General features: G+C 54.3%; 57 protein-coding genes (2 of these 57 cut by a window edge). 11 read left to right on the plus strand and 46 right to left on the minus strand.

Going from position 1 to position 57,671, the window contains the following annotated elements:
* A protein-coding gene (gene arnF, locus ACH0VJ_RS14010; RefSeq protein WP_000538696.1) for a 4-amino-4-deoxy-L-arabinose-phosphoundecaprenol flippase subunit ArnF crosses the window boundary here: on the plus strand, positions 1–192 show its 3' portion. 186 nt of this gene lie to the left of the window's left edge; the window shows 192 of its 378 coding nt (coding positions 187–378); the start codon falls outside the window, past its left edge; its stop codon occupies positions 190–192.
* On the opposite strand, the gene pmrD is transcribed toward arnF, so the two are convergent.
* The 9 genes from pmrD to ACH0VJ_RS14055 form a co-directional block, all read right to left on the minus strand.
* Complete coding sequence (gene pmrD, locus ACH0VJ_RS14015; protein WP_000455132.1) at positions 187–444, minus strand: signal transduction protein PmrD; 258 nt, start codon at positions 442–444, stop codon at positions 187–189. The genes arnF and pmrD overlap by 6 nt on opposite strands.
* A 97-nt stretch (positions 445–541) precedes the next feature.
* Positions 542–1,909: an o-succinylbenzoate--CoA ligase gene (gene menE / locus ACH0VJ_RS14020; RefSeq protein ID WP_000144669.1), complete on the minus strand. Its 1,368-nt coding sequence runs from the start codon at positions 1,907–1,909 to the stop codon at positions 542–544.
* On the minus strand, positions 1,906–2,868 hold the full coding sequence (gene menC / locus ACH0VJ_RS14025) for an o-succinylbenzoate synthase (RefSeq protein WP_001255568.1): 963 nt from the start codon (positions 2,866–2,868) through the stop codon (positions 1,906–1,908). The genes menE and menC overlap by 4 nt, the downstream gene beginning before the upstream one ends.
* A complete protein-coding gene (menB, locus tag ACH0VJ_RS14030; RefSeq protein WP_000640013.1) occupies positions 2,868–3,725 on the minus strand; it encodes a 1,4-dihydroxy-2-naphthoyl-CoA synthase in 858 nt (285 codons plus the stop codon). Before menB ends, menC begins: the two co-directional genes overlap by 1 nt.
* A 14-nt stretch (positions 3,726–3,739) precedes the next feature.
* Entirely contained in the window at positions 3,740–4,498 is a 759-nt protein-coding gene (gene menH, locus ACH0VJ_RS14035; RefSeq protein ID WP_000979144.1) for a 2-succinyl-6-hydroxy-2,4-cyclohexadiene-1-carboxylate synthase, read from the minus strand.
* Complete coding sequence (gene menD / locus ACH0VJ_RS14040) at positions 4,495–6,165, minus strand: 2-succinyl-5-enolpyruvyl-6-hydroxy-3-cyclohexene-1-carboxylic-acid synthase (protein WP_000116381.1); 1,671 nt, start codon at positions 6,163–6,165, stop codon at positions 4,495–4,497. The genes menH and menD overlap by 4 nt, the downstream gene beginning before the upstream one ends.
* Before the next feature lie 85 nt (positions 6,166–6,250).
* Complete coding sequence (menF, locus tag ACH0VJ_RS14045; protein ID WP_000555674.1) at positions 6,251–7,546, minus strand: isochorismate synthase MenF; 1,296 nt, start codon at positions 7,544–7,546, stop codon at positions 6,251–6,253.
* A 100-nt stretch (positions 7,547–7,646) separates the two neighbouring features.
* Positions 7,647–7,952, minus strand: a complete 306-nt coding sequence (gene elaB / locus ACH0VJ_RS14050) for a stress response protein ElaB (protein ID WP_001519663.1) — start codon at positions 7,950–7,952, stop codon at positions 7,647–7,649.
* A 54-nt stretch (positions 7,953–8,006) separates the two neighbouring features.
* Positions 8,007–8,468, minus strand: a complete 462-nt coding sequence (locus ACH0VJ_RS14055; protein ID WP_000568158.1) for a GNAT family N-acetyltransferase — start codon at positions 8,466–8,468, stop codon at positions 8,007–8,009.
* A gap of 60 nt (positions 8,469–8,528) precedes the next feature.
* On the opposite strand from ACH0VJ_RS14055, the gene rbn reads away from it, so the two are divergent.
* Positions 8,529–9,446 carry a ribonuclease BN gene (gene rbn / locus ACH0VJ_RS14060; protein WP_000419093.1) on the plus strand — a complete coding sequence of 306 codons (918 nt, stop codon included), beginning with the start codon at positions 8,529–8,531 and terminating at the stop codon, positions 9,444–9,446.
* A gap of 65 nt (positions 9,447–9,511) precedes the next feature.
* A complete protein-coding gene (locus ACH0VJ_RS14065) occupies positions 9,512–10,516 on the plus strand; it encodes a chemotaxis protein (RefSeq protein ID WP_000368563.1) in 1,005 nt (334 codons plus the stop codon).
* Positions 10,517–10,654: 138 nt separating this feature from the next.
* Here ACH0VJ_RS14065 and nuoN read toward each other — a convergent pair whose 3' ends face one another.
* From nuoN to lrhA, 15 genes are all read right to left on the minus strand, one after another.
* Positions 10,655–12,112 (minus strand): NADH-quinone oxidoreductase subunit NuoN, encoded by a 1,458-nt coding sequence (nuoN, locus tag ACH0VJ_RS14070; RefSeq protein ID WP_000156663.1) that lies wholly within the window; start codon positions 12,110–12,112, stop codon positions 10,655–10,657.
* Between the two features lie 6 nt (positions 12,113–12,118).
* Positions 12,119–13,648 (minus strand): NADH-quinone oxidoreductase subunit M, encoded by a 1,530-nt coding sequence (nuoM, locus tag ACH0VJ_RS14075; RefSeq protein WP_000926428.1) that lies wholly within the window; start codon positions 13,646–13,648, stop codon positions 12,119–12,121.
* A gap of 313 nt (positions 13,649–13,961) precedes the next feature.
* On the minus strand, positions 13,962–15,803 hold the full coding sequence (gene nuoL, locus ACH0VJ_RS14080; protein ID WP_001056576.1) for an NADH-quinone oxidoreductase subunit L: 1,842 nt from the start codon (positions 15,801–15,803) through the stop codon (positions 13,962–13,964).
* Complete coding sequence (nuoK, locus tag ACH0VJ_RS14085) at positions 15,800–16,102, minus strand: NADH-quinone oxidoreductase subunit NuoK (protein WP_000612687.1); 303 nt, start codon at positions 16,100–16,102, stop codon at positions 15,800–15,802. Before nuoK ends, nuoL begins: the two co-directional genes overlap by 4 nt.
* Positions 16,099–16,653: an NADH-quinone oxidoreductase subunit J gene (nuoJ, locus tag ACH0VJ_RS14090; protein ID WP_000393522.1), complete on the minus strand. Its 555-nt coding sequence runs from the start codon at positions 16,651–16,653 to the stop codon at positions 16,099–16,101. The genes nuoK and nuoJ overlap by 4 nt, the downstream gene beginning before the upstream one ends.
* A gap of 10 nt (positions 16,654–16,663) precedes the next feature.
* Positions 16,664–17,206 carry an NADH-quinone oxidoreductase subunit NuoI gene (gene nuoI, locus ACH0VJ_RS14095; protein WP_000172747.1) on the minus strand — a complete coding sequence of 181 codons (543 nt, stop codon included), beginning with the start codon at positions 17,204–17,206 and terminating at the stop codon, positions 16,664–16,666.
* Positions 17,207–17,220: 14 nt separating this feature from the next.
* Entirely contained in the window at positions 17,221–18,198 is a 978-nt protein-coding gene (nuoH, locus tag ACH0VJ_RS14100) for an NADH-quinone oxidoreductase subunit NuoH (protein ID WP_079833537.1), read from the minus strand.
* On the minus strand, positions 18,195–20,921 hold the full coding sequence (gene nuoG / locus ACH0VJ_RS14105; protein WP_001518099.1) for an NADH-quinone oxidoreductase subunit NuoG: 2,727 nt from the start codon (positions 20,919–20,921) through the stop codon (positions 18,195–18,197). The genes nuoH and nuoG overlap by 4 nt, the downstream gene beginning before the upstream one ends.
* A gap of 30 nt (positions 20,922–20,951) precedes the next feature.
* Positions 20,952–22,289: an NADH-quinone oxidoreductase subunit NuoF gene (nuoF, locus tag ACH0VJ_RS14110; RefSeq protein ID WP_000789509.1), complete on the minus strand. Its 1,338-nt coding sequence runs from the start codon at positions 22,287–22,289 to the stop codon at positions 20,952–20,954.
* Positions 22,286–22,786 carry an NADH-quinone oxidoreductase subunit NuoE gene (gene nuoE, locus ACH0VJ_RS14115; RefSeq protein ID WP_000545038.1) on the minus strand — a complete coding sequence of 167 codons (501 nt, stop codon included), beginning with the start codon at positions 22,784–22,786 and terminating at the stop codon, positions 22,286–22,288. The genes nuoF and nuoE overlap by 4 nt, the downstream gene beginning before the upstream one ends.
* A 2-nt stretch (positions 22,787–22,788) precedes the next feature.
* A complete protein-coding gene (nuoC, locus tag ACH0VJ_RS14120) occupies positions 22,789–24,591 on the minus strand; it encodes an NADH-quinone oxidoreductase subunit C/D (protein WP_000247855.1) in 1,803 nt (600 codons plus the stop codon).
* Between the two features lie 86 nt (positions 24,592–24,677).
* Positions 24,678–25,340, minus strand: coding sequence for an NADH-quinone oxidoreductase subunit NuoB (nuoB, locus tag ACH0VJ_RS14125; protein WP_000386728.1), 663 nt, complete (start codon positions 25,338–25,340; stop codon positions 24,678–24,680).
* A 15-nt stretch (positions 25,341–25,355) separates the two neighbouring features.
* Entirely contained in the window at positions 25,356–25,799 is a 444-nt protein-coding gene (nuoA, locus tag ACH0VJ_RS14130) for an NADH-quinone oxidoreductase subunit NuoA (protein ID WP_000062993.1), read from the minus strand.
* Positions 25,800–26,193: 394 nt separating this feature from the next.
* A complete protein-coding gene (locus ACH0VJ_RS14135) occupies positions 26,194–26,346 on the minus strand; it encodes a hypothetical protein (protein WP_001121022.1) in 153 nt (50 codons plus the stop codon).
* A 79-nt stretch (positions 26,347–26,425) separates the two neighbouring features.
* Positions 26,426–27,364, minus strand: a complete 939-nt coding sequence (lrhA, locus tag ACH0VJ_RS14140; protein WP_000606288.1) for a transcriptional regulator LrhA — start codon at positions 27,362–27,364, stop codon at positions 26,426–26,428.
* A 932-nt stretch (positions 27,365–28,296) separates the two neighbouring features.
* Between lrhA and alaA the strand changes: the two genes are divergently transcribed.
* A complete protein-coding gene (gene alaA / locus ACH0VJ_RS14145) occupies positions 28,297–29,511 on the plus strand; it encodes an alanine transaminase AlaA (RefSeq protein ID WP_000074540.1) in 1,215 nt (404 codons plus the stop codon).
* Between the two features lie 93 nt (positions 29,512–29,604).
* Entirely contained in the window at positions 29,605–30,204 is a 600-nt protein-coding gene (gene yfbR / locus ACH0VJ_RS14150) for a 5'-deoxynucleotidase (RefSeq protein WP_000813884.1), read from the plus strand.
* Between the two features lie 90 nt (positions 30,205–30,294).
* Here yfbR and ACH0VJ_RS14155 read toward each other — a convergent pair whose 3' ends face one another.
* The 4 genes from ACH0VJ_RS14155 to yfbV form a co-directional block, all read right to left on the minus strand.
* The gene (locus ACH0VJ_RS14155; RefSeq protein ID WP_001012857.1) at positions 30,295–32,121 is read right to left on the minus strand and encodes an SLC13 family permease; all 1,827 of its coding nucleotides are present in this window, start codon (positions 32,119–32,121) and stop codon (positions 30,295–30,297) included.
* Between the two features lie 76 nt (positions 32,122–32,197).
* A complete protein-coding gene (locus ACH0VJ_RS14160) occupies positions 32,198–32,875 on the minus strand; it encodes a sugar phosphatase (RefSeq protein WP_001555201.1) in 678 nt (225 codons plus the stop codon).
* Positions 32,868–33,362 (minus strand): YfbU family protein, encoded by a 495-nt coding sequence (locus ACH0VJ_RS14165; RefSeq protein WP_023196166.1) that lies wholly within the window; start codon positions 33,360–33,362, stop codon positions 32,868–32,870. Before ACH0VJ_RS14165 ends, ACH0VJ_RS14160 begins: the two co-directional genes overlap by 8 nt.
* 82 nt (positions 33,363–33,444) lie before the next feature.
* Positions 33,445–33,900: a terminus macrodomain insulation protein YfbV gene (gene yfbV / locus ACH0VJ_RS14170; protein ID WP_000106617.1), complete on the minus strand. Its 456-nt coding sequence runs from the start codon at positions 33,898–33,900 to the stop codon at positions 33,445–33,447.
* A gap of 339 nt (positions 33,901–34,239) precedes the next feature.
* Between yfbV and ackA the strand changes: the two genes are divergently transcribed.
* The 3 genes from ackA to yfcC all read left to right on the plus strand — a co-directional run bounded on the left by ackA (position 34,240) and on the right by yfcC (position 39,401).
* Positions 34,240–35,442 (plus strand): acetate kinase, encoded by a 1,203-nt coding sequence (ackA, locus tag ACH0VJ_RS14175; protein ID WP_000095692.1) that lies wholly within the window; start codon positions 34,240–34,242, stop codon positions 35,440–35,442.
* Positions 35,443–35,518: 76 nt separating this feature from the next.
* Positions 35,519–37,663 carry a phosphate acetyltransferase gene (gene pta / locus ACH0VJ_RS14180; protein ID WP_000086692.1) on the plus strand — a complete coding sequence of 715 codons (2,145 nt, stop codon included), beginning with the start codon at positions 35,519–35,521 and terminating at the stop codon, positions 37,661–37,663.
* A 217-nt stretch (positions 37,664–37,880) separates the two neighbouring features.
* On the plus strand, positions 37,881–39,401 hold the full coding sequence (gene yfcC / locus ACH0VJ_RS14185) for a putative basic amino acid antiporter YfcC (RefSeq protein ID WP_000117932.1): 1,521 nt from the start codon (positions 37,881–37,883) through the stop codon (positions 39,399–39,401).
* Positions 39,402–39,449: 48 nt separating this feature from the next.
* Here the strand turns inward: yfcC and ACH0VJ_RS14190 are convergent, their stop codons facing one another.
* From ACH0VJ_RS14190 to ACH0VJ_RS14210, 5 genes are all read right to left on the minus strand, one after another.
* The gene (locus ACH0VJ_RS14190) at positions 39,450–40,403 is read right to left on the minus strand and encodes a transketolase family protein (protein ID WP_000593032.1); all 954 of its coding nucleotides are present in this window, start codon (positions 40,401–40,403) and stop codon (positions 39,450–39,452) included.
* A complete protein-coding gene (locus ACH0VJ_RS14195; protein ID WP_001103265.1) occupies positions 40,396–41,226 on the minus strand; it encodes a transketolase in 831 nt (276 codons plus the stop codon). The genes ACH0VJ_RS14190 and ACH0VJ_RS14195 overlap by 8 nt, the downstream gene beginning before the upstream one ends.
* The gene (locus ACH0VJ_RS14200; RefSeq protein ID WP_001522266.1) at positions 41,223–42,614 is read right to left on the minus strand and encodes a PTS ascorbate transporter subunit IIC; all 1,392 of its coding nucleotides are present in this window, start codon (positions 42,612–42,614) and stop codon (positions 41,223–41,225) included. Before ACH0VJ_RS14200 ends, ACH0VJ_RS14195 begins: the two co-directional genes overlap by 4 nt.
* Before the next feature lie 20 nt (positions 42,615–42,634).
* Entirely contained in the window at positions 42,635–42,907 is a 273-nt protein-coding gene (locus ACH0VJ_RS14205) for a PTS sugar transporter subunit IIB (RefSeq protein WP_000699818.1), read from the minus strand.
* 80 nt (positions 42,908–42,987) lie between these two features.
* Positions 42,988–43,431, minus strand: a complete 444-nt coding sequence (locus ACH0VJ_RS14210; RefSeq protein WP_000901807.1) for a PTS sugar transporter subunit IIA — start codon at positions 43,429–43,431, stop codon at positions 42,988–42,990.
* Positions 43,432–43,683: 252 nt separating this feature from the next.
* On the opposite strand from ACH0VJ_RS14210, the gene ACH0VJ_RS14215 reads away from it, so the two are divergent.
* Positions 43,684–44,703: a LacI family DNA-binding transcriptional regulator gene (locus ACH0VJ_RS14215; RefSeq protein WP_000026949.1), complete on the plus strand. Its 1,020-nt coding sequence runs from the start codon at positions 43,684–43,686 to the stop codon at positions 44,701–44,703.
* A gap of 5 nt (positions 44,704–44,708) precedes the next feature.
* Here the strand turns inward: ACH0VJ_RS14215 and yfcD are convergent, their stop codons facing one another.
* The 3 genes from yfcD to yfcF are packed head-to-tail and all read right to left on the minus strand — an operon-like array spanning position 44,709 to position 46,571.
* Positions 44,709–45,263 carry an NUDIX hydrolase YfcD gene (gene yfcD, locus ACH0VJ_RS14220; protein WP_000230215.1) on the minus strand — a complete coding sequence of 185 codons (555 nt, stop codon included), beginning with the start codon at positions 45,261–45,263 and terminating at the stop codon, positions 44,709–44,711.
* 56 nt (positions 45,264–45,319) lie between these two features.
* A complete protein-coding gene (yfcE, locus tag ACH0VJ_RS14225) occupies positions 45,320–45,871 on the minus strand; it encodes a phosphodiesterase (protein WP_000772457.1) in 552 nt (183 codons plus the stop codon).
* 55 nt (positions 45,872–45,926) lie between these two features.
* Positions 45,927–46,571, minus strand: a complete 645-nt coding sequence (gene yfcF, locus ACH0VJ_RS14230; protein WP_000043012.1) for a glutathione transferase — start codon at positions 46,569–46,571, stop codon at positions 45,927–45,929.
* Positions 46,572–46,713: 142 nt separating this feature from the next.
* On the opposite strand from yfcF, the gene yfcG reads away from it, so the two are divergent.
* Entirely contained in the window at positions 46,714–47,361 is a 648-nt protein-coding gene (gene yfcG, locus ACH0VJ_RS14235; protein ID WP_000566563.1) for a GSH-dependent disulfide bond oxidoreductase, read from the plus strand.
* A gap of 125 nt (positions 47,362–47,486) precedes the next feature.
* Entirely contained in the window at positions 47,487–48,380 is an 894-nt protein-coding gene (locus ACH0VJ_RS14240; RefSeq protein WP_001166274.1) for a TIGR01777 family oxidoreductase, read from the plus strand.
* Positions 48,381–48,431: 51 nt separating this feature from the next.
* On the opposite strand, the gene hisP is transcribed toward ACH0VJ_RS14240, so the two are convergent.
* The 10 genes from hisP to ACH0VJ_RS14290 all read right to left on the minus strand — a co-directional run.
* Complete coding sequence (gene hisP, locus ACH0VJ_RS14245; protein WP_001293591.1) at positions 48,432–49,205, minus strand: histidine ABC transporter ATP-binding protein HisP; 774 nt, start codon at positions 49,203–49,205, stop codon at positions 48,432–48,434.
* Positions 49,206–49,218: 13 nt separating this feature from the next.
* Entirely contained in the window at positions 49,219–49,926 is a 708-nt protein-coding gene (hisM, locus tag ACH0VJ_RS14250; protein ID WP_000569771.1) for a histidine ABC transporter permease HisM, read from the minus strand.
* Positions 49,923–50,609: a histidine ABC transporter permease HisQ gene (locus tag ACH0VJ_RS14255; RefSeq protein ID WP_000965498.1), complete on the minus strand. Its 687-nt coding sequence runs from the start codon at positions 50,607–50,609 to the stop codon at positions 49,923–49,925. The genes hisM and ACH0VJ_RS14255 overlap by 4 nt, the downstream gene beginning before the upstream one ends.
* Before the next feature lie 180 nt (positions 50,610–50,789).
* On the minus strand, positions 50,790–51,572 hold the full coding sequence (hisJ, locus tag ACH0VJ_RS14260) for a histidine ABC transporter substrate-binding protein HisJ (RefSeq protein ID WP_000731865.1): 783 nt from the start codon (positions 51,570–51,572) through the stop codon (positions 50,790–50,792).
* Between the two features lie 237 nt (positions 51,573–51,809).
* Complete coding sequence (argT, locus tag ACH0VJ_RS14265) at positions 51,810–52,592, minus strand: lysine/arginine/ornithine ABC transporter substrate-binding protein ArgT (RefSeq protein WP_000754423.1); 783 nt, start codon at positions 52,590–52,592, stop codon at positions 51,810–51,812.
* 288 nt (positions 52,593–52,880) lie between these two features.
* Complete coding sequence (locus ACH0VJ_RS14270; RefSeq protein WP_000825680.1) at positions 52,881–53,450, minus strand: UbiX family flavin prenyltransferase; 570 nt, start codon at positions 53,448–53,450, stop codon at positions 52,881–52,883.
* A gap of 26 nt (positions 53,451–53,476) precedes the next feature.
* Positions 53,477–54,883, minus strand: a complete 1,407-nt coding sequence (locus tag ACH0VJ_RS14275) for an amino acid permease (protein WP_000380356.1) — start codon at positions 54,881–54,883, stop codon at positions 53,477–53,479.
* Positions 54,884–54,946: 63 nt separating this feature from the next.
* Positions 54,947–56,050 (minus strand): alanine/ornithine racemase family PLP-dependent enzyme, encoded by a 1,104-nt coding sequence (locus tag ACH0VJ_RS14280; protein WP_000281907.1) that lies wholly within the window; start codon positions 56,048–56,050, stop codon positions 54,947–54,949.
* Position 56,051: 1 nt separating this feature from the next.
* Positions 56,052–57,473 (minus strand): APC family permease, encoded by a 1,422-nt coding sequence (locus ACH0VJ_RS14285; protein WP_000072512.1) that lies wholly within the window; start codon positions 57,471–57,473, stop codon positions 56,052–56,054.
* Positions 57,474–57,563: 90 nt separating this feature from the next.
* Positions 57,564–57,671: the end of an alanine racemase gene (locus ACH0VJ_RS14290; RefSeq protein WP_000132310.1), read on the minus strand. It continues 1,290 nt past the right edge of the window; only the last 108 of its 1,398 coding nucleotides appear in the window; its start codon lies beyond the right edge, outside the window; it ends in the stop codon at positions 57,564–57,566.

Raw genomic sequence — 57,671 nt, forward strand, 5'->3', positions numbered from 1 at the left:
TGCTGGCATAAAACATTACACACGCTCGCGCTCAGCAAAGCCTATGCGCTGCTGAGTCTCAGCTATGTGCTTGTCTGGGTAGCCTCAATGCTGTTACCCGGTTTGCAAGGCGCTTTCAGCCTAAAAGCGATGCTCGGCGTATTATGTATTATGGCGGGGGTAATGCTGATTTTTCTGCCCGCCAGATCATGATGGCTTGCGCGTCAACCGCTGCCATTCGTCGCAGGAATAACAGCGTGCATCAACGATTTTTAAGGTCTGGTGTTTTTCCCGATTAATACAATACTGCGCATCCTGTAAAGGCGACAGGATATCGCCGGGACTCAGTAATATCATGGAATTCGCCTCGGCGATCATTTTTAGCGAACCGCCGCTATCGCACAGCACCAGAACATGGCACGCCCTCTTTTTGACATAATGCGATTTCTTAACCAACCATTCCATAGCGCCCCCGTTTCACGCTGATTGTTCATAACACGTTACACATCAACGGATAAACAAAACGGCAATAGCGATGGAATGGTTGTATATTAACCTAACATTAATTTTTACAGATCTTACACACCCACTGCTGGAGCGCACGGCGAGATATTTTAATCCCTCCGTTTTTCAGTTCTGACGGCAGCGTCAACCAGCGAACCGGCTGTTGAAAACGCGCCAGCTTATCACGAACCCATTCAGCGAGGTTCACGTCTCCGGCCTGCGATGCATACTCCACAACCGCAACGGGACGATGACCAAACTCTTTATCTTCTACCGGCACGACGAAGGCTTGTTGCACCAGCGGATGCGCATTAATAACGCGTTCGACTTCCTCCGGCTGAATGCCTTCGCCGCCGCTAAAGAACAGGTTGTCCAGCCGCCCGGCGATGGTTAGCCTGCCGTGGTTCAGCTCGCCGCGATCGCGCGTGGCAAACCAGCCTTCGCCATTAACCAGCGGGATCAGTTTGCCATCACGCCAGTAACCTTCCGCCATACTGGCGGCGCGCAGCCAGACTTCATTATCGACGATTCTGATCTCTCTGCCGGGAAGCGGCGCGCCCACATCATCCGAACCATCGGCCTCTTTGGCGCATACCGTAGACGCGAACTCCGTGAGCCCATACCCGCACCAGCAGCGAATCCCTTGTTTGCTGGCCTGGTCGGTGAGTTCAACCGGAATCACCGCGCCGCCGAGCAAAACGGCTTTCAGCGTCACCGCCGCCCGATTCGCCAGCAACCGCCATAGCTGCGTCGGCACCAGCGAAGCATGAGTACACTCTGCCAGCATCTGCTCCAGCGGTTGCTTATCGCGTACCGTCATGCGCGCCCCGGCGAAGAGCCAGCGCCACATAATACCCTGCCCGGATACATGAAACAGCGGCAGCGATAGCAGCCAGTCATCCTGCGGGCCAAACGGCATTAGCGAAAGCACCCCCTGCGCGCTGGCAAGATGCGCCTGGCACGTATGTACGGCCGCTTTTGGCAATCCTGTGGAACCCGATGTCAGCGTCATGGAAACCAGACGCTGCGGTTGCCAGTCCACAACATACGCCGCTGTGCTCTTTTGTATCTGCAACGCGGTTAATCCGGAAAACGCGTTTTCGCCTTCCAGTGTCAGCGCAAAACGCAGCGTTAACTTCGGCACCAGCGCCTCCAGCAACGTCTGGGGCAACTGCGGATTGACGGGCAGAACCCGCGCGCCGCACTGCATCAGCGCAAGCCATGCCAACAGAGTGCGCGGCTGATTCCCGGCGCGCAGCAGGACACCGTCGCCCTCGCGTACGCCCTGCGCGGCAAACCCGCCCGCCAGCGCATCAATACGCTCACAGAGGGCGCGCCAGCTTAGCACTTCATCGTTCAGGCGCAGAGCGGGCGCCTGACTGCGAACCTGACGCCAGTGGCGCCACGGCCAGTCCGTGAATGTCATAACAGTCGTTCCAGCTCCTCACGCTTCAGACAAGGCAACGCGCTACCGGGCCAGGGGCGAATCTGTTGCGCCTGCATCAGATGCAAGGTATCCAGTCCAGGCAGCGTTCCCGGCGTCAACCAGGCGGCAATCCGCGCCAGTTGCGTCAGGCCGAGGCTGGACTCGATCGAAGAGCTGATGACCGCCGTCAGTCCCAACGCATGGGCGGCAGCGACTTGCTCACGCACTTTATCAAGCGATCCGGTCAGCGTAGGTTTGATAACCACAGCCCTGACGCCCTCTTCGGCTTCAAAGGTGAAATCCGCTTCGCGCAGACTTTCGTCCCAGGCAATCGCGATGCCGGTTTCACGGGCAAAGGCGCGGGAATCATCCCGCGTCTTACACGGTTCTTCGAGAAAGGCGATACGAGCGCGGTAATCCGGATTAACATACTTTGCGAACTGTTGGGCTTTTAGCGGCGTCCAGGCGCGATTCGCATCCAGACGCAGATGCAGATCCGGGATCGCCTCCAGCAGCACATTAACCACCATGCCGTCGCGTACCGCTTCATAAAGACCCACTTTGACCTTAGCGATTTTCTCGCCGGGCATATCGGCAAGCCGCAGCACCAAATCGTCAGGATCGCCAGTGCATAACGGCGCAGCGCGATAGTCCGCCGCCTCCGGCAATACGCCTGTCAGTTCCGCCAGCGCGCAGCTTGCGCCAAACGCGACCGAAGGCATCTCCGGTAATCCCTCGCTCCCCTGAAGCCAGTCGTTCACCCACGTCAGGAGCGCCGTCTGCGCCTCTTCCCACGTTTCCTGACTGAAGCCCGGCAGCGGAGAGATCTCTCCCCATCCCTCACGCTCGCCGTCACGCAGACAAACATACAGCCCGTCGCGAGTTTTTAACCGCCTGTCGCGCAGAACCACCCCCGCGTCCATGGGGATCTGCCAGCGGTATACCTGCGCGCTACGCATTATGGGTTCCGTTTGAATTTGCTGAAGTCAGGCTGACGCTTCTGGTTAAAGGCGTTACGGCCTTCCTGCCCTTCTTCGGTCATGTAGAACAGCATGGTAGCGTTGCCCGCCAGCTCCTGCAGCCCGGCCTGACCGTCACAATCGGCATTCAGCGCCGCTTTCAGGCAACGCAGCGCCATCGGACTGTTTTGCAACATTTCGCGGCACCAGCGCACGGTCTCTTTTTCCAGATCCGCCAGCGGAACGACGGTGTTAACCAGCCCCATGTCCAGCGCCTGTTGCGCATCGTACTGGCGGCACAGGAACCAGATTTCACGCGCTTTCTTCTGACCAACGATACGCGCCATATACGAAGCGCCCCAACCGCCGTCAAAGGAGCCGACTTTCGGACCGGTCTGGCCGAAGATGGCGTTTTCCGCCGCTATGGTCAGGTCGCACATCATGTGCAACACATGACCACCGCCGATAGAATACCCCGCGACCATCGCGACAACCGGTTTTGGACAGGTGCGAATCTGGCGCTGGAAATCCAGCACGTTCAGGTGATGCACGCCGGAGTCATCCTGATAACCGCCGTAATCGCCGCGCACCTTCTGGTCGCCGCCCGCGCAAAACGCTTTATCGCCTTCGCCGGTCAGAATAATCACGCCCACGTTGTCGTCGTAACGGGCATCCGCCAGCGCCTGAATCATCTCTTTGACGGTCAACGGACGAAATGCATTGCGCACCTGCGGACGATTAATGGTGATTTTTGCAATACCGTCGGTGGATTTTTCATAACGAATGTCGGTGTAACCCTCCGAGCAGTCGTGCCATTCTACCGGTGCGTAAAGCATTGTTTCATCAGGATAGATCATAGTGTGTCCTTTAGTCAGAGACGCAGAATCTGAGCCAGACTGTCTACCACGCCAGCGGGGTTTTCCCGATGCGCGTTGTGTCCGGCGTTACGAATAACATGGCATGTCGCCGCCACTTCCTGCGCCAGGGCGCGGAATTTGCTGTCGCGTTCGCCACATAAATAATAAAACGGAAATGCCAGCGCGTTGAGCGCCTCGCGTAAATCCGGCTGGGCGGCAAGCGATGTCGCCTCCAGCATCGCAGCCAGCGTTTCGCCGTTATTCTGGCTACGCAGCGCCGTCAACGTCTGCCTTTGCTGCGCCGTCAGCGAGGCGAACACCGGCTGCTGATACCAGTCGTGAAAAACCTCAGTCAGGGGTTCACGACGAAAACGCTCTGCCCAGCGCCCGTCGGACAATCGTCTTTCAGCGCGCGCCTGTTCATTTTGCAGCCCCGGATGACCGCCTTCGACCACCAGGCCGCACAGGCCTGGTATTCCCTGGCAGGCTGCCATCATCGCCACCCGGCCGCCAAGAGAGTATCCCACCAACCAAAACTTTAGTATGTTGTAACTAATTAACGTAGCGCGCAGTAATCTGATGACATCGGCAAAGCCGCCGACCGGAATAGCCGTAGATCCGCCATGTCCCGGTAAGTCAATATAGAGCCGCGAACAGCCGTGAAACTGTTCGCCAACCGGCTGCCATTCGCGGCAATCGCCAGAAAAACCGTGCAGGAAAACCAGCGAGGGCGCCCCAGGCTGTCCGGGCATGTGCTGCGCGTGCAACATCATAGATGGCTTACCTGAGCCAAAAGTTGCTGCAACGTCTGCGCGCCGTCCGTATCGTTTACCACCAGCTCAATCACCGTTGCCGCCGGGGTTCGCCACGCGCCAGCCAGCGCAGACTCCAGTTCTTCCCAGTTTTCCGGGCGATGATAGCGCAGGTTAAACATGGCAGCCGCATGGTCAAAATGGACGTTTTGCGGCATCAAATAAAAGCGCTCGCGTTTGCTTTGCGGCGTCGGCAGCAGGGAAAAAATCTGCCCGCCGTTATTGTTGACCACAATCAACACAAACGGCGCGGATACCTGACGTAGTAACGCCAGCGCGTTAAGATCGTACAGCGCGGATAAATCGCCGACGATAGCCAACGTCGATTTGGCGCTGGCGCGCTGCACGCCCGCCGCAGTGGAAAGCAGGCCGTCAATGCCGCTCGCCCCGCGATTGCTGTATACCGGATAGCCGGCCGGCAACTGCGACAGCGCGTCGATCAGACGCACCACCAGACTATTGCCCACGAACAATTGCCCCTGCTCCGGCAGATAGTCGCGGATACGGTGCGCCAGCTGCGCTTCGCCAAAGGTGTCTCGCTGCGCGACCACCCGTTGCCACGCCAGTTCCGCCAGACGCGGGATCTCTACACACCACGGTTTACGTTTTTCCGCCGGATGCAGTTCCAGCCAGTCGGCGATTTTCGCTACCAGTCTGCGTCCACGATGGTGCGCCGGGTCCAGACGACCTTCAATATTGTCGATTACCCAGTACTCTTCCGGCTCGCAGGTTGCCTGCCATTGCAGTAAGCGTTTTCCGGTAAGGCTACTGCCAAGCTGGACGACAATCTGCGCCTGCTGCAGTTCGGTCACCGCTTTGGCGTTGCCGAGCCACAGGTCGGCGCACGGCAGCGGCTGCCCGGTTTGCGACAATACGTCGCCAATTAATGGCCATCCCAGAGTTTGCGCCCACTGCGCCACTTTTTTGCCTTCTTCCGCGCTCATACGCCCGGCGACAACGACGCCGCGTTTTTGTCGCCAGAAGAACCAGTCGCGCTGTTTGTCGCTTGCCAGTCGACGCGCTTCGCGCAGCCAGGGTTTTTCATCCTGCCACCAGTCGCCGAGACGCTGCTGCCAGACCAGACCGGTGTCATTCATATCGCCATACAGCGGTTCGGCAAAAGGACAGTTAATGTGCAGCGCGCCCGCATGAAGCATGGCGAGCGCATTGTCGATGGTCGACACCAGCCAGCGCGCCGGAATATCCTGCGTGGGACGCGGCAACGACAGAGTTTGGGAGGGGTGCGAGGCAAACATCCCCGCCTGACGGATCGCCTGGTTGGCGCCGCAGTCAATCAGCTCCGGCGGGCGATCGGCGGTAAGTAAAATGAGCTTCTCGCCCGTCAGACCCGCCTCAATCAGCGCCGGATAGAGGTTCGCCACGGCGGTACCTGAAGTGACAATAACGGCAACCGGCTGTTGGCTGACTTTCGCCAGCCCTAACGCCAGATGACCAAGCCCACGCTCATCAAAGTGCGTATGGTGAATAAAAGCAGGATTCTCTGCCGCCGCCAACGTGAGCGGCGTGGAACGGGAACCAGGGGCGATACAAACATGCCTGACGCCATGACGGGTTAAGGCTTCCAGGATGACCGCCGCCCAGCGCCGGTTAAATGCACTTACTGACATGAGTTTGTCCGGTATCAATCATTGGGACTAAGTATAAAGAGCTGCAAAAATGGATTATTGATATGGGTCGGGAATATGTGACTCATTACGCATCCATCTGCAATAAGGTACGTAACCCGGCCGCTTTATTATCTATTTCCTGCCATTCCTGTTCCGGATCGGAGCCGCGGACGATTCCCGCGCCGGCATACAATCGCACCACATTGGCCGTCACTTTGGCTGAACGTAACGTCACGCAAAACTCACTTTGCCGCGTGGAGAGATAGCCTGCCGACCCGGCATACCATTCACGTTCGAACGGCTCATGTTGTTCTATAAAACAACGCGCGGGTTCACGAGGGATCCCGGCGACCGCTGCGGTAGGCTGTAACTGGTGCAGGCAGAGCGTGTCGTCCGCCTGATTAAGCGCCGTCCAGATACAGCGGCGCAAATGCTGTACCTTGCGCAGTCTGAGCACCTGCGGCGGCAGCACATCCAGCGAGTGGGTGCAGTTTTGCAGTCGCTGGCAGATGTCTTCGACAACCAGCATATTTTCTCGCTGGTTTTTATCGTCTTTCATTAACCATTCGCCAAGCTGCCAGGCTTTATGGTTATCCGGATGGTTCGCCACCGTCCCGGCCAGCGCTTCGGTACGCAGCGCCGTTTCACGCCGCCGCCAGAGCCGCTCCGGCGATGATCCTAGAAAGGCGGTATCGGCGGAAAAAGCCATAAAAAAGTGGTAGCAGTTGAGATTTAAACGACGACTGGACGCCATCATCGCGGCGGCATTGACCGGACGGGAGAATTGTAAGTCGGTGGCCCGCGCCAGCACAACTTTATCAAACGCCTCTTGCGCAATGGTGTGGGTGGCCTGCTGAATCAGCTTCACCCAACCGTCTTTGTCCGGCCAGTGTTGTTCGCTCGTGAGCGAAAGGCGTAGCGCCGGAACAGGCTTAATGCCGACCAGAGAAGCGAGAAACGCTTTCGCCTGGCGCGCATCATCGCGTAGCGAAACGTCACTGTGCAGATGTAAGCGTAAGGTCGCCGTACCCCCGCTACGTCGCCACTCCAGCCGCGGCAGCAATAAGTAGCCCTCTTTCGGCTCGAACGCATTCAGCCCCCAAATACGCAGGTCAGGCTGCGCGTGCTGACGTAAAAACCGTTGCGCCAGATCGAGCGATGAAAAAACGGTGATTGCCCCGAGAACGGCAGCTTCTTCGTCGCCATTGCGCTGTTGCCAGTAGAATTGCGGAAAGGATGACTGGCTGGCCAGCCAGCTCAATGCATCGAAGGCATCGTTTAAAGGGAAAGGCGCATCGAAAACGCAAAGCCCTGGCGTCGCCGGTATCTCTTGCGATAGCTGACGCGTCAGATTTTCCAGCGCAGTAGTAATAGAATGCACGCGGCCCCTCCCTGTTAAAAACCCCACATTATACGGGGTACTGCCCTAAAAAAGCAGTACCTCATTTAGGGAGGGTTGCAATTCTGTTCAGTAGGGGGATTTAGCGCCGCGCCAGCAGCAGTCCAAGTACCAGTCCTACCGCCGCGCCTACGCCAATACCCTGCCAGGGTTTTTCATGAACGTAGTCATCCGCTTTATAAACGGCCTGCTTTGCCCGGTAATAATAGCTATCCGACGCATGGCTTACGCGGTTTTTCACCTCTTCCAGCGCTTGTTCCGCGCGGGCTTTCAGCTCAATGTATTTTTGATCGGCGGGATCGCCTGAGGAACGTAAAATCTCTTCCAGCGTTTCGCTGAGCAAAGTCAGATCATCATCAACACGTGATTCACCAAATTGATATGACATTCTCATTCTCCGTTGTGTTAACACCTGCTCCTAACTATAGTCAACGGTTTCGGTTTATGCCTGATGAACCTCCCGCGCCATTCCCCGGTGCGGAATGCCGTCTTCGTCATAAACATCGGTAACCGGAATAAAACCAAACCGCGCATAAAAAGGTTGTAGATGCGCCTGCGCCCCCAGATATAGCGGCTTATCCGGCCAGTGCCGCCCACAAGATTCCAGCGTTTTCGCCATTAATTGCTGGCCCAGTTTCGCCCCTCGCCAGGCATCGCTGACGATCACCCGGCCAATGACAACCGGTTCTGATTCGTTATCACTTTTCAGAATCCTCGCATACGCCACCAGCTCACCCTGATGCCAGCCCAGAATATGCCGATTGTCGCCGACTAAATCATCGCCATCCACATCCAGGTAAGGACAGCGCTGTTCTACCACAAAGACTGCGCAGCGCAATTTGAGTAACGCGTAAAGTTGAGGAACGGTAAGTTCGCTATGGTGGAGATCCTGCCAGTCAATCATGATGCGCTCCTGTGTTGTGGTAATCTTGGGTTAAACGATAACCAAACGTGTATGGACAAGATGGAATTAATTTTTTTAGGTACGTCCGCAGGCGTTCCCACGCGCTCACGCAATGTAACGGCAATTTTATTACATCTGCAACATCCAACGCAGCCGGGAGTGTGGCTTTTTGATTGCGGCGAAGGGACACAGCATCAAATGCTTAATACCGCGTTTCATCCCGGTAAGCTTGAGCGCATTTTTATCAGTCATCTTCACGGCGATCATCTGTTTGGCCTGCCGGGTCTGCTATGCAGCCGGTCGATGGCGGGGAATCCCCATCCGCTAACCGTATACGGACCTCAAGGCGTGCGTGAGTTTATTGCAACCACACTGCGCCTTAGCGGTTCATGGACCGATTTTCCGTTGCAAATTGAAGAAATTAGCGCGGGCGATATTCTTGACGACGGTCTGCGTAAAGTGACCGCGTTCAGGCTGGAGCATCCACTGGAGTGCTACGGATATCGCGTTGTTGAACATGACAAGCCTGGCGCGCTGAATGCCAGGGCGTTAAAAGCCGCAGGCGTTACGCCCGGCCCGCTGTTTCAGGCGTTGAAGGCAGGAAAAACCGTCACACTTGCCGATGGAAGGCAGATCAATGGCGCCGACTACCTTGCTCCCGCCGTGGCCGGGAAATCAGTGGCGATTTTCGGCGATACCGCGCCCTGCGAGGCCGCCCTCGCGCTGGCGCAGGGTGTAGATGTGATGGTTCATGAAACCACGCTGGATGCGTCAATGGAGGAGAAAGCCAACGCTCGCGGACACAGCTCCACCCGTCAAACCGCGACGCTGGCGCGGGAAGCTGCCGTTGGTCGGCTGATCATGACCCATATTAGCTCACGCTATGACGATAAAGGCTGTCAGCGCTTACTGGCGGAATGCCGCGCTATTTTCCCGGCGACGGAACTGGCTTACGATTTTTCTGTTTTCCCGGTTTAGCGCTCCATTTTTTGTCCTCATTGCCGATAACACTAAAAAAGGCAGGCTTTCATAATGAGGTTAGGATGGACAATTTTCAGAAAGATATTGATGACAGGGCCAATTTAACCCTGTCCAACCGTTTTGAACTGCTGTTATTCCGTCTTGGTACATCGCTGCATGAACAGAAGTCAGAGCTGTTCGGCATCAATGTATTTAAGCTGCGCGAAATCGTACCAATGCCCGCCTTTACGCGCCCGGCAGGCATGAAAGCGCCGCTATTGGGCATGGTCAATATTCGGGATCAGGTCATTCCGGTGATTGATTTGCCAGCGGTAGCGGGCTGCAAGCCGGAAACCGGGCTGAATATTTTGCTGATCACCGAATATGCGCGCAGCGTACAGGCATTTGCCGTCGAGTCGGTGGAAAATATTATGCGTCTTGACTGGCAACAGGTGCATACCGCCGAGAAAGCCGTCAACGGTCGCTACATCACCAGTATTGCCTGCCTGGATGATAACAAAGAAACCAACAACCTGGCGCTGGTGCTCGACGTTGAGCAGATCCTTTATGATATTGTCCCCTCCAGCCACGATCTGCGCGCCACCAATCTGAAGACCAATAAATTTTATATTACCCCTGGCGCGGTAGCCATTGTGGCGGAAGACTCCAAAGTCGCCCGCGCGATGCTGGAAAAAGGGCTGAACGCGATGGGAATTCCGCACCAGATGCATGTGACCGGCAAGGATGCATGGGAGAGAATCCAGCAACTGGCGCAGGAAGCGGAGGCCGAAGGTAAGCCAATTAGCGAGAAAATCGCGCTAGTCCTGACAGACCTTGAGATGCCGGAGATGGATGGCTTTACGTTAACGCGTAAAATTAAAACCGATGAACGGCTGAAAAAGATCCCGGTTGTTATTCATTCTTCCCTTTCCGGCAGCGCCAACGAAGATCATGTGCGTAAGGTGAAAGCCGACGGCTACGTGGCCAAGTTTGAGATTAACGAACTCTCTTCAGTGATACAGGAAGTGATGGAACGCGCGGCGCAAAACATCAGCGGCCCGCTGGTAAGCCGGCAGTTGCTAAGTTAAATTCCGGTCGCTGAGACCTTACAGGCCGGATGGCGGCGCAAGCGCCTTATCCGGTCTACCGTCCTGAGTCATTTTAAAGAATGACATCAGGTAAAAAAACCCGCTTCGTGAAGCGGGTTTTTCGTTTTTACTTATTGCTTACATCAACGGCGTCGCTAACTGCACAAGGCTAATCAGCGGCTGCGGCCAGACGCCCAGTACCAACACCAGCAACGCGGAGATCAGCACCACGATACCGCCTGCGCTGTACTGCCAGTTTGTCGGCGCGTCGCGTCCCGGTTGCTGCGGCGCGTGCAGGTAGAGACTCACCGCAACGCGCAGGTAGTAGTACAAACCAATCGCGGAACCCACCACCACGGCGGCGACCAGCCACCACAGGCTGGCCTGAACGCCGACCGCCAGCACGTAGAATTTGCCGATAAAGCCCAGCGTCATCGGGATACCTGCCAGCGACAGCATCATCACCGTCATCACCGCGGCAAGAACCGGGCGGTGCCAGAATAGACCACGGTAAGAGTACAGAGAATCCGCATCCGGGCCGCGGAACGGGCTGGACATCAGGCTGACCACGCCAAACGCGCCGAGGCTGCTGAACAGATAACCGGCCAGGTAAACGCCTACCGCTTCCATCGACATCTCGCCGCTCTGCAGGGCAATCAGCGCCACCAGCAGATAGCCGAGGTGAGAAATAGAAGAGTAACCGAGCAGACGTTTGATGTTGGTCTGGCTCAGCGCCATCAGGTTACCGAAGATGATAGAGGCAAAGGCGATAATGCCCAGCACCACGCGTACCGCTTCGCTGTCGCCTACCGGCGCATAGAGGAACAGACGCATTACCACGCCGAAGATAGCGATTTTGCTCGCCGTCGCCAGGAAGGTGGAAACCGGCGCAGGCGCGCCCTGGTATACGTCTGGCGTCCACAGGTGGAACGGCACCAGAGAGAGTTTAAAGCCCAGACCGACAATCATCAGGCCAAAGCCCGCCAGCAGCAACGGCTCGTGCAGCATACCATCGCCGAGGCTCTTACCGAGCGCTTCGAAAGACAGGTTGCCGGACTGCGCATAGACCAGCGCCATCCCGAACAGCAGGAAAGACGAGGCGGCGGCGGAGAGGATGGTGTATTTGATACTGGCTTCCAGCGAGCGTTTCTGGCGGAAAGCATAACCAATCAGGCCGAACAGCGGCAGTGAGATCAGTTCAATACCGAGGAACAGCGCCGCCAGATGGTTGGCGTTCGCCAGCAGAATTCCGCCCAGGCTGGCGATTAACACCAGCAGGTAGAACTCTTCCCGGTTGTCGTCGTAACCTTCCAGCCACGGGTAAGCAAAGGTACAGGTGGCAAGACTCGCCAGCAGCACCAGCCCGGTATAGAGCATGGCGAAACCGTCAACCCGCATCAGCGGGGTGACGTCCATGGCGCCCGCCTGGCCAACAAACCAAAGCGAAACCAGAGCAGCGTTAAGCCCAATGACCGACAGCGTGGCATTGAGGAAGTGATTGCGTCGCCACGCAATGGAGAGCATCACAACCACCACCGTCAAGCCGACGATCAGCAGCGGTAGCAGCGCAATCAGGTGTTGTGGAGTTATTGTCATGGCGATTTACGGCCTTGTAGTAGTAACGGAATTAACAAACCACTGCTGGATGTTGCTCATCGCAGAATGCGAGGTATCCAGAATCGGCTGCGGATAGAAGCCAAGCAGTACCAGAAGCACCACCAGCAACAGAATGATAAACAGCTCGCGCAGCGACATCCCTGGCAGTTCCTGGCTGGCAATCTGGCTCTTCGCTTTACCGAAGTAAGCGCGATGCAGCATCGCCAGCGAGTATACAGAGGCGAATACCAGCCCAAAGGTGGAGATCACGGTAATCATCGGCACCACCTGGTAGCTGCCGAACAGAATCATAAATTCGCCGACAAAGTTACCGGTGCCCGGCATACCGAGCGTCGCCACCGCAAAGAACATGGACAGCGCAGGCAACCACTTCATCTTGCCCCACAGGCCGCCCATCATACGCATGTCGCGGGTATGCAGGCGCTCGTACAACTGACCACACAGAATGAACAGACCGGCCGCGGAGAGACCGTGCGCGATCATCTGGATCACCGCCCCCTGGTAGGCCAGTTGGCTGCCGGTGTAGATAGCGATCAGCACGAAGCCCATGTGGGAAACGGAGGTATAGGCAATCAGGCGCTTGATGTCGTATTGGGTAAAGGCCATCCACGCGCCGTAGAAAATGCCGATAACGCCCAGCCACATGGCGATAGGCGCAAACTCCGCCGACGCGTTCGGGAACAATGGCAGGGAGAAACGCAGCAGACCGTAAGCGGCGGTTTTCAGCAAGATACCGGCCAGGTCGACGGAACCGGCGGTCGGCGCCTGGGAGTGCGCATCCGGCAGCCAGCCATGCAGCGGAACCACCGGCATTTTCACCGCGAAGGCGATGAAGAAGCCCAGCATCAGCAGATATTCCACACCGTGGGACATCGGCGTATTCAGCAGCTCTTCATAGTTGAAGGTCCACACGCCGGTCGCGTTGTAGTGCACAAAGACCAGCGCCAGGATGGCAATCAGCATCACCAGACCACTCGCCTGGGTGTAGATGAAGAACTTGGTCGCCGCCGTGATACGCGTTTTCCCGTCAGAAGCTTTGTGGCCCCACAGCGCTATCAGGAAGTACATCGGCACCAGCATCATTTCCCAGAAGAAGAAGAACAGGAACATGTCGATGGCCAGGAACACGCCGATAACGCCGCCTAAGATCCACATCAGGTTCAGGTGGAAGAAGCCCTGATATTTTTCGATTTCTCGCCAGGAGCAAAGCACCGCCAGAACGCCGAGCAGGCCGGTCAGCACCACCATTAGCAGCGACAGTCCGTCGAGCGCCAGATGGATAGAGATGCCAAAACGCGGGATCCACGGCAGAACAAATTCAGATTGCCACTGCGGAATACCGGCGGATTGCGTCAGTGAATAGCCGCCCTGCAACCACAATTGCAGACCGAGCGCCAGCGTCAGCCCCATGGTAATCAGCGCTATCCAGCGCGGCACCTTCACGCCAAAGCGTTCGGTCTGCCAGCACAGAAAGCCGCCGATAAAGGGGATTAATATCAACCAGGGTAATAACATAGCTAAGTATGTCCCTTATATTTACTCCTGCTCAGGCTATCTCACTCGTCAGCCCAAATCCTGCCAGTGCTCACACAAAACGCAGCGCGTTTTGAACGTCCGTAAGGACGGCCCCGTAGGGGTGAGCTTCGCGAATCATCCTCACGTACTTCAGTACGCTCCGGTTGCTGTGCGCTGGCGGTATCCGGTCTGACTTCGCCGATGACGCCTGTACTTCAGGAACAGATTTTCAACGAATTCTAAAAATTATTTTTGGGTTTGTAGGCCGGATAAGCACTGCGCCATCCGGCAGTCGTTCATCCAGCCAACAAACTCAACGCAGTACCATCAACAGCGCCAGCACTACAACCGCGCCGATGCTCATGGATGCCACATACCAGCGCAAATAACCGTTCTCGCTCAGTACCAGGCCTTTGCCTGCAAAACGGGAAAGGATAGCCGGAATGTTCATCAACGCATTAAGCGGGTCGCGCTTCAGCAGCCAGGCGATACCGAGGAATGGCTTGACGAATGCTTTGTCGTACAGCCAGTCAAAGCCCCAGGCGTTATACCACCAGGTGCCCAGCAGACGGCCCGGCGCGCTGTTGGCGATCGACGTCACCAGCGTACGTTTACCCAGCCACAGCCATGCGGCAATCAGGATGCCGGCAATCGCCACTACGCCAGAGGTAATTTCCAGGGTCAACACACGACCATGCGCCAGTTCAGTTGTCTGCGGCAGCACCCCCTGCAATGGCGGCACAATCAGCGCGCCAACAAAGGTAGACAGAATCATCAGGACAATCAGCGGCAGATGGTGGGTAATCCCCTTCCCTGCATGAGCATGAATTTGTTCTTTACCGTGGAATACGATGAAAATCATCCGGAAGGTGTACAGGGAGGTCATGAACGCGCCGACCAGACCCGCCACCATCAGATTGATATGACCGTTCGCCATCGCCCCGGCCAGGATCTCATCCTTACTGAAGAAGCCCGCAGTGACCAGCGGCAGCGCCGACAGCGCCGCGCCGCCCACCAGGAAGCAGGCATACACCAGCGGAATGGACTTACGCAGACCGCCCATCTTAAAGATGTTCTGTTCGTGATGGCAGGCCAGAATGACGGAACCGGACGCCAGGAACAGCAGCGCTTTGAAGAACGCATGGGTCATCAGATGGAAAATCGCCGCATCCCACGCCTGCACGCCAAGCGCCAGGAACATGTAGCCAATCTGGCTCATGGTGGAATAGGCCAGCACGCGTTTGATGTCGGTCTGCACCAGCGCGGCGAAACCCGCCATGACCAGCGTAATCGCCCCGATAATGCCCACCAGATGCAGAATTTCCGGGGTCATCAGGAACAGACCATGGGTACGAGCGATCAGGTAGACACCGGCGGTAACCATGGTGGCGGCGTGGATCAGCGCGGAGACCGGCGTCGGACCGGCCATCGCGTCGGCAAGCCAGGTCTGCAACGGTAGCTGCGCAGATTTACCGACCGCGCCGCCCAGCAGCATCAGCGTCGCCCACATCAGCATGTTGTTGCCGTCAGCAAAGTGCGCTGGCGCCAGCTCGACCATTTCGCGGAAGTTCAGCGTGCCCAGTTCGTTGTAGAGGATGAACAGCGCGAAGGCGAGGAACACGTCACCGACACGGGTCACCACGAAGGCTTTCATTGCCGCTGCGCCATTCTTCGGATCGCTGTAATAGAAGCCGATCAACAGATAAGAGCACAGGCCCACGCCTTCCCAGCCGAGGTACATCAACAGCAGGTTATCGGACAGCACCAGAACAACCATGCTGGCGATAAACAGGTTGGTATAAGCGAAGAAGCGAGAGTAGCCCTCTTCCCCACGCATGTACCAAGAAGCGAACATGTGGATCAGGAAGCCGACGCCGGTGACCACAGAGAGCATGGTCAGCGACAGGCCGTCCAGCACCAGGTTAAAACCGATGTTGAAGTTACCGACCGACATCCACGTCCACAGCGGCTGGCTGAACGCCTGTTTGCCGTTGGCGAAGAAATCCATCCCGACAAACGCTGTCACCAACGCCGCCAGACCAACGGAGCCCACGCCAATAGTCGCGGAGAGATTTTCCGACCAGCGTCCGCGAGAGAACGCCAGCAGTACAAAGCCAATCAATGGCAGAATAATGGTTAAGGCAAGCATGTTCATCCACGCATCTCACTTACTGAATCGATGTTCAGGTTCTGGCGACGGCGATGGAGTTGCAGCAACAGCGCAAGTCCAATACTCGCTTCCGCAGCCGCAAGGCTGATGGCGAGAATGTACATCACCTGACCATCGGTCTGGCCCCAGTAGCTCCCGGCGACCACAAAGGCCAGCGCGGAGGCGTTAATCATGATTTCCAGCCCGATCAGCATAAACAGCAGATTGCGGCGGATAACCAGACCGGTTAAACCCAGGACGAATAAAATCGCAGCGAGGATCAGTCCGTGTGTTAAGGGGATCATGCGCGCTCCTCCGTTTTTCTTTTCGCGCGGTCATCGGCGCGGTTGCTTAGCACTTCGCCCGCACGCTCTTCACGACCGACGTGGAACGCCACCACCAGGCCTGCCAGCAGCAGCATAGACGCCAGTTCGACCGCCAGAACATAAGGCCCGAACAGCGTAATGCCCACCGCTTTCGCGCTAATCGGCGTGCCGTCGATGCCCTGGTCGTTAACGCCCAGAATGGCGTACACAATGACCGCCAGCATAATGGCCGACAAAACCGCCGGACCAATCCACACCTGCGGCTTCAGCCACTGGCGTTCCTGTTCGATTTCGCTGCCGCCGAGGTTGAGCATCATCACCACGAACACAAACAGCACCATGATGGCGCCTGCGTAGACGATAATTTCCAGCGCACCGGCAAAATAAGCGCCCAACGAAAAGAACACCCCGGAAATCGCCAGTAGCGATATCACCAGATACAACAGCGCGTGTACCGGATTGGTATGGGTGATCACTCGCAGGGTCGCAAGGATGGCTATCAGGCCACAGATATAAAAAGCGAATTCCATTGCCCTCTCCTTACGGTAACAGGCTCTTGACGTCGATAGGCTTGGCTTCATTCTCTGCTTCGCCTTTATCTTTGCCGTCGATTGCCATACCCGCCATCCGGTAGAAGTTATATTCCGGGTATTTGCCCGGACCGGAAATCAGCAGATCCTCTTTTTCGTACACCAGATCCTGACGTTTGTATTCGCCCAGTTCGAAGTCCGGGGTCAACTGAATCGCCGTGGTCGGGCACGCTTCTTCGCACAGGCCGCAGAAGATGCAGCGTGAGAAGTTAATGCGGAAAAATTCCGGATACCAGCGGCCATCTTTGGTCTCCGCTTTTTGCAGAGAGATACAGCCTACCGGACAGGCTACCGCACACAGGTTACAGGCAACGCAGCGCTCTTCACCGTCCGGGTCGCGCGTGAGCACGATACGACCACGGTAACGGGGCGGTAAATAGACCGGCTCTTCCGGATACATCCGCGTTTCGCGTTTGGCGAACGCATGCAGGCCGATCATCCAGATACTGCGTACCTGAGTGCCGAAACCTACTAATAATTCTTTTAAGGTCATGGTCTTTGTGTCCCTTATTGCGCCTGCCACAGAATGACAGCCGCCGTTATCAGCAAGTTGATGAGCGTCAGCGGCAGGCAAACTTTCCAGCCGAAGGACATTACCTGGTCATAACGCGGACGCGGTAACGACGCACGAATCAAAATGAACATCATCATGAAGAACGCGGTTTTCAGCGCGAACCAGACGAATGGCGGTAAGAACGGGCCATGCCAGCCACCGAAGAACAACGTTACCATCAGCGCGGAAACGGTGACGATGCCGATGTACTCCCCCACGAAGAACAAACCGAATTTCATACCGGAATATTCGATGTGGTAACCGTCCGCCAGTTCCTGCTCGGCTTCCGGCTGGTCAAACGGGTGACGGTGACAGACCGCTACGCCCGCGATGGCGAAAGTAACAAACCCAAAGAATTGCGGAATCACGTTCCACAGATGCGCCTGGTTATTGACGATATCGGTCATATTAAATGAACCGGCCTGCGCCACCACGCCCATCAGGGAAAGACCAAGGAACACTTCGTAGCTCACCGTCTGGGCAGACGCGCGCATCGCGCCCAGCAGCGAGTATTTGTTGTTGCTCGACCAACCGGCGAACAGCACCGCGTAAACTGCCAGACCGGCCATCATCAGGAAGAACAAAATCCCGATGTTTAAATCGGCCACCACCCAGTTAGGGCTAACCGGCACAATGGCGAAGGAGAGCAGCAGCGAAGTAAACGCGATCATCGGCGCCAGGGTAAAGATGACGCGATCCGAGAATTTCGGGATCCAGTCTTCTTTAAAGAACATCTTGATCATATCCGCGACCAGCTGGAGCGAGCCACCCCAGCCAACGCGGTTTGGTCCATAACGGTTCTGGAACAGACCCAGCAGACGACGTTCGCCAAAGCTCATGAAGGCCCCGCAGGTGACGACCACCAGCAGAATCACCACCGCTTTGAGAATGCTCAGCAGGATCTCAATCAGATCCGGTGTAATCCAACTCATTGTTGCGCCTCCCGCAGATCCTCAAGACGCGCGCCAGCCAGAACCGGCGCGATGCCAGGCATACCCATCGGCAGCCCTACCTGCCCTGCCGCTAACCCTTCAGAGATTTCAACCGGCAGCGTCACCGTATTGCCATCGTAGCTAAAGGAGACGCGCGTCCCGGCATTGACGCCCAACTTCGCGGCATCCGCCGGGTTAAGTTTGATATACGGCTGCGGCATACGGCTCTGGAAGACCGGAGAACGCTGAGACAATTCGTCGCTGCCAAACAGGTGGTAATACGGCGCAATACGCCACTGACCGTCCTGCGCCTGGAAGCTTGCCGGCACGGTAGTGAAATAATCCAGACCGCCCTCAGTCGCTTCAATCAAACGCACGCCCGGATCGCCGTGACGCAGTTTGCCGCCCACTTCATCCTGGAATTTGTTCCACGCCTGCGGGGAGTTCCAGCCCGGCGCCCAGGCGAACGGAATTTCAGATCGCGGGGCAGTCGGTTGGTTATTCCCTTCCATTGAGAAGGCGAACATGGTGTCTTTATCCTGCGGCTGACGTGGTTCATGCACGCTGATATTGGCGCGCATCGCCGTACGACCGCTGTAACGATGCGGTTCGCGCGCCAGCTTCTGCCCACGAATGCGGAAGGTCGCATCCGGCGCGGCGTCCTTAATGCCGGCAAATTGCGGCATGGCGGCAATGACCGCGTCGATCACGTGGTCAAGCTGAGTCCAGTCCACTTCGCGGTTTTCGACGGTGCTGTGCAGTGAATGCAGCCAGCGCCAGCTTTCCAGCATAATCGTCTTGTTATCGTAGTAGGCCGGATCATAAACCTGGAAGAAGCGCTGCGCGCGGCCTTCGTTGTTGATGACCGTACCATCGCTTTCGGCGAAGCTTGCCGCGGAAAGCACCAGATGCGCGTTTTCCATAATCGCCGTGCGCTGATGGTCAACCACCATCACCAGCGGCGCTTTGGCGAGCGCAGCGTTCACGCGCGTAGCGCTTGCATGACGGTGGAGATCGTTTTCCAGCACCACCACCGCGTCCGCGCTGCCGGTTTCCAGCTCGCCCAACGCATCGTCAAGCGAACCGCCGCCCATCATACCCAGCCCCATGCTGTTCACGGAGCGGGCAATCATAGTAATACCGACGTCGGCGCCACGGCCTTTCAGCGCTTTCGCCACGTTGGCGGCCGCCTGAATCACCTCACTGCTACCGGCGTTAGTGCCGGAGATAATCAGCGGTTTTTTCGCGCCGGCCAACGCCTGCACAATGACATCAATTTTGTTTTGTAAGTCGCTGTCGATACCGTCAACCGCAGGCGCTGTATTGTCCAGCGCATGAGCAATCGCAAAGCCCAGGCGCGCCTGATCTTCCACCGGCGCGCGATAGGTCCAGGCGGCGATATCATCCAGACGGGTGTCGTCCACGTTGGTCACGAACAGCGGATGTTTGGCACGCTGGCCGATGTTAAGGATGGCCGCAATCTGCCAGTCGGCCACTTTCTGCGCCGCCGCCATTTCACGCGCTTTACCTTTCACCGCCTGACGTACCGCCAGCGCAACGCGCGCGCCGGTCTGGGTAACGTCTTCGCCCAATACCAGTACCGCGTCATAAGATTCGATCTCCCGCAGCGCCGGGGTGTAAATTCCGCCTTCACGCAACACTTTCAGCGCCAGTTGCAGACGTTCCTGCTCGCCGCGCGCGATACCGGTGTAGAAGTTTTCCGCACCAACCAGCTCACGCAGCGCAAAGTTGCTCTCAATGCTGGCGCGTGGCGAACCGATACCGATCACTTTCTTCGACTGGCGCAGAATATCCGCCGCGCCCTGCATCGCCTGCTCGGCGTTGAGAGTAATAAAGTCATCGCCGCGGCGCTGAACCGGCTGACGCGGACGGTCTTTCAGGTTCACATAGCCATAGCCGAAACGACCGCGGTCGCAGAGGAAGTAGTGGTTAACGGTACCGTTGTAACGGTTTTCGATACGGCGTAATTCGCCATAGCGCTCGCCCGGGCTGATGTTACAGCCGATGGAACACTGCTGGCAGATGCTCGGCGCAAACTGCATGTCCCATTTACGGTTGTAACGCTCGGAGTGCGTTTTATCGGTGAAGACGCCAGTCGGGCAAATCTCGACCAGGTTACCGGAGAATTCGCTTTCCAGCGTACCATCTTCCGGACGCCCGAAGTAGACGTTGTCATGCGCGCCATAGACGCCCAGATCGGTGCCGTCGGCATAATCTTTGTAGTAACGCACACAACGGTAGCAGGCGATACAGCGGTTCATTTCGTGCGAGATGAACGGCCCCAGATCCTGGTTGCGGTGGGTACGTTTGGTGAAACGGTAGCGGCGGAAACTATGCCCCGTCATCACGGTCATATCCTGAAGATGGCAGTTACCGCCCTCTTCACAGACCGGACAGTCGTGCGGGTGGTTAGTCATCAGCCACTCCACCACGCTTTCACGGAACTGTTTCGCTTCTTCGTCGTCAATAGAGATAAAGGTACCGTCGGTGGCTGGCGTCATACAGGACATCACCAGGCGACCACGCGTATCTTCCGCGTTTTGGTATTGCTTCACCGCACACTGGCGGCAAGCACCGACGCTTCCCAGCGCCGGGTGCCAGCAAAAATACGGAATATCAAGGCCGAGGGACAGACATGCCTGTAGCAGGTTGTCCGCGCCGTTGACCTCGTATTCTTTGCCGTCTACATGAATCGTAGCCATTAGCATGCTTCCAAATTAAAAATCGTTAACTCACCAGCGCTCTTTGAGCAGGTTCGGCTGAATACCATTGATTAAATGGGTATTGCTGAACGGCTGCTTGATGCCAGCTTCGAATTCTTCGCGGAAATACTTAATTGCGCTTTGCAGTGGCTCAACCGCGCCCGGCGCATGCGCGCAGAAGGTTTTACCCGGTCCGAGGAAACGACACAGTTGCTCAAGTGTCTCGATATCCCCCGGCTGGCCTTCGCCACGCTCCAGCGCGCGCAGAATTTTCACGCTCCACGGCAACCCGTCGCGGCATGGCGTACACCAGCCGCAGGATTCGCGGGCAAAGAACTCTTCCAGGTTACGCACCAGCGACACCATGCCGATTTCGTGGTCTACCGCCATCGCCAGCGCGGTGCCCAGACGGCTGCCTGCTTTACCGATGCTTTCGAACTCCATCGGCAGGTCAAGATGCGCCTCGGTCAGGAAGTCGGTTCCCGCCCCGCCCGGCTGCCAGGCTTTGAATTTCAGGCCATCGCGCATACCGCCCGCGTAGTCTTCGAGGATCTCGCGCGCGGTGGTGCCGAACGGTAATTCCCACAGGCCCGGATTCTTCACGCGGCCTGAGAAGCCCATCAGCTTGGTACCCGCATCTTTGCTTTTCGAAATGTTCTGGTACCACTCCACGCCGTTGGCGAGGATTGCCGGGACGTTGCACAACGTTTCGACGTTATTCACACAGGTCGGTTTGCCCCATACGCCGGAGGTCGCCGGGAAGGGCGGCTTGGAGCGCGGGTTCGCGCGGCGGCCTTCGAGGGAGTTAATCAGCGCCGTTTCTTCACCACAGATGTAACGCCCTGCCCCGGTGTGCACGAACAGTTCGAAGTCAAAACCGGTGCCAAGGATATTTTTCCCCAACAGGCCCGCCTCGGTGGCTTCGGCAATCGCGCGACGCAGGTGCTGCGCTGCTTCGATATATTCGCCGCGCAGGAAGATGTAGCCGCGGTACGCTTTCAGCGCAAACGCGGAGATCAGCATGCCTTCCACCAGCAGGTGCGGCAGTTGTTCCATCAGCAGACGGTCTTTATAGGTGCCCGGTTCCATTTCATCGGCGTTACACAGCAGGTAACGGATGTTCATGGATTCATCTTTCGGCATCAGGCTCCACTTCAGACCGGTGGAAAAGCCCGCGCCGCCGCGCCCTTTCAGACCGGCGTCTTTTACCTGGCTGACGATTTCATCCGGAGACAGGCCGGTCAGCGCCTTACGCGCGCCTTCGTAGCCGTTTTTGCTACGATATTCATCCAGCCAGACCGGCTGTTTGTCATCGCGCAGACGCCAGGTCAGCGGATGGGTTTCGGGAGTACGGATAATGTTTTTCATTTATACCGCTCCAGTAGTTCAGGAATGGCTTCCGGGGTCAGATGGCTGTGAGTATCCTCATCAATCATCATGTTCGGCCCTTTATCGCAATTCCCCAGGCAGCAGGTCGGCAGCAGCGTAAAGCGACCATCAAAGGTCGTCTGCCCCGGTTTGATGTTGAGATTTTTTTCCAGCGCGGCCTGAATCCCCTGATAGCCGGTGATATGGCACACCACGCTGTCGCAGTAGCGAATCACGTGGCGACCGACCGGCTGACGGAAGATCTGGCTGTAGAATGTGGCGACGCCTTCGACGTCGCTCGCCGGAATACCCAGCACATCGGCAATAGCGTAGATCGCGCCGTCCGGCACCCAGCCACGCTGCTTCTGAACGATTTTCAGCGCTTCAATGGACGCCGCACGCGGGTCTTCGTAGTGGTGCTTCTCGTGCTCTATCGCTTCACGCTCTGCCGCACTCAGCTCAAAAGCCTCGGTTTGTGGTTGTTGATTCTCGTGCATAATTAGCGGTCCACATCTGACATAACAAAATCGATACTACCCAGATAGACAATCAGGTCGGAGACCAGGCTACCGCGGATCGCCGAGGGAATCTGCTGCAGGTGCGCAAAGCTCGGCGTGCGCACGCGGGTACGGTAGCTCATAGTGCTGCCGTCGCTGGTCAGGTAGTAACTGTTAATCCCCTTCGTCGCTTCCACCATCTGGAAGGACTCCTGCGCCGGCATCACCGGGCCCCAGGAGACCTGCAGGAAGTGGGTGATCAGGGTTTCGATATGTTGCAGCGTGCGCTCTTTCGGCGGCGGCGTGGTCAGCGGGTGATCCGCTTTGAACGGGCCTTCCGGCATGTTATCGAGGCACTGCTGAAGAATGCGCAGACTCTGGCGCAGCTCTTCCACTTTCAGCATCACGCGGGTATAGCAGTCGGAAACGCCGCCGCCCACCGGCACTTCAAAGTCAAAGTTTTCGTAGCCAGAGTATGGACGCCATTTACGTACGTCGAAGTCGATCCCGGTCGCGCGCAGCCCTGCGCCGGTGGTGCCCCACTCCAGCGCCTCTTTCGCGCCGTAAGCGGCAACGCCCTGCGAACGCCCTTTCAGAATAGTGTTACGCAGCGCGGCTTTCTCGTAAGAATCCAGACGCTTCGGCATCCACTCAAGGAACTCTCGCAGCAGGCGATCCCAACCGCGCGGCAAGTCGTGCGCGACGCCGCCGATACGGAACCAGGCCGGGTGCATACGGAAACCGGTAATGGCTTCCACCAGGTCATAAATTTTCTGCCGGTCGGTAAAGGCAAAGAAGACCGGCGTCATCGCGCCGACGTCCTGAATAAAGGTCGAGATGTACAGCAGATGACTGTTAATGCGGAACAGTTCGGAGAGCATCACGCGGATGACGTTCACACGATCCGGGACGGTGATCCCTGCCAACTTTTCTACCGCCAGCACGTACGGCATTTCATTGACGCAACCACCGAGGTATTCGATACGGTCGGTATAGGGAATGTAGCTATGCCAGGACTGGCGCTCGCCCATTTTTTCGGCGCCGCGGTGGTGATAGCCGATATCCGGCACGCAGTCGACGATTTCTTCACCGTCAAGTTGCAGGATAATACGAAACGCACCGTGCGCAGACGGGTGGTTCGGGCCGAGGTTGAGGAACATAAAGTCCTCGTTGTCAGTCCCGCGCTTCATTCCCCAGTCTTCCGGCTTAAAGGTCAGCGCTTCCATCTCCAGATCCTGCTTGGCTTTGGTCAGCTCAAACGGGTCGAATTCGGTCGCGCGCGCCGGATAATCTTTACGCAGCGGATGGCCTTCCCAGGTTTGCGGCATCATGATGCGCGTCAGGTGCGGGTGGCCTTCGATATCAATACCAAACATCTCCCAGGTCTCACGCTCGTACCAGTTGGCGTTAGGGAAAAGTTTAGTGAAGGTCGGCACGCGCAGGTCGTTTTCAGACAACGCCACCTTGAGCATGATATCGCGATTACGCTCAATGGAAATCAGGTGGTAGAAAACGGAAAAATCCGCGGCGGGTAACCCGTCACGGTGCGTACGCAGGCGTTCATCCATGCCGTGTAAGTCAAACAGCATGACGTAAGGTTTCGGCAGTTTCTTTAAGAAATCGCCAACCTCCAGTAGTTGTTCACGCTTGACCCAAACAACGGGGATACCGGTGCGGGTCGCCTGAACGGTAAAGGCATCCGGCCCAAAACGGTTGCGCAGTTCGCCGATAACCGGATCATCAAGATGATCGCGGGTACTCCATGCAGCGTCTTGCGCGGTTAAGTCGGTCATATTGTTCACCATTGCAAATGGTCCGTGGTGGTCGGCAGTGCTTCGCGCTATTAAAATAGTGGTTAGCGAAGTGAAGTGCTGCTGCCGACAGGCGCAAATTAAATCTCGTCCGGGGTACGCAGGTTCGTGACGGCAATACGCTCGCCGCGTTTACGTTCGCGTTCTGGCTGCATATTGGCGCGATACACGCCCTGATCGCCCACCACCCATGAGAGCGGACGGCGCTCTTTGCCAATCGATTCTTGCAGCAGCATCAACGCCTGCATATACGCTTCCGGACGCGGCGGACAGCCAGGGATATACACATCCACCGGGATGAACTTATCAACGCCCTGCACTACCGAATAAATATCGTACATGCCGCCGGAGTTGGCGCAGGCGCCCATAGAAATGACCCATTTTGGCTCCAGCATTTGGTCATACAGACGCTGAATAACCGGGGCCATTTTGGTAAAGCAGGTACCGGCCACCACCATCAGGTCAGCCTGACGTGGCGACGCACGCAGCACTTCCGCGCCGAAACGGGCAACGTCATGCACTGCGGTAAAAGAGGTCACCATCTCTACATAGCAGCAAGAAAGGCCGAAGTTGTAGGGCCAAATTGAGTTTTTACGGCCCCAGTTAACCATGTCATGCAGTTTGCCCATGAACACGTTTTTGTTAACTTCCTGCTCCAGGGGGTCGGTTACGATCTCCTGTTTTTGCAGGGGGTAACGGTCATTCTCACCGTTAGGATCTATGCGGGTGAGCGTATAATCCATCTTAATGCCTCGCGGTTAGCGTTGACGATTAGCGATACTGTTCGTTTCCGGGTTCATACGCTCGCGGCGTGAACGCGCGGGCGTCCAGTCCAACGCGCCAATACGCGCCAGATAAACCAGACCAGCCAGTAACACAAAAATAAAAATTGCAGCTTCCACAAAGCCAACCCAGCCGCTTTCGCGGATAGAAGTCGACCATGCGAACAGATACAGCGCTTCAACGTCGAAGATAACGAAGAACATGGCTACCAGGTAAAACTTGGCAGACAGGCGTAAGCGGGCGGTGCCGACCGAGTCGATACCTGATTCAAACGGAACGTTCTTGTGCCTCGCGCGTGCGCGACCGCCCAAAAACCAACCGCCTACCAGCATCAGGCAGCACAGGCCAATGGCAACGATAAGAAAGATAGCGAATGCCCAGTGATGAGCGATGACTTCAGTGGATGTTGACATACTCATTGCTTACTCATCAAAAGTAGCGCCAGTTTCTCTGCTCTTTACGGCAGATGGGCGCCACATCGATTCATGGGGAGGAATAAAAAAAACCCTACAATTACTGTAGAAAATGATAAAAACAGCTAATTGATGTGGTTTTTTACTCCTTTCTATAACCTTTTGTCAACTTTAACAAAAGTTCCTTCACATTAATTTACATCAATTCATCACCATTAACATTAAGTGCCATCCTGGAGAAAATGACTCTTCGGCCAGGGGGGATTTTATGTTGTTGAATCGTGTCCGTTGTGAAGCAAAAGAAATAACACACACCTATTTTGACAGGAATTTGTGAAGATGCCTCCCCCTAAATGGGAGTATTTTCTTGATCTGTGACACGCTTTTGTTAATTCACCCCCTAAAACAGCAACAATTTCTCTAGTTTTTTAACATGCAAATTCATAAAATGGATGTTCTGGTTATTTTTTACCCACATTGAACTGCGAATCGCTACTGGCTGATTTACCGCAACTTTTACAATTTGTGCGGTTAAGCGCGTACAGATGGGCACAAAAAAAGAGCCACTGAGCGTTTTTTCATCGCCAGCGGCTCTTTTTTACATTTACGACTTAGCGCCTTTTGCCTGCGAGCTACTCAAAACCCCCTTCCACCATCAGCGGATCATCTCCGCCCTCTGCAGAAAACTGGTTGTAATGCCATGGGTTTTGATAGCTTTCCATCGCATGGAAAATCACCATCGCCAGCTCGTTCTGGCTATTGGGATCGCGGCACAACAGATATTCCGTATCCGGCAAAGGCGGTAATCCGTCTGCGGCGCCCAGCACGCGAAGGTCGGGACTCATCATTTCGACAGGTCGAGCCGTTACGCCAAGACCGGCTTTAACGGCCGCGCGTACCGCCGGTAATGTAGACGCCACATAGGCCAGCCGCCAGGGAATACCCGCTGCATTTAGCGTCTCCAGCACCATATCGCGGAATGGACTGGGATCGTCCAGCAGGACTAGTGGTACGGGCTCTCCCCTTTGCAAAACATACTCAGCCGCACAATACCAATGGGTGGGCGAGGTCCGCAAATTCAGACAGTCCAGCGAATGAGGTTGGTTAGTCGTCACCACCAAATCTACTTCCTGCGATTTAACCATGTCCACCATATAGGCGTTGCGTTTTACCCGTACATCAAGCGCGAGTTTCGGATAAACCGAGCTGATTCGGCTAAGCAAAAAAGGCAGGATAGTATCAGCTGATTCATCAGAAGCGCCGATTGTTAACACTCCCTGAAGATTACTGAACATTAATGATGAACACGCCTCATCATTAAAACGCAGGATTTTTCTGGCGTACCCCAGAAGCTGGATACCGTGTTCGGTCAAAAGTTTGTTACGGCCATGGCGGGCGAACAATTCCTTTCCCACGAGTTGCTCAAGACGCTGCATTTGCTGACTGACCGCAGACTGAGTACGACATACCGCCGCCGCCGCCGCGGCGAAGGTGTTCAGATCGGCAACGGCCACGAACGTTCTCAGCAGATCGAGATCGAGGTTAATTATCGGACGATTTGCATTTATCATAATTTTTCACTTACTGGCGGGTCATATCGGGCTGACCTGGTTAATGCTGTGCATTCAGAAACAAGCAATTCCATTTGTAATGTGCATCCTTCGCAGTACCGCCTGGTTACCCAGGTAAATGTTAGAATGTAATTGAAAATACGACCAAAACACTTCTCTTACTTACTGATATAATACCAAATGCAACTGATCGGGATATATCAAAGAGAATGTGTCATACCTTTAGGCGTCTACAGATTTCTGCTAATGATGGACGTGTAAATCTTGTAACAAGCGTCAAATAGTTTACCGAGACGCACAGATACAAAAACAATATATTGAACAATAGGTTATGTATAAAATCGCGTCATGAAAATTAGCAGACAACGCAGACTACGCCCCCGTTTCGGATCATTATCTTAACCTAAAACCGCTATATTTATAAGTATTATTACGAATAATCTTAACCTTGGATATGTTATACTAATCGGACCAGAAAGATATTATTACGACTTTAGTAAATGCTTTTTAAATATTAAATAATAATTAATTAAGATTTCTACCATTCATTAATTATACTTAACAATAGTTTCACACCCCCCGCCGCCGGAAAGGTCTAACCTTCTCATTTTACCTTTAATACTCAGTATTTCCGAAATAGCCAGCGCGACACTAATGATGAATGCTTATCTCTCATAAAACAGATAATTTCTGACAACATAAAAAACCACATTACGCGCAATCATATAGAATAAAACACTATACATACAAACAAAAATAGAAAATACATCTAACCAAATGATTTTATGAAGTTTTAAACAGCACGAAAGCGCGTTAAAAATAAACAAAATCTTCTTCTGTTCACTCTTCAAAACTCACCGTCGTGGGAGTACATTGTTTCGTGCTGACTTCCACGGCAGGGAGTGGCAATAACAGCTAAAAGGTCAAGATTCATGTCCCCCATTGAAAAATCCAGCAAACTCGAAAATGTCTGTTATGACATTCGTGGCCCCGTTCTGAAAGAAGCGAAACGCCTTGAGGAAGAAGGTAATAAAGTTCTTAAACTGAATATCGGCAACCCCGCCCCCTTCGGATTCGAAGCGCCGGACGAAATTCTGGTCGATGTCATTCGTAATTTGCCGACGGCGCAAGGATATTGCGACTCGAAAGGGCTTTATTCCGCCCGTAAAGCGATTATGCAGCATTATCAGGCCCGTGGAATGCGCGATGTAACCGTGGAAGATATCTATATCGGTAACGGCGTTTCCGAGCTGATCGTTCAGGCGATGCAGGCGTTGCTTAACAGTGGCGATGAAATGCTGGTTCCCGCGCCCGATTATCCGTTATGGACAGCGGCGGTATCGCTCTCCAGCGGCAAGGCGGTACATTATCTTTGCGATGAATCTTCCGACTGGTTCCCGGACCTTGACGATATCCGCGCCAAAATCACCCCACGTACGCGTGGTATTGTCATTATTAATCCAAACAACCCTACTGGCGCCGTCTATTCTAAAGAATTGTTGATGGAAATTGTCAACATTGCGCGCGAGCATAATCTCATCATCTTCGCCGATGAAATTTATGACAAGATTCTCTATGACGATGCCGAGCATCACTCTATCGCCGCACTGGCGCCTGATCTGCTGACCATCACCTTTAATGGTTTGTCTAAAACCTATCGCGTCGCCGGCTTCCGCCAGGGCTGGATGGTGCTGAACGGGCCGAAAAAACATGCGAAGGGCTATATTGAAGGGCTGGAGATGTTAGCCTCAATGCGCCTGTGCGCCAACGTCCCGGCGCAACATGCTATTCAGACCGCGCTCGGCGGCTATCAAAGCATTAGCGAATTTATTCTGCCGGGCGGTCGACTGTATGAACAGCGTAACCGCGCCTGGGAGTTGATTAACGATATTCCCGGCGTTTCCTGCGTAAAACCGCGCGGCGCGTTGTACATGTTCCCCAGGATCGACGCTAAACGTTTTAATATTCACGACGACCAGAAGATGGTGCTGGACTTCCTGCTACAGGAAAAGGTGCTGCTGGTGCAAGGTACCGCCTTTAACTGGCCGTGGCCGGATCACTTCCGCATTGTGACGTTACCGCGTGAAGATGACCTGGAGATGGCCATCAACCGCTTTGGGCGTTTCCTCTCAGGTTACCATCAATAATCTTAAATTCAGGCTACTTCGGTAGCCTGAATTGCATCTTCATCCCCCTCCCCGCACAATGAAGTCTGCCGCAGTGAAAACAAAAGGTAATCTATGAAGCAGAGCCATTTTTTCGCCCATCTCTCCCGCATGAAGTTGATTAACCGCTGGCCGCTGATGCGTAACGTGCGTACGGAAAACGTCTCCGAACATAGTCTGCAGGTGGCGATGGTCGCCCATGCGTTGGCGGCGATAAAAAACCGTAAATTTGGCGGTCAGCTCAATGCTGAACGCATCGCGCTTCTGGCGATGTATCATGATGCCTCGGAAGTACTGACCGGCGATCTGCCGACGCCGGTAAAATATTTTAATTCCCAGATAGCCCAGGAATATAAAGCGATCGAAAAAATCGCCCAGCAAAAGCTGGTTGATATGGCGCCGAATGAATTACGCGATATTTTCGCACCGCTTATTGATGAGAATGCCTGGAGCGAAGAAGAACAGGCAATCGTAAAACAGGCCGATGCGCTTTGCGCCTACCTGAAATGCCTGGAGGAGCTCTCAGCGGGAAATAATGAGTTTGGCCTGGCAAAAACGCGGCTGGAAAAAACGCTGGAATTACGTCGCAGCCAGGAGATGGACTATTTTATGGCGGTGTTCGTACCAAGCTTCCATCTCTCTCTTGACGAGATAAGCCAGGATTCACCACTTTAGTTGCCGGATGGCGGCTAACGCCTTATCCGGCCTACCGTTCTTCCCGTAGGCCTGATAAGCGTAGCGCCATCAGGCCTTTTCCAGCCTGGGTTAAAACGGAAACAACATCGGAATCATCACAATACAAACCGCCATCACAATAAGCGTGAACGGCACGCCAAGCTTCACAAAATCGCTAAAGCTATAGTTTCCCGGCCCCAGAACCAGAGTATTGACCGGCGATGAAACCGGCGTCATAAAGGCGGCGGATGCCGCCATCGCCACCGCCATCGCAAACGGATAGGGCGACACCCCCATCGATTTCGCCGCCGCCAGCGCAATCGGCGCCATCAGCACCGCCGTTGCCGTGTTAGAAATGAACAGTCCTATGACGGCACACAGCACGAACAGGCATCCCAGCATCATATATGGCCCATAGCCGCCGCCGATATTCATTAACCCTTGCACGACCAGAGAGACGCCGCCGGTTTTTTGCAACGCCTGCGCAAACGGCATCATACCCACAATCAAGATAATGCTCGGCCAGTGGATCGCTTTATATGCGCTTTCAGCATCAATACAGCGAAATTTTCCCATCAGCAGGCAGGCGATAATCGCCGCGATCGGGTTGGGAATTTCATCGGTCAACATCAGCGCCACCATCAGTACCAGGCAGAAAATGGCGTGCGGCGCCTGGCTGTGCGCAGGAGAGGCTTCGCTGACCTCGACCGGCATATTCAGCACCACAAAGTCGCGGCCTTTTTGCCCCAGCAGGCTGATTAACTTCCAGTTCCCCACGACCAGAATGATATCGCCCATCAATAACGGCTCATCGGCCAGCGACCCTTCCAGCGCGACGCCGTCGCGTTTCAGGCCGACCACATTCAGCCCGTAACGTGTACGGAAAGCGATTTCACGCACCGACTTGCCAATCAGTTCAGACTCCGGAATAAGCGAAATTTCCGCCATCCCGACATCCAACGCCTGATCGGAAAAATATTCTCCACGCAATACCATCGGTTCCAGCAGTTGCTCGGCGCAGAACTCTCTGAGGTCGACCTCCGCCGCCGACATATCAATCAGCAGAACGTCGCGAGCGCGAAACTCCGATACGCCGTTCACATTGACGATAACCCGCCGAAAGCGCCGCCAGCGTTCAACGCCGATGACATTGGCGCCGTAACGTTCGCGCAATTTAAGGTCGTCCAGCCGCTGTCCCACCATTGGCGAACCGGGGCGAATCGCCAGACGACGAGCGCGCCCCGTCAGACGGTACTCGCGGATAAGATCGCGGAAAGTGCGCCGCTTACCGGCCTGTTGTCCGGGCGCATCGCCTTTTAGCATGAAGCGCATCACCAGCATATAAACAATGCCGAGCGCCAACACCACTATCCCCAGCGGCGTCACGCTAAAAAAGTTGAACCCGTGCAGGCCTTCACGCAGCAGTTCACTGTTAACCACCAGGTTCGGCGGCGTCGCCACCAGCGTCATCATTCCGCTGATAAGCCCGGCAAAACTCAGCGGCATCATCAGGCGCGAAGGCGAGGTTTGCATATGCATAGAAACGCTAAGAACAACGGGGATAAAGATCGCCACCACGCCGGTTGAACTCATGAAAGCGCCAAGTCCGGCGACGGTGATCATCAGTAAAACCAGCATTTTGATTTCACTGCTGCCCGCCATTTTAACCAGCCAGGTACCGACCACCGTCGCAACGCCGGTGCGCACGAGGCCGTCGCCAATAATAAATAAGGCGGCGATAAGAATGACATTCGGATCGCTAAAGCCGGAGAAGGCTTCCGGAAGGGTCAAGGTACCGCTAAGGACAAAAGCAACAATGACGAATAAAGCCACCGCATCCATACGTACTTTGCCCGTCGCAAACAACACGACGGCAATCGCCAGTAAAGAGAGAACCCAAATCAATTCACCGTTCACAACATATCCTTGTCAGATGAGAAGATAACGCGATTCTGCCATAAATATGCCCCGCCAAAGCGGGGCGATATCATGATCAGGTCTTTCTTAACACCACCACATCGCCGTTTGGTTGTTTAGCGACCGATAATTGCGTCAGGCTATCCAACGCAAAATCAACATCCGCCAGACGCGGCGTGTCGGCCGGCGCATTGACCGCAATGACGTGGCAGCCCGCAGCCAGTCCGGACAGCACGCCAGCCGGGGCATCTTCTACTACGACGCACTCCTGAGGGGCCAGGCCAAGCAGTTGTGCGCCCAGCAAATACGCATCCGGCTCCGGTTTGCCGCGTTTGACTCGTTCGGCGGTGACAAACACCTCTGGCGCTGGAAGGCCCGCGACCTGATGGCGCGCACGCGCGACCGGCATTGAACCGGAGGTAACGATAGCCCACGGAATGCCCGCTTTATTCAGGTGATTGAGTAGATCGACTGCCCCCGGCAACGCGGTGATCCCTGCGGTTTCAGTGGCTTCTATTTGCTCCAGGCGCGTAAACTCAGCGGCAATTTCCGCCTCCGATTTACCCGCCATAAAATGCCGCAACGAGGTGATCGCCTGTTTGCCATGAATAAAGCCCAGCACCTCATCATGAGCAAGGTTAAAACGATCGGCCCAGCTACACCACGCGCGTTCGACAGCAGGTAATGAGTCAACCAACGTTCCATCCAGATCAAACAGAAAACCTTTACACTGCACGCGAGCCTCCTCAGGCATTAATGATTTGATTGATTTCATTCGCGCTCAGGTGGTACTGACGCGGGCAGGCATGCCAGATATTCAACATCCGCTGGTATTTTTCCCACATCGGCGTCTGGGCATTAAAGCCGTGTGTCCCGGCGTCAAAGTGAGTGTAGCGTCCTTCTATATTCACCATAAAACGGACATAGCCGAGGTAGCGCGCTTCCGTCGCGGCGTCAAACCCCAGGAAGGTGACGCGACGTTCGTCGATGGCTTGCGTATCTTTGAGGTTGGTCCAGGAGACGTGCAGCGCATGGTACATCTCCATAATATCGATGATGGTACGACAGGTCTCTTCCGTCAGCTCGCCAAACTCGCGATCCAGCTCGCGCATCTGCAGGCCGTAGCCGCGTTCAATAATTGTTTGTAAGCGACGGTAACGCTCGGCGTTGGTGGGATCGAGCATCGTCATCATTTTGTACTGGTTAGACAAAATCAGACGTTGCGCGTTGGTCATTTCCATTTTGAACTCCTGTATCACGCTATAGCGATGAAAAAAAGAAGGCATTGGTATGCCTTCTTTTATATGCGTAATCCGGGGTCAATTACAAATCATCCAGGAAAGTTTTATCCAGTTGTTTGAAGGCGCGCTTAAGCGTGTCAGCTAATGCCTGGTAATCCGGCTTTCCTTCTACCGGCGCCAGCGCTTGTCCAGCCTCCTGCAATTTACCGCGAACTTCGTAAAACCAGTTAAGGATTGAAGGCGGCAATGGCGTCACGGAACGTTTCCCTAACCACCATAATCCCTGCATAGGCAAGCTCAGGGCGAACAGGGCGGTCGCCACGGCCGGACCTAACTGACCGCCCAGCGCTATCTGCCAGCATAATGTAAAGACGGCGACAGGCGGCATAAATCGTATGGCATAGCGCGTCATACGAATGACGCGGTTTTCGACGAAAACGGGCGCCAGCCGTTTTTCCATCGGCCACGTCTTCGCGTAGTGCTGCCCCCGGCGAAATAAGCTAAAAAAATTTACGGAGCGATTATCCGGTGTCGACATGGCCTACCTCAACTTCACATATAAAATTTAAAAAATTTGTGCAAAACAACAACTGCGAGGGACAACGTTCAAAACATTTTGTCTTCGATACCCACTATCAGGTATCCTGTGTCGGCCTGTCAAAGGCCGGTAGTTTAAAATCATTGAGTCGTCAATATTACACATAGTATGCCATTGGCTGAAAAATACGCAAAATGGCATAGACTCAAAGGTATTTCTTCCATCATGCCCAAAAAAACTCCTGCGCATGATGTTAATCATAAATGTCAGGGCTATCATGCGCTACGCTCTATGGCTCACTGACGTTTTTTTAGCCACGTATCATAAATAGGTACTTCCATGTCGAGTAAGTTAGTACTGGTTCTGAACTGCGGTAGTTCTTCACTGAAATTTGCAATTATTGATGCAGTTAATGGTGATGAATACCTTTCTGGTTTAGCCGAATGTTTCCATCTGCCAGAAGCACGCATCAAATGGAAAATGGACGGCAGTAAACAAGAAGCGGCTTTAGGTGCAGGCGCCGCTCACAGTGAAGCGCTGAACTTTATCGTTAACACTATTCTGGCACAAAAACCAGAACTGTCTGCGCAGTTAACTGCAATTGGTCACCGTATCGTACACGGCGGCGAGAAGTATACCAGCTCCGTAGTCATTGATGAGTCCGTCATTCAGGGCATCAAAGATTCCGCCTCTTTCGCACCGCTGCATAACCCGGCTCACCTGATTGGTATCGCCGAAGCGCTGAAATCTTTCCCGCAGCTGAAAGATAAAAACGTTGCAGTATTCGACACCGCCTTCCATCAGACCATGCCGGAAGAATCTTACCTGTATGCCCTGCCGTACAGCCTGTATAAAGAACACGGCGTTCGTCGCTATGGCGCACACGGCACCAGCCACTTCTATGTAACTCAGGAAGCGGCAAAAATGCTGAACAAGCCGGTAGAAGAACTGAACATTATCACCTGCCACCTGGGCAACGGCGGTTCTGTTTCCGCTATCCGTAACGGTAAATGCGTGGATACCTCTATGGGTCTGACCCCGCTGGAAGGCCTGGTCATGGGTACCCGTTCCGGCGATATCGACCCTGCGATTATCTTCCACCTGCACGACACTCTGGGCATGAGCGTGGATCAGATCAACAAAATGCTGACCAAAGAGTCCGGTCTGCTGGGTCTGACTGAAGTGACCAGCGACTGCCGTTATGTTGAAGACAACTACACCACCAAAGAAGACGCAAAACGTGCGATGGATGTTTACTGCCACCGCCTGGCGAAGTACATCGGTTCTTACACCGCTCTGATGGACGGTCGTCTGGATGCAGTCGTGTTCACCGGCGGTATCGGTGAAAACGCCGCGATGGTTCGCGAACTGTCTCTGGGTAAACTGGGCGTGCTGGGCTTTGAAGTCGACCACGAACGTAACCTGGCGGCCCGCTTCGGCAAATCTGGTTTCATCAACAAAGAAGGTACCCGTCCGGCGGTGGTGATCCCAACCAACGAAGAACTGGTTATCGCGCAAGACGCGAGCCGTCTGACTGCCTGATTTCACACCGCCAGCCTCGCTGGCGGTGCTGTTTTGTAACCCGTCCCCAAAAGACGGTAACGAAAGAGGATAAACCGTGTCCCGTATTATTATGCTGATCCCTACCGGAACCAGCGTCGGCCTGACCAGCGTCAGCCTCGGCGTCATCCGTGCTATGGAACGCAAAGGCGTTCGTCTGAGCGTCTTTAAGCCTATCGCCCAGCCTCGCGCTGGCGGCGATGCGCCTGACCAGACCACCACTATCGTTCGCGCGAACTCTACCCTGCCGGCGGCTGAACCGCTGAAGATGAGCCACGTTGAATCTCTGCTCTCCAGCAACCAGAAAGACGTGCTGATGGAAGAGATCATCGCGAACTACCATGCGAATACCAAAGACGCGGAAGTGGTGCTGGTTGAAGGTCTGGTTCCGACCCGTAAACATCAGTTCGCTCAGTCTCTGAACTATGAAATCGCGAAAACGCTGAATGCGGAAATCGTTTTTGTCATGTCTCAGGGTACCGACACGCCAGAACAGCTGAACGAGCGTATCGAACTGACGCGCAGCAGCTTCGGCGGCGCGAAAAACACCAACATCACCGGCGTTATTATCAACAAACTGAATGCGCCGGTTGATGAACAAGGCCGTACTCGCCCGGATCTGTCGGAGATCTTTGACGACTCTTCCAAAGCGCAGGTGATCAAAATCGATCCTGCTAAACTGCAGGAATCCAGCCCGCTGCCGGTTCTGGGCGCGGTGCCGTGGAGCTTCGACCTGATTGCGACCCGCGCTATCGATATGGCGCGTCACCTGAACGCCACCATCATTAACGAAGGCGATATCAAAACCCGCCGCGTTAAATCCGTCACTTTCTGCGCGCGTAGTATTCCGCATATGCTGGAACATTTCCGCGCAGGCTCGTTGTTAGTGACCTCCGCTGACCGTCCGGACGTACTGGTCGCAGCTTGCCTGGCCGCGATGAACGGCGTAGAAATCGGCGCCCTGTTGCTGACCGGCGGCTATGAAATGGACGCGCGCATTTCTAAACTGTGCGAACGCGCATTCGCCACCGGTCTGCCGGTCTTTATGGTGAACACCAACACCTGGCAGACTTCGCTGAGCCTGCAAAGCTTCAATCTGGAAGTCCCGGTTGATGACCATGAGCGCATCGAGAAAGTTCAGGAATACGTCGCGAACTACGTTAACGCTGAGTGGATCGAGTCGCTGACCGCCACTTCCGAGCGTAGCCGTCGTCTCTCTCCGCCGGCGTTCCGCTACCAACTGACTGAGCTGGCGCGTAAAGCCGGTAAACGCGTAGTGCTGCCGGAAGGCGACGAACCGCGTACCGTCAAAGCGGCGGCAATCTGCGCTGAACGCGGCATCGCCACTTGCGTACTGCTGGGCAACCCGGATGAAATCAACCGCGTCGCGGCATCTCAGGGCGTTGAGCTGGGCGCAGGTATTGAAATCGTCGATCCGGAAGTGGTGCGTGAAAGCTATGTCGCTCGCCTGGTTGAGCTGCGTAAGAGCAAAGGCATGACCGAACCGGTTGCCCGCGAACAGCTGGAAGACAACGTGGTGCTCGGCACGCTGATGCTGGAGCAAGACGAAGTCGACGGCCTGGTTTCCGGCGCGGTTCATACCACCGCCAACACCATCCGTCCGCCGCTGCAGCTTATTAAAACGGCGCCGGGTAGCTCCCTGGTCTCTTCTGTGTTCTTTATGCTACTGCCGGAACAGGTTTACGTTTACGGCGACTGCGCAATCAACCCAGACCCGACCGCAGAGCAGCTGGCAGAAATCGCGATTCAGTCTGCGGATTCCGCCATTGCCTTCGGCATCGAACCGCGTGTGGCAATGCTCTCCTACTCCACCGGCACCTCTGGCGCGGGCAGCGACGTAGAGAAAGTACGTGAAGCGACGCGTCTGGCGCAGGAAAAACGTCCTGACCTGATGATCGACGGTCCGTTGCAGTACGACGCCGCGGTCATGGCTGACGTAGCGAAATCCAAAGCGCCGAACTCGCCGGTTGCGGGTCGCGCTACCGTGTTCATTTTCCCGGATCTGAACACCGGTAACACCACCTACAAAGCGGTACAGCGTTCTGCCGACCTGATCTCCATCGGGCCGATGTTGCAGGGTATGCGCAAGCCGGTGAACGACCTGTCCCGTGGCGCGCTGGTTGACGATATCGTCTACACCATCGCCCTGACGGCGATCCAGGCTTCTCAGCAGCAGCAGTAACAGTAAAAGCTAATGCCGGATGGCGGCGTGAACGCCTTGTCCGGCCTACAGGTGAGATACCGTTGTAGGCCGGATAAGACGCGTTAGCATCGCCATCCGGCATTCTGCTATTTACCCTGCAAAGCGGAATTTTTTGCTTAACTGCGCTGCATCAATGAATAACTATTCCCTTCTTCTCATACTTAGCCTCTTTGCTTTGCAACAGGGATAGTCTGTCATGTCTGTCGTTACAGAATCAAAAACAGCCAGAAAATGGGCAATGCCCGATACGCTGGTCATCATCTTTTTTGTCGCCATTTTAACCAGTATCGCCACCTGGGTCGTCCCCGTTGGGATGTTTGATAGCCAGGAAGTGCAGTATCAGGTCGATGGTCAGACAAAAACCCGCAAAGTCGTCGACCCGCACTCTTTTCGCATTGTGACCAACGAGGCCGGGGAAGCGCAGTATCATCGAGTACAATTTTTCACTACCGGCGATGAAAGACCAGGGCTGATGAATTTTCCGTTTGAAGGGTTAACATCCGGATCGAAATTCGGCACTGCCGTCGGCATCATTATGTTTATGTTGGTGATTGGCGGCGCATTCGGCATCGTGATGCGTACCGGCACCGTGGATAACGGCATTCTGGCGCTTATTCGCCACACGCGGGGCAACGAAGTCCTGTTTATTCCGGTGCTATTTGTCCTCTTTTCGTTAGGGGGCGCCGTATTTGGCATGGGCGAAGAGGCGGTCGCCTTTGCAATTATCATAGCCCCGCTGATGGTCAGGCTGGGCTATGACAGCATTACCACCGTCCTGGTGACCTATATCGCCACCCAAATTGGCTTTGCCAGTTCGTGGATGAACCCGTTTTGCGTAGTCGTCGCCCAGGGGATTGCCGGCGTGCCGGTACTTTCCGGCTCCGGGCTGCGTATTGTGGTCTGGATTGTCGCCACGCTGATTGGGCTGGTTTTTACGCTGGTCTACGCCTCACGCGTGAAAAAGAATCCGCTGCTGTCCCGCGTCCACGAATCCGATCGCTATTTCCGCGAACAGCAGGATGAAGTCGTCCAGCGCCCTTTCACCTTCGGTGACTGGCTGGTACTGCTGGTCCTGACCGGCGTAATGATTTGGGTCGTCTGGGGCGTGATTGTCCACGCCTGGTTTATTCCGGAGATCGCCAGCCAGTTTTTCACCATGGGCGTGGTGATCGGCCTCATTGGCGTTATCTTCCGCCTCAACGGTATGACGGTCAACGTGATGGCGTCCTCATTCACCGAAGGGGCGAGGATGATGATCGCGCCCGCCTTGCTGGTGGGTTTTGCCAAAGGCATTCTGCTGCTGGTCGGCAACGGCGAAGCCGGGGAACCCAGCGTGCTCAATACGTTGCTTAACAGTATCGCGCATGGCATCAGCGGGCTTAATAATGCTATCGCCGCCTGGTTTATGCTGCTCTTCCAGGCGGTATTTAATTTCTTTGTCACGTCCGGTTCGGGTCAGGCGGCGTTAACCATGCCATTACTGGCGCCGCTCGGCGATCTGGTCGGCGTTAACCGTCAGGTGACTGTTCTGGCCTTCCAGTTTGGCGATGGCTTCAGCCATATTATCTATCCGACATCAGCCTCGCTGATGGCCACGCTGGGCGTGTGCCGGGTCGATTTTCGCAACTGGCTGAAAGTGGGGGCGTCGCTGCTGGGACTGCTGTTTATTATGTCCAGCGTGGTCGTCATTGGCGCGCAGATGATGGGATATCATTGATCCAAAATGCCGGATGAGCATCAGCGCCATCCGGCAATATCTCCATGATTAAAGCAGTGATTTCGCGGCTTCTACAATCGCTGCGGCGGTGAGTCCGTACTCTTTTTGTAAGAAATCCTGCGTTCCTACCTGCCCATAACGCTCTTTGACGCCAACACGGCGCATCGGCACCGGACAGTTTTCCACCAGCACTTCCGCCACCGCTGACCCCAGCCCATTATGGATGCTGTGGTTTTCACACGTGACGATACGCCGCGTTTTTTCCGCGTAGTTTTTCACCAACATGCGATCGATAGGCTTTAAGGTGAACATATCAATGACCGCGGCGCTCACGCCTTCCTGCTCCAGTTGGCGCGCCGCCTCCAGCGCCTCCGCCACCATAATGCCGTTGGCGATAAGCGTAATATCATCGCCCTCGCGCAGTACGTTGCCCTTGCCAATGGTAAAGGTAGAGCCTGGCGCATAGATACTCGTCGCCTGCTTACGGATGGTACGCAGCCAGTAAAAACCGTCCAGATCCATTAGCTGGCGTAAAATATCCGCGAACATCACCGCATCCGTCACCTCCAGTACTACGGAGTGCGCCAGCCCGCGAACAATCCCCATATCTTCAAAAGACATATGGGTGCCGCCGTTATGGCACGCCGTCACTCCGGCATCGGAGGCGATCACTTTGACGTTGTTACGCTGATAATCCAGCGCCATGAAGAGCTGATCAAAACAGCGACGGCTGGCAAAAGCGGTAAAAGTATGCACAAACGGTTTGCGACCGGTCAGCGCCAGCCCCGCCGCAGTGCCAATCACATTCGCCTCCATAATACCGCAGTTAATGACATGCTGCGGGTAGTCACGCGCCACGCTGTCCATCGCCATTGAGCTCATTAAATCAGCCTCAAGCGCAATAATTGGGCTTCCGGCCTCAATCTGCCCGGCGACAAAACCGGCGTAAACTTTGCGCATTTCGATATCGTCTTTAAGCCCTGCGGGCGCAAGCTTAATCATGCATGACCTCCAGTTGATGAATGGCCTCATTGAGCGTCTGCTTCATGCCATCCGTCAGGCGTAAGTGGTGAGAATTCGTTAACTGCTCCAGGCATGGCACCCCCTGCCCTTTAATGCTGTCAAGGATCACTACCCGTGGCTGGGCATCGGCGGGCGGCACAGGCTGAACCACCGCCAGTAGTCCGGCGATATCATCGCCTTTGACGGTGACGACATCGAAACCAAACGCACGGAATTTCCCTTCCAGATCGAACGGATTGATAATCTCCTCCAGCTCGCCGTCAAGCTGCTGTTTATTCCAGTCAATGAAAACGGTCAGATTATTCAGGCGGTGGTGGGCAATAAACTGAAACGCCTCCCAGCACTGCCCTTCATTCAGCTCCCCATCGCCGACAATGCAAAATACCCGATTGGGTCGCCGCGCCAGTTTATGCGACAACGCCATACCGCCCGCAATAGAGATGCCCTGTCCCAGTGAGCCGGTCGTGGCGTCCACGCCGCGCGTTTTTAGCCGATCCGGATGGCTGGGAAGACGGGTGCCGTTCTGGTTAAGCGTATTCAGCTCTTCGCGCGGGAAATAGCCTTTAATCGCCAGGGTACTGTACAACGCGGGGCCCGCATGGCCTTTCGACAGTACGAAGTAATCGCGCTCCGGCCAGTCCGGGTCGGCAGGGTCGATTTTCATCACCGCGCCGTACAGAACCGCCAGAGTCTCCACTACCGACATGCTGCCGCCATAGTGACCAAAGCCAAGATGGTTTAAGGATTTGAGCGTGGCGACGCGAATGTCGCGCGCCAGTTGGGTGATTTCGGTTACGTTCATTCTTTCGCTCCGCTATTTTCCTGCACTTCGGCAGTCGCTTTTTTGTTTTTGGCCAACACGTTGTACGCCACCAGTAGCGCGAATAGCGCCACCACCAGCCCCGTGATAGCCATCGGCGACAGATAACGCGCCAGGTTGCCCAGCAAAATACCGATTACGCCAAAGTCAGCATCCGAGAACGTGGTATTGGCGAAGCCGATCGCGCCGAGAACCGGCAGTAACAGCACTGGCAGGAAAGTGATTAATAGACCATTAGCAAATGCGCCGATCATCGCCCCGCGGCGACCGCCGGTGGCATTGCCAAAGACGCCTGCGGTCGCGCCGGTAAAGAAGTGCGGCACAACGCCAGGCAGGATTAACACAAGCTTCATCTGTCCCAGCAGGAACAGCCCCACCAGCCCGCCGAGAAAACTGAACAGGAAGCCAATCAGTACCGCGTTAGGGGCATAGGGATACACCACCGGGCAGTCCAGCGCCGGACGCGCGTTTGGCACCAGTTTTTCTGAAAAGCCGGTAAAGGCCGGAACAATTTCCGCCAGAATCAGACGGACGCCTTGCAGAATGATGAACACGCCGGCGGCGAAGGTGATTGCCATGATGATGGCGTACACCAGATAGTTTTGCCCGCCGCTAAACGTCGCTTCGACATACTCACGCCCTGCGCTGACTGCCATGATCAGATAGATAATCATCATGGTCAGTGAGATCGAGATAGAACTGTCGCGTAAAAAACTGAGGTTTTTCGGCAGGTTCATCTCTTCCGTGGAGCGGGAGCCTTTACCACACAGGCTGCCAATCCAGCCGGAAAGCACATATCCCAGGGTACCGAAGTGACCAAACGCAATGTCATCGGTACCGGTAATCCGCCTCATATAACGTTGGGCCAACGCCGGGAAGAAGGCCATCACCAGCCCCAGGATCAGCGATCCGGTGAAGACCAGCCCTACGCCCTCAAACCCCGCCACGGTCAGGATTACGCCAATCATACAGGCCATGTAAAAGGTGTGATGCCCGGTCAAAAAGATATATTTAAGACGCGTAAAGCGCGCCACGACAATATTGGCCACCATACCAAATGCCATAATTAACGCCGTGGACGCGCCATATTTTTCCAGCGCGATTGAGACTATCGCTTCATTATTAGGAATAATGCCCTGAATATTAAAAGCGTGTTCAAACATCCCCCCTAGCGGGTTTAATGAACCCACCAGTACGGTTGCGCCGCCACCAAGCACAATAAAACCTAAAATGGTTTTAATCGTGCCTTTTACCACATCGGAAAACGCTTTTTTCTGCGCCACCAGACCAATCAGCGCAATTAACCCTACAAGCACCGAGGGCACTTTTAAAATATCAACAACAAAATTCAGCGTTTCAAGGATAAACATATCCACCTCGCCAGCAATAATTATTGTTTAGCGAACCATGCGCGCAGCTGCGTTTCCAGTTCGTTGATGTCGATGATGTTATTGATCACCACCAGTTGGCTTTCCGGTACGCTGGCGCTGGCCGCGATATCTTTGGCCATTACAAAAAGATCGGCAGCCCCGGGCGTGGCCGATGAGAGATCGGAGTGTTCCACTTCAGCGTCAATATTGAGTTTCTTTAATACTTTTTTAATGTTCATTTCTACCATAAAACTACTACCCAGGCCGGAACCGCAAATTGCCATGATTTTCATTATTGTCACCTTTTAAAAGTAGAGTTGGTCTGCATCACGCACGGGCGCAATGTTATTTACCGCAAGAAAATGAAATAAAATCAGAAACGGTCAATAATCGTTTTAATGTCCTCCAGGTTTTTTGCCTGATGTAATTTTTCCATATCTGCATCACTGGAAAATAATTCCGCCAGCGCCGATATCATTTCGATATGACTGTGCTTATCAGGCGCCGCCAGCATAATAATGATGTCAACCGGATCGAATTCGTCTGCGCCAAATGAAACGCCGCGCTGTAGTTTCAGTAACGATAAACCTAACCCTTTCGCCCCCTCTTCCGGCCTCGCATGCGGCATCGCTAACCCTGGCGCTAATACATAATATGGCCCAAGCTTTTGGTGCTGCTGAACAATCGCCGTAATGTATTCCGGTGCGATAACACCTGCGTCCAGCAGGGGTTTGCCGCAAATTTCCAGCGCCTGCGGCCACGTTTCCACGCTCTCCTGTAGCGTGATGGTTGCGTCAGATAACCAGGTTCCCAGCATGTTATTCGCCCCCACGGTGTATGAAATTATGAACAAACTTTATTCAAGCCATTCGATATTAGCTGCGATCGTTATCACAAAGATAGCGCTACCAGCGACTATTACTCAGAATTGTGATAGCGCTATCAAATTAAAATCATGGTGTGAAATCACAGCAAAAAAGCGGATTTAAGGCGTATACTGCCAGTCATGCGAAGCAAAGAACGACAATAAAAAAGCATCTCAACATGTTGTAATGACGCAGGAATTTGTATGTCGATACCCCGTAAACGGCGCAGTACCGGTAAAGTGACTATCGCCGATGTAGCCCAACTTGCCGGTGTAGGCACGATGACCGTATCACGAGCCTTACGCACGCCGGAACAGGTCTCTGATAAACTCCGGGAGAAAATCGAAGCGGCAGTGCATGAGCTGGGCTATATGCCCAATCTCGCCGCCAGCGCGCTGGCGTCTGCCTCCTCGCACACCATCGCGATGGTCGTACCGAACCTTGCGGAAGCGGGGTGTTCTGAAATGTTCGCCGGGCTGCAACAAATTTTACAGCCCGCAGGCTACCAGATAATGCTGGCGGAATCGCAGCATCGCGTGGAACAAGAGGAGAAGCTGCTCGAAACGCTGCTGGCCTCCAACATTGCCGCGGCGATTCTGCTTAGCGTCGAACATAGCACTACCGTGCGCCAGTGGCTGAAAAATGCCTCTATCCCGGTGATGGAGATGGGCGCGATTCGCAGCGATCCTATTGATATGAATATCGGTATTGATAACGTTGCGGCAATGTATGAGCTGACGGAAATGCTGATTCAGCGCGGTTATCAGAATATCGGGCTGCTATGCGCCAATCAGGAGCAGTGGATTTTTCAGCAACATCTGCACGGCTGGTACAAAGCGATGCTTCGCCACCATATGTCGCCAAACCGGGTGATTAATGCCGCCTTGCCGCCCAATTTTTCTACCGGCGCGTCGCAACTGCCGGAGTTTTTACTGGCGTGGCCGGAGCTGGACGCGCTGGTATGCGTATCGGATGAGCTGGCCTGCGGCGCGTTATACGAGTGTCAACGACGGCGGATCAAAGTTCCGGACGATTTAGCGGTGGTCGGGTTTGGCGATAGCGATGTCAGCCGGGTCTGCCAGCCGCCGTTAACCACCATGGCCGTACCGCACCGTAAGATTGGCAGTGAAGCCGGACGGGCGCTGTTGGAAAGGTTAAATCAGGGAAACTGGAGCGATCGAAAATCCATCGCCTCCAGTTTATGTATGCGGGAAAGCTGCTAAAACGCTTATTCCGTCTCTTCCGGTTTCTCCTGGAGCGCGGCTTCGTTTTTGGCGTTGCGGGTCATCCACAGCGCCAGCGCTTTGAGCGAGTCCGGCGTAAATTCATCACAGCGCGCGGTGATCTCCTCCGGGGTCAGCCAACACACTTCGCTGACTTCATCTTCCTGAAGCGCGAAAGGCCCGTGGGAAACGCAGCTAAACAGCGCGCCCCAAACCCGGCAATGTTGGTCTTCAAAGTAAAACAGACCGTGTTCGGCAAACGGCACGCCTGCAATACCCAACTCTTCTTCCGCTTCGCGGCGGGCAGATTCCAGTAGCTGCTCATCAGCCTGAACCACGCCGCCTGCGGTAGCATCTAACATACCGGGCAAAAAATCTTTTGTTTCGGTACGACGCTGTACCAGAATTTTACCCATACCATCATGAACGACGATATACGTCGCACGATGCCGTAAGCGTTGCGCACGCATCTGTTCCCGGCTGGACTGTGCAATGACTTCATTGTCTTCATTCACAATATCCACCCATTCCGTACTTGCCAAACGACGCTGTTCCACCATCAGGAAACCTTCTTATTTCTGGCGCTCTTACGGCGCATTTACGTTTGTGAGGTAAATTACGAGTTAATTGCAACCTGCGCAATGATAATTTGATCATTGAGTGCGATTACGCTCAACACATTATCATCCAGAATACCGTAGCTTGCCGCATACCCGCCTTTCGGGATGCTCACTGACCCAGGATTAAAGTGATACAGTCCTTCCTGCTGTTGCGCCACCGGCAGATGCGTATGACCATAGACCAACACATCGCCAGTATGCAGAGCGGGCAGATTCGTCGGCCCGAAGAGGTGCCCATGCGTTAAAAATAGCCGCCTCTCTTGCGTCAATATTTGCTGCCACGGCGCAGTGATCGGGAAATGCAGCAGCATCTGATCCACTTCGCTATCGCAGTTGCCGCGCACGGCAATGATTTGCGTCGCCACCGCGTTCAGGCGTTCGGCGACCTGGGCGGGCGCATAGCCTTCAGGCAGCGCATTTCGCGGCCCGTGGTTAAGGACATCGCCTAATATCACCAGCCAACGCGCGCCGCTTTGCGCGAACCGCTCAAGCACGCGTTCCGTGGCGGGTAAAGAACCATGAATGTCCGATGCGAACATCAGTTTCATCGCTCACTCCTCGTTGTGAAAAACGGCGTTATAATACTGGAATATGAATAGATTTTCAGCCTGAACGCTTCGAGGAAAGCGCAATAAAACGCTGTACGGAAGCACGCTGCCACTGGAATGTCGCATATGCCGCCAGCGATGTCGGCACGTCATCGCCATGCAGCGCCAGACGATTGATCATCAATGCCAGATCGGTATCGGCAATGCACCATTCACCAAATAAATTTTGCGTCCCCTGCCCCAATAGCGCTTCAGCCGTCGCAAACAGTTTTGCCGCGCTGGCTTTTCCAGCCTCGCTTAACGGCGCTTTTTTCGCCCCGGCAAACACCACGTCGGTAGGCCGTTCTTCGCGAAGCGGCAGTAAATCGCTGCGTAGCCACGCCTGAATCTGTCGCGCGCGGGCGCGTTTTTGTAAATCGTGCGGGTAGATACGCTCCCACTGCGGCGGCGCGAAACGCTCCTCCAGGTATTCCGCAATAGCGGACGACTCGCTCAGCTCAAAATTGTCGGCCTCAAGCACCGGTACGCGCTGCGTCAGCGCATATCCTCGCCAGCCAGGTTGCAGATGTTCTCCCTGGTCCAGATCGCGAGTTTTCAGAGTAAAGGAAAGCCCTTTTTCTTGTAATGCCACCCAGGCGGACAAGACGTAGGGAGAGAAAAAGTTCGCATCCGACCACAGCACAATAACAGGCTTACTCATAATGTCCTCTTGAGGGCGTATTAGGTTTCTTCCCAAAATATAGCGTCTTTCGCCTGCTGTCACCTGATGAAAACTCACACACATCAGGAGGCTTTCTATACTTAATTCAGCCCAGACTCTTTACGCACATGCAGGAGCCAAAATGATTGACCTTTACTACGCCCCCACGCCCAACGGGCATAAAATAACGCTGTTTCTGGAAGAGGCGGAGCTGGCGTATCGTTTGCTAAAAGTAGATATCAGCAAGGGCAATCAGTTTCGCCCTGATTTTTTGGCTATCTCTCCCAATAATAAAATTCCTGCCATCGTCGATCACGCCCCGGCAGACGGCGGTCAACCGCTTAGTCTTTTTGAATCCGGCGAAATTCTTCTCTACCTAGCGGAAAAAAGCGGCAAACTGCTTAGCGGGGAGCTGCGTGAACGCCATACCACGCTGCAATGGCTGTTCTGGCAGGTCGGCGGGTTAGGGCCGATGCTGGGCCAGAATCATCACTTTAACCACTTTGCGCCGCAGGCCATCCCCTATGCAATTGAACGCTATCAGGTTGAAACGCAACGCTTATACAACGTCCTGAATAAACGCCTGGAAACCTCCCCGTGGCTGGGCGGCGACCACTACAGTATTGCGGATATCGCCAGTTGGCCGTGGGTTAACGCACATCAGCGTCAGCGAATCGATCTTGATACCTACCCGGCGGTGTATAACTGGTTTGAACGCATTCGCACGCGTCCTGCGACAGCGCGCGCACTGTTACAAGCGCAACTGCACTGTAACAGTACGAAAGCGTAACGCGGTAGCATACATCATGTATGATGTAGAGGTGTATACACGGAAAAAACCTGCGTCCGGCACCCTTATTCGTATTAAAAACCTGACATTAGGGAAGAGGAAATCCTCCCTACTCTGGAGGTCATATGCAGATTCTGATTACCGGCGGTACGGGCCTGATAGGGCGTCATCTCATTCCCCGGCTGTTAACACTGGGGCATCAGGTGACGGTCGTTACGCGCAATCCCGATAACGCGCGTCAGATTCTCGATTCCAGAGTGACATTATGGAAAGGGCTGGCGGAACGTGAGCACCTCAATGAGATTGATGCCATCATCAATCTGGCGGGCGAACCGATTGCCGACAAGCGCTGGACGTCGCAACAAAAAGAACGGTTGTGCCAAAGCCGCTGGGCTATCACGCAAAAGTTGGTGGATTTAATTCATGCCAGCGCAACGCCGCCCTCGGTGTTGATATCCGGCTCCGCCACGGGCTATTACGGCGATCTGGGTGACGTTGTCGTCACTGAAGATGAGCCGCCGCACAACGAATTTACGCATAAACTTTGCGCCCGCTGGGAACAGATTGCCTGTCGTGCGCAGAGCGACCAGACCCGCGTCTGCCTGCTGCGTACCGGCGTTGTCCTGGCGCCGCAAGGCGGGATTCTGGGGAAAATGGTTCCGCCGTTTCGCCTCGGGCTCGGCGGTCCGGTGGGTAATGGTCGGCAATATCTGGCCTGGATTCACATCGACGATATGGTCAACGGCATTCTGTGGCTGCTGGATAACGATCTTCGCGGTCCCTTCAATATGGTCTCGCCGTATCCCGTCCATAATGAGCATTTTGCTCATGCGCTGGGTCGCGCGCTGCGCCGTCCGGCGATTATTCGCATTCCGGCGACGGCAATTCGCTTATTGATGGGAGAGTCGTCAGTGCTGGTGCTGGGCGGACAGCGGGCGCTGCCAAAACGGCTTGAAGCCGCCGGATTCGCATTTCGCTGGTATGATTTAGAAGAGGCGCTGGCGGATGTGATTCGCTAGTTCCCAAAGCGCCGTATCCTGCCCGGTGAGCGATGCGCCGCCGGGCTTCTTTTATTTCAGCGAGCCTTTCAGGAATTGCTGTAAACGCGGGCTTTGCGGATTGCCGAACACCTGCTCCGGATCGCCCTCTTCTTCAATTTTCCCCTGATGCAGAAAAATAACGTGCGAAGAGACATGGCGAGCGAAGCCCATTTCATGCGTGACCACCACCATCGTTTTGCCTTCTTCCGCCAGTTGTTGCATGATGCGCAACACTTCGCCGACCAGTTCAGGATCGAGCGCCGATGTGGGTTCATCGAACAGTAAAACGTCAGGTTCCATCGCCAGCGCGCGCGCAATAGAAACGCGCTGCTGTTGGCCGCCGGAGAGATGGACGGGATATTTGCCCTGAGCGCGCTCATCAATCCCCACCTTCGCCAGATATTTCAACGCCCGCTCGCGCGCGTCGTGCTTGCTTAATCCCAGTACCTGAATCGGCGCTTCCATCACATTTTCCAGCACCGTCATGTGGCTCCAGAGGTTGAAGTGCTGAAACACCATCGTCAGGCGGGTACGCAACAAGCGTAGCTGATTTTTATCCGCCACTTTGAGCTGCCCGTCTTTGTCGCGCACCAGATTAATGTTCTGACCGTTCACGATAATCGCGCCTTCGCTCGGTTTTTCGAGGAAGTTAATGCAGCGCAAAAAAGTGCTTTTACCGGAGCCGGACGAGCCGATGATGCTAATCACATCTCCGGCGCGGGCCTGCAGCGATACCCCTTTCAGCACTTCATGACCGCCGTAGCGTTTGTGCAAATCGATAACGTGTAATTTATTTTCTGACATCATGTTACTCGAATTATTTAGAGGACACGTGCTGCAACCAGCGTCTTTCCGCCCGACGGAACAGGCTTATCAGGACATACGAAATGAGTAAATACAACACGGCGGCAATGCCAAACGCGGTAAACGGCTGGTAAGTCGCTGAGTTAATATCGCGGGCGATTTTCAACAAATCCGGCACCGTCGCGGTAAACGCCAGCGCCGTAGAGTGCAGCATTAAAATCACTTCGTTGCTGTAGGCAGGCAAGGCGATGCGTAATGCCGACGGCAAAATAATGCAGCGATACATTTTAAATGACGAGAAGCCATAGGCCCGTGCCGCTTCAATTTCACCGTGCGGTACCGAACGAATCGCCCCCGCGAAAATTTCCGTGGTGTACGCGCAGGTATTCAGCGTCAGCGCCAGTACGGTACAGTTCAGTCCGCTGCGGAAAAACGCGTTAAGAAGATCGGTGCCTTTGACTATCTCCAGCGTATACATCCCCGAATAGAACACCAGTAGCTGTACGTACAGCGGCGTGCCGCGAAAAATATACGTAAACAGCCAGATGGGAAAACGGATGAATTTATTACTGGAAACGCGACCTACCGCCAGAATCACAGCCAGAAGACCGCCCATCACCACCGATGAAATTAACAGCCACAGCGTAATCGCCACGCCGGTAAAACGATAGCCATCCGTCCACAGCAGGGATTTCCAGTACTCCTGAATGATCTCAATCACAAATCGGCCCTCTTCACGCCCACAGAATAGCGACGCTCAAGCAAGAGCAGCACACCATTGGAAACGGTGGTAAATACCAGGTAGATAAGTCCACAGACCACGGCAAAATAGAAAGGCTCCCAGGTGCTTTTACCGGCAAGCTGCGTGGCTTTGACGACATCTTCCAGGCCCAGCAGCGACACCAGCGCCGTCGCTTTGAGTATCACCTGCCAGTTATTGCCGATCCCCGGCAGGGCGTAACGCATCATCGCCGGGAACATAATCCGCCGGAAGGTTTGCCCGTGGGTAAAACCAAAAGCCGTCGCCGCCTCGATATGGCCTTTCGGCACCGCCATAAACGCGCCGCGAAAGGTTTCGGTAAAATAGGCGCCGTAGATGAAACCAAGGGTGATAATACCGGCCACCATCGGATCAATATCTATCTGGTCGATACCCAGCGAATCGGTCACCACGTTAAGCGCGATTTGCAATCCGTAAAATATCAGCAGCATTAATACCAGATCCGGCACCCCGCGAATCAGGGTGGTGTACCCTTCAAAAATAAGCCCCGTTACCCGGTTTTGCGAAAGCTTCGCCCCCGCGCCGACGAGACCGATAAGCACGGCCAGCACCACGGAACTGAGCGCCAGTTCCAGCGTGACGATCGCGCCCTGTAAAATTACGCCTGAAAACCCGTACAACATGCAGCCTGTCCTGTTGTGTGTGGTGAAGTAAGAAGCCTCTTTTGCATTTTTGCCTCACATCACGCCGGATGGCGGCTGTGCCTTGCCCGGCCTACGATGCTCCGTAGGCCTGGCATGCACAGCGCCATCAGGCAATGCAGACAGTCAACATTCTTTGGGCTTTATCTGCACCGACGGTGATTAACCGCCATAAACATCAAAATCAAAGTACTTTTTCGCCAGCTTTTCGTAAGTACCGTCAGCACGCATTTCAGCAAAGGCTTTGTTCAGCGCTTCGCGCAGCTCGTTATCCTCTTTGCGCAGCCCCATACCGGTTCCTACGCCGAATAACTTCTCATCTTTCACCGCCGGGCCGCCGAATTTATAGTCTTTTCCGACGGGCTGTTTAAGGAAACCTTCGCTGGCCGCGACCTCGTCCTGGAACGCTGCATCAATACGACCCGCCGTCAGATCGGAATAAATGTTGTCCTGCCCCTGGTAAGAGACGATCTCAATCCCTTTCGGCGCCCAGTGCTCATTGCCGAAGGTCTCCTGCGTCGTCCCCTGTAGCACGCCGACGCGCTTGCCTTTCAGCGACGCGATGGTCGGCTGAATATCAGAGTTCTTCGCCACCACCAGACGGGAATCAGCGGCGTAAAGCTTGTCGGTAAACGCGATTTCCTGCTGGCGCTTTTCAGTGATGGACAGCGAGGACATGATGGCATCAATTTTCTTCGCTTTTAAAGACGGAATCAGCGCATCCAGCGGGTTTTCCACGAACGTACACTGTGTGTTGATACGTTTGCACAGCTCTTTGGCCAGATCGATATCAAAGCCGACCAATTCACCTTGTGCATTTTTGGATTCAAACGGTGCGTATGTAGGATCGGTACCGATACGAATCTTTTGTGGAATAGCGGCAAATGCTGCGGTAGCGCTGGAAAATGCCAGCACCAGAGAAAGGGATAACGCCAGTTTTTTCATAACTATCCTCAACAGACTGTCTTTCCAGGAGATCTTTACAGATCCGATGCGACTATCGTGCCATTAATCAGGCCGACAAGGCAAAGCATTCTACCTTGTCAGCCGGTTTATTTTGCATAAAAATCGATTAAGTATGCATTTATGCGCCTGTTCCGCAACGGCTTATGCACCAAAAAGGTGCAAAACATCTATTTTGCACCGTGATAGTTCCCCAGCGCGGCGCGTTATCCCCTTCCCTCAATCGCCGTAAACATTAAAATCGAAGTACTTTTTGGCCATTTTGTCGTAGGTTCCGTCCTGGCGCAGTTCGGTCAGCGCTTTATCAAACGCGGCTTTTAGCTCGGTATCGTCTTTGCGCAGCCCAACCCCCGTCCCGTCGCCAAAATATTTTTTATCCTTCACGGAAGGACCGGCAAAGGCATACTCTTTGCCCGCTGGCTGCTTCAGGAAACCTTCGCTGGCGGCGACTTCATCCTGCAATGCGGCATCCAGACGACCGGCGGTTAAATCGGAATAGATAAGATCCTGGTTGGCATAAGCCACCACATCCACACCTTTAGTGCGCCAGTTATCATTGGCGTAAGCCTCTTGCGTGGACCCTTGCAGCACGCCGACATGCTTGCCTTTCAGCGATTCCAGCGTCGGCTGAATGGGAGACCCTTTTGCCGCAATCAGGCGTGAATCCGCCGCGTAAAGTTTGTCGGAAAACGCGATTTCTTGCTGGCGTTTATCGGTGATAGAGAGCGATGAAATAATGGCATCAATTTTTTTCGCTTTTAGTGAGGGAATAAGCGCATCAAAGTCGCTGGCGACCCAGGTACATTTCACCTGCATACGCTTACACATTTCATTACCGAGATCGATATCAAAGCCAATAAACTCGCCTTTGGCATCTTTTGATGAGAAAGGCGCGTAGGTGGTATCTGTTCCAATACGAACCGTTTGCGGGAGCGCGGCGTAACTGGCCGCCGTCGCGCCCAGACCTATCAGCAAAGACAAAGCGAGAACGGTCTTCTTCATACATACCCCTCAAGTGGCGTCATTTTCTTATGTTTTACGTGGTGTTGTGTGTTTGCAGACTTTTTCATGCAGGTCTTATGCCATTTTCACGTCAGCAAAACGATTCGACGTTAAATTTGTTAATAAAACGTTGCAATATTGTCCTGATGTTGAAGATAGCAGGTATGACGGTTGAACCGCAGCGTTTCGGCGGCTTTTAACGAATTAAATGTTGAGGATATGATCGCGGTTACAAAATTGCCCTGAAACAGGGCAACAGGGACAATAATGCACGCTAAACAGACAACGCTATGCGCCCTGCCAGCGAACAAAAAGATCGTGCGGAAGGGGGATATCAAATTGATCCAAAACTCGGTTAACCGTTTGATTTATAATATCATCTAACGTCTGAGGAAGATGATAAAAAGCCGGAACCGGCGGCATAATCACCGCGCCTATCTCAGCGGCCTGGGTCATTAAACGCAAATGCCCGATATGCAGCGGCGTTTCGCGCACACACAGCACCAGAGGTCGCCGCTCTTTTAATATCACATCCGCCGCGCGGGTAAGCAGTCCGTCAGTATAACTGTGGACAATCCCCGACAGCGTTTTAATCGAACAGGGCAAGATAACCATTCCCGCCGTCGGGTAAGAGCCCGAGGAAATGCTGGCGGCAATGTCGCGCGCATCGTGCGTCACATCGGCCAGCGCCTGCACCTCGCGCAGCGAAAAATGGGTCTCCAGCGCCAGCGTTTGCCGGGCCGCCTGGCTCATCACCAGATGCGTTTCCACGCTATCGACATCGCGCAAAATTTGTAATAATCGCACGCCATAAATCGCTCCGCTGGCGCCGCTAATTCCTACAATGAGTCGTTTCATGTTCTCTTACCGTTTACGAGCGCCGTTCATCCCACTGTGTTACGTAATCGGCTCAAAGTGGGTCTGAAGAGATACCATGACAAAAGAATCCCTATCATAAAAGCCAGCTCAACCAACATTATCACTACCCCCTGCTCACTAAACCAGGTGCCGACCATAATGGCAAAATTGGTGATAATGACAAATCGGGCCGTCCAGGGGAAAAGCGGCGATCGATAGCGTAGCAAATCGCTGGCGTACGTGCCATTACGCACCGATTGTCGGAAGCGATACTGGCACCATCCGATGGTTATCCATGCCAGGCAACCCACCTGCCCGGTACTGGCGATCAGATATAAATAAAATTGCTGTGCGGGAATATAGCGGGTCAGCAACGACACCAACGCCAGCAAGGCCGTGATTAAAATAGCATACACCGGCACGCCGCCGCCGTTCGTTTTCCCAAAGCAGGCTGGCGCAAAGCGATCGCCCGCCATAGACCACAGCATACGCGAACTGGCGTAAATGGCCGAGTTAGCGGCAGAAACCGCGGCGGAAAAGATCACCAGCGTCATCAGCGTATCCGCCCCCGGAATGCCCGCGTGGGAGAATACCCATACAAAGGGACTTTGTCCATTTGGCGTCAGTTCATGCGGATAGACCAGCGCCAGCACCGCAATCGCCAGGCCGTAAAACAAAATGATTCTGAGACCGATCCCCAGGATCACTTTCGGTAAAATAATGTGCGGCGATTCGGTCTCTCCTGCCGCATTTCCTACCAGTTCCACCCCCTGGAAGGAGTAAATCACGATCGTCATACAGACCACAATTTGCTCCCAACCGTGGGGAAACCACATTCCGTCTGTTTTTAACGTCGGGTGCCAGTCACTATGGCCCATTAGCGAGTAGATCATAACCCCGCCCGCGCAAATAAACAGCACGATCGCGAAAACCTTAATGGCCGAAAGCCAGTATTCGCATTCGCCAAAACTTTTTGCGGAGGTGAGATTGATGGCCGTCAGGATGAGCAGAATCGCCAGGCAGAACATATATACCGGAACCGCGGGGAAAAACTGGTGAGCAATAAACCCTGCGGCAGTGAGGTCGGCCGCCAGGGAAAAGACCCAGCTAAACCAGTAAAGCCAGCCAATGGTATAGCTCCAGCAAGGTGACGGCATAAACATCAGCGCGTAATGTTGAAATGAACCGGAGTGAGGAAAGGCGCATGATAATTCGCCAAGACACATCATCGTCGCCAGCATAATGGTTCCGGCAAACAGATAGGCCAGTAAGGTTCCCGCCGGCCCGACGCTGCTTAACGGTTCGGCAATGCCGATAAATAAGCCGGTGCCAATCGTGCCGCCCAGCGACATCATCAGCAGGTGCCGCTTCTTCAGGTTACGCCGCAGACCGCCTTCAGGCTCTGCTGGCGGAGATTGTTGCAGGGTATCCATCGTTACTCCCTGTCTTTCGTGAGGTCAAAGATGCCGCCGCGACATAGCCGCGGCGGTTATGCGTTAACGCGTAAACCTCCAGGCGACGCCTTTGGTCTGGCAGGCCATTAACAGGCCCGTATAATCCAGCTCAAAGCGAACCACATCGCCTACTTTTAGCGACTGACGACAATCTTCAATATCCACCAGCGTATGATCGCTGGTTTGTCCTAAGATAGTGATAGCGTCGTCGCATGGCACACAGTTATCCGACGGCACATCCTGGCGACCAAACGCCAGCAATGCGCGTCGGCGTATGCCACGATCGACAAAGGTTTTACTTTGCAAAAAGGCATCGACGCCCAGCTCCCCGACCGGGACGGTAGGTTTACTGTTCAGTTCGATGATTTCCGCTTCCAGGATATACATATCGGAACAGGCTTTATCGACCGGTTTTGCGGAGTGGTGAAATTCATTCAGGTATTTCATGTCCACATATTCAATGCCGAATTCATGCAGTCCGCCGATGCGCAGATGATTCAGTCCCTGCGGCCAGATACCTTTATCCAGCAGGTGATAGCTGGTGCAGTTTCCCGCAGAAAGCCGCCGGACAGGAATACCGCTGTCAGCTTCCAGCCGGGCGGCCAGCGCCAGAAAATCCTCGCCATTTTTTACCGTTGGCAACACGGTGCCGTAACAATTAAAGTTGGTGCCCAGTCCATATAATTCCAGACCGGGCAGACCAGTAATCAGAGTCACGGTCTCAAGAATGCGTTGATATTCACCAAACCAGATACCCTCGCGTAAATCGCCCATATCCACCATCAGTAATACCTGATGCGTTTTCCCCTGGCGTTGGGCTTCTTGCGATAATGCCCGTAATACCACCGGCTCGCTATTTAAACTAATATCCGCGTAGCGCACCACATCTTCGATTTCACTCAGACACGGACTGCGTAACAGGCAGGTCGTACATCCTGTCTCGCGTATTTTTTTCAAATTATAGGTTCGTGATTCAGCGATAACGGTAATTCCGCCGTTGAACACCGCCTGCGCGGTTTCCACGCAGCCGTCAAAAACTTTATTGACAGCCATCACGTCAATACCGCTACTTGCCAGCAGAGCTTTTTCCGTGCGGGCGTTTTCTTCCAGCTTGCGTAGATTTATTTCCAGAACTGGCATATACATTTTATTTTCCTCCCGCCATGCTTAAACGGGCATTACGTTTCTGCGCCCGATGGTAAATGTACTCCGCGACGACAACCGCCAGCACGGCTCCGCCAATAATTTTCCCGGCGTACTGGAAATATCCGCCCATATCAATTTGAGAAGGCGGAATAAATAACAGCGCAACGGCAAAGGCGATAGAAAGAAAGCCCAGCGCGGGTAAAATAGCCGGTAAAACCTTGCCCGGAATTTTAAAACTTCTTGGCGTATCCGGCTGAGTCTTACGTAAACGCCAGAACGCCGGGAACATCACCAGGTAAGGAATAAAATAGGTGATGGTCGTTAGCGCCGTTAACATCCAGTAAGCCGCCGCAACGCTTGGCGAAATAAAAGTCGAAAAACACAAGACCGTGACAATAATCGCCTGTACAGTCAAGGCAAAGGCGGGCGTTTTCCACACCGGATGTAATTTGCCGATTCGGTCCCCCAACAGATTATCTTCACGCGAGGCTTCCTGGAGCATATAAATCGGCCCCACCAGCCAGGAGTTAATCTGCCCGAGAGCGCCAAAAAACATACAGATGGCCATAACAGGAATTAACCACGGCATATGCAGCGTGTCCGCAGCAGCATGCATAGCCTGCATGACGCCTGCCACGATGTCGGTTTTCCCTGCGGGTAAAAGCGTGTTTAGCGCCCAGGTACCGACCATATAGATCCCAACGATAACGGCGGCGGAGACGGCCATCGCTCGCGGAAAATCACGCTGTGGATTACGGGTACGCCCGGCAATCATCGGGGCGACCTCCAGTCCGGCAAACGCAAACATCATGCTGGATAAGAAAACGATCGTATCCCAGTGTCCGAGATCCGGAATCCAGTTTTTCGCTGTAGTGTAGTCCGTCTGCATCTGGTGTCCGGTACATAGCCATACCACCGCCAGTAAAATGAGGATGGCGGAGGGAATAAATACGCCGCACCAGGCGCTGATGCTATTAATAATTTTTGTCCATTCCATCCCGCGGATATTCATCAGCGTTAATAGCCAGAAAATTACCGCGGAACCAATACCGATAAATGCTTTATTTTCCGCCAGGCCGCCGCCGATCATATAGCCCAACGCGGTAAAGCCGAATTGCAGCATTAATGGGAAAAACAGTACGCAGGAAAAGAGAAAACAAACCACAACAATCCATGCAATACGTTTACCAAATGCCTCTTTAATCCAGACAAATATCCCGCCATCTTTCGGCCAGCCGGTTGACAGCTCGCCGCATACCATCGCTAAAGGAAAAAACAAACAGAATGCGGCGATCACCCATAACAACATGGCCGATGCCCCGTAAGGCGCCACGTTAGGGATTTGCCGCAAACTCAGAATAGCGATGACATTCATAAAGACAATGTCTTTGATGCCAAGTAAGCCAGAATTCGTGTTACTCATGGTCATCTCCTGTTATGCATTCAGGCATCACTGCCCTCTTCTTATCATCTGACGACGGGCTTCAGCATGAAACTGAAGCCCAAAACAGTATTAATAAATGTCGTACTTGACCATATCTTCGTAACTGTCTTCCCGACGAATCAGACGCGTCTCACCATTTTTATCGATCATCACCACGCCCGTGCGCGGACGGTTGTT

It is taken from the genome of Salmonella sp. 2020_1459, from assembly GCF_043847915.1.
Classification (GTDB): Bacteria; Pseudomonadota; Gammaproteobacteria; order Enterobacterales; family Enterobacteriaceae; genus Salmonella; species Salmonella enterica.

Excerpts from the sequence above, each read along its gene's own strand:
- pmrD (WP_000455132.1), bottom strand. The coding sequence starts at position 444 with ATGGAATGGTTGGTTAAGAAATCGCATTATGTCAAAAAGAGGGCGTGC.
- menE (WP_000144669.1), bottom strand. The coding sequence starts at position 1,909 with ATGACATTCACGGACTGGCCGTGGCGCCACTGGCGTCAGGTTCGCAGT.
- menC (WP_001255568.1), bottom strand. The coding sequence starts at position 2,868 with ATGCGTAGCGCGCAGGTATACCGCTGGCAGATCCCCATGGACGCGGGG.
- menB (WP_000640013.1), bottom strand. The coding sequence starts at position 3,725 with ATGATCTATCCTGATGAAACAATGCTTTACGCACCGGTAGAATGGCAC.
- menH (WP_000979144.1), bottom strand. The coding sequence starts at position 4,498 with ATGATGTTGCACGCGCAGCACATGCCCGGACAGCCTGGGGCGCCCTCG.
- menD (WP_000116381.1), bottom strand. The coding sequence starts at position 6,165 with ATGTCAGTAAGTGCATTTAACCGGCGCTGGGCGGCGGTCATCCTGGAA.
- elaB (WP_001519663.1), bottom strand. The coding sequence starts at position 7,952 with ATGTCATATCAATTTGGTGAATCACGTGTTGATGATGATCTGACTTTG.
- ACH0VJ_RS14055 (WP_000568158.1), bottom strand. The coding sequence starts at position 8,468 with ATGATTGACTGGCAGGATCTCCACCATAGCGAACTTACCGTTCCTCAA.
- rbn (WP_000419093.1), top strand. The coding sequence starts at position 8,529 with ATGGAATTAATTTTTTTAGGTACGTCCGCAGGCGTTCCCACGCGCTCA.
- ACH0VJ_RS14065 (WP_000368563.1), top strand. The coding sequence starts at position 9,512 with ATGGACAATTTTCAGAAAGATATTGATGACAGGGCCAATTTAACCCTG.
- nuoN (WP_000156663.1), bottom strand. The coding sequence starts at position 12,112 with ATGACAATAACTCCACAACACCTGATTGCGCTGCTACCGCTGCTGATC.
- nuoM (WP_000926428.1), bottom strand. The coding sequence starts at position 13,648 with ATGTTATTACCCTGGTTGATATTAATCCCCTTTATCGGCGGCTTTCTG.
- nuoL (WP_001056576.1), bottom strand. The coding sequence starts at position 15,803 with ATGAACATGCTTGCCTTAACCATTATTCTGCCATTGATTGGCTTTGTA.
- nuoK (WP_000612687.1), bottom strand. The coding sequence starts at position 16,102 with ATGATCCCCTTAACACACGGACTGATCCTCGCTGCGATTTTATTCGTC.
- nuoJ (WP_000393522.1), bottom strand. The coding sequence starts at position 16,653 with ATGGAATTCGCTTTTTATATCTGTGGCCTGATAGCCATCCTTGCGACC.
- nuoI (WP_000172747.1), bottom strand. The coding sequence starts at position 17,206 with ATGACCTTAAAAGAATTATTAGTAGGTTTCGGCACTCAGGTACGCAGT.
- nuoH (WP_079833537.1), bottom strand. The coding sequence starts at position 18,198 with ATGAGTTGGATTACACCGGATCTGATTGAGATCCTGCTGAGCATTCTC.
- nuoG (WP_001518099.1), bottom strand. The coding sequence starts at position 20,921 with ATGGCTACGATTCATGTAGACGGCAAAGAATACGAGGTCAACGGCGCG.
- nuoF (WP_000789509.1), bottom strand. The coding sequence starts at position 22,289 with ATGAAAAACATTATCCGTACTCCCGAAACCCATCCGCTGACCTGGCGT.
- nuoE (WP_000545038.1), bottom strand. The coding sequence starts at position 22,786 with ATGCACGAGAATCAACAACCACAAACCGAGGCTTTTGAGCTGAGTGCG.
- nuoC (WP_000247855.1), bottom strand. The coding sequence starts at position 24,591 with ATGGTGAACAATATGACCGACTTAACCGCGCAAGACGCTGCATGGAGT.
- nuoB (WP_000386728.1), bottom strand. The coding sequence starts at position 25,340 with ATGGATTATACGCTCACCCGCATAGATCCTAACGGTGAGAATGACCGT.
- nuoA (WP_000062993.1), bottom strand. The coding sequence starts at position 25,799 with ATGAGTATGTCAACATCCACTGAAGTCATCGCTCATCACTGGGCATTC.
- lrhA (WP_000606288.1), bottom strand. The coding sequence starts at position 27,364 with ATGATAAATGCAAATCGTCCGATAATTAACCTCGATCTCGATCTGCTG.
- alaA (WP_000074540.1), top strand. The coding sequence starts at position 28,297 with ATGTCCCCCATTGAAAAATCCAGCAAACTCGAAAATGTCTGTTATGAC.
- yfbR (WP_000813884.1), top strand. The coding sequence starts at position 29,605 with ATGAAGCAGAGCCATTTTTTCGCCCATCTCTCCCGCATGAAGTTGATT.
- ACH0VJ_RS14160 (WP_001555201.1), bottom strand. The coding sequence starts at position 32,875 with ATGCCTGAGGAGGCTCGCGTGCAGTGTAAAGGTTTTCTGTTTGATCTG.
- ACH0VJ_RS14165 (WP_023196166.1), bottom strand. The coding sequence starts at position 33,362 with ATGGAAATGACCAACGCGCAACGTCTGATTTTGTCTAACCAGTACAAA.
- yfbV (WP_000106617.1), bottom strand. The coding sequence starts at position 33,900 with ATGTCGACACCGGATAATCGCTCCGTAAATTTTTTTAGCTTATTTCGC.
- ackA (WP_000095692.1), top strand. The coding sequence starts at position 34,240 with ATGTCGAGTAAGTTAGTACTGGTTCTGAACTGCGGTAGTTCTTCACTG.
- yfcC (WP_000117932.1), top strand. The coding sequence starts at position 37,881 with ATGTCTGTCGTTACAGAATCAAAAACAGCCAGAAAATGGGCAATGCCC.
- ACH0VJ_RS14190 (WP_000593032.1), bottom strand. The coding sequence starts at position 40,403 with ATGATTAAGCTTGCGCCCGCAGGGCTTAAAGACGATATCGAAATGCGC.
- ACH0VJ_RS14195 (WP_001103265.1), bottom strand. The coding sequence starts at position 41,226 with ATGAACGTAACCGAAATCACCCAACTGGCGCGCGACATTCGCGTCGCC.
- ACH0VJ_RS14200 (WP_001522266.1), bottom strand. The coding sequence starts at position 42,614 with ATGTTTATCCTTGAAACGCTGAATTTTGTTGTTGATATTTTAAAAGTG.
- ACH0VJ_RS14205 (WP_000699818.1), bottom strand. The coding sequence starts at position 42,907 with ATGAAAATCATGGCAATTTGCGGTTCCGGCCTGGGTAGTAGTTTTATG.
- ACH0VJ_RS14210 (WP_000901807.1), bottom strand. The coding sequence starts at position 43,431 with ATGCTGGGAACCTGGTTATCTGACGCAACCATCACGCTACAGGAGAGC.
- ACH0VJ_RS14215 (WP_000026949.1), top strand. The coding sequence starts at position 43,684 with ATGTCGATACCCCGTAAACGGCGCAGTACCGGTAAAGTGACTATCGCC.
- yfcD (WP_000230215.1), bottom strand. The coding sequence starts at position 45,263 with ATGGTGGAACAGCGTCGTTTGGCAAGTACGGAATGGGTGGATATTGTG.
- yfcE (WP_000772457.1), bottom strand. The coding sequence starts at position 45,871 with ATGAAACTGATGTTCGCATCGGACATTCATGGTTCTTTACCCGCCACG.
- yfcF (WP_000043012.1), bottom strand. The coding sequence starts at position 46,571 with ATGAGTAAGCCTGTTATTGTGCTGTGGTCGGATGCGAACTTTTTCTCT.
- yfcG (WP_000566563.1), top strand. The coding sequence starts at position 46,714 with ATGATTGACCTTTACTACGCCCCCACGCCCAACGGGCATAAAATAACG.
- ACH0VJ_RS14240 (WP_001166274.1), top strand. The coding sequence starts at position 47,487 with ATGCAGATTCTGATTACCGGCGGTACGGGCCTGATAGGGCGTCATCTC.
- hisP (WP_001293591.1), bottom strand. The coding sequence starts at position 49,205 with ATGTCAGAAAATAAATTACACGTTATCGATTTGCACAAACGCTACGGC.
- ACH0VJ_RS14255 (WP_000965498.1), bottom strand. The coding sequence starts at position 50,609 with ATGTTGTACGGGTTTTCAGGCGTAATTTTACAGGGCGCGATCGTCACG.
- hisJ (WP_000731865.1), bottom strand. The coding sequence starts at position 51,572 with ATGAAAAAACTGGCGTTATCCCTTTCTCTGGTGCTGGCATTTTCCAGC.
- argT (WP_000754423.1), bottom strand. The coding sequence starts at position 52,592 with ATGAAGAAGACCGTTCTCGCTTTGTCTTTGCTGATAGGTCTGGGCGCG.
- ACH0VJ_RS14270 (WP_000825680.1), bottom strand. The coding sequence starts at position 53,450 with ATGAAACGACTCATTGTAGGAATTAGCGGCGCCAGCGGAGCGATTTAT.
- ACH0VJ_RS14275 (WP_000380356.1), bottom strand. The coding sequence starts at position 54,883 with ATGGATACCCTGCAACAATCTCCGCCAGCAGAGCCTGAAGGCGGTCTG.
- ACH0VJ_RS14280 (WP_000281907.1), bottom strand. The coding sequence starts at position 56,050 with ATGTATATGCCAGTTCTGGAAATAAATCTACGCAAGCTGGAAGAAAAC.
- ACH0VJ_RS14285 (WP_000072512.1), bottom strand. The coding sequence starts at position 57,473 with ATGAGTAACACGAATTCTGGCTTACTTGGCATCAAAGACATTGTCTTT.